This is a genomic window from Nonomuraea composti (genome assembly GCF_012034275.1).
Taxonomy (GTDB): Bacteria; Actinomycetota; Actinomycetes; order Streptosporangiales; family Streptosporangiaceae; genus Nonomuraea; species Nonomuraea composti.
The window spans coordinates 56,635-112,264 of record NZ_JAATEP010000035.1 but is presented as its reverse complement, the minus strand read 5'-3'; the positions used below and the strand labels follow the sequence as shown (position 1 = coordinate 112,264).

At 71.6% G+C, this 55,630-nt stretch carries 58 protein-coding genes (1 of these 58 cut by a window edge); 33 read left to right on the top strand and 25 right to left on the bottom strand.

Annotated elements, in window-relative coordinates; translation table 11 throughout:
- Window positions 1–782, top strand: the 3' portion of a protein-coding gene (locus HCN51_RS38125) for a polyprenyl synthetase family protein (RefSeq protein ID WP_168016731.1). The gene continues 208 nt to the left of window position 1, outside the view; only the last 782 of its 990 coding nucleotides appear in the window; the start codon falls outside the window, past its left edge; its stop codon occupies window positions 780–782.
- Window positions 783–794: 12 nt separating this feature from the next.
- Here HCN51_RS38125 and rarD read toward each other — a convergent pair whose 3' ends face one another.
- Entirely contained in the window at window positions 795–1,721 is a 927-nt protein-coding gene (gene rarD, locus HCN51_RS38120; RefSeq protein ID WP_168016728.1) for an EamA family transporter RarD, read from the bottom strand.
- Window positions 1,722–1,843: 122 nt separating this feature from the next.
- Here rarD and msrA point away from each other — a divergent pair, with 122 nt between their 5' ends.
- Both msrA and HCN51_RS38110 read left to right on the top strand, forming a co-directional pair.
- Window positions 1,844–2,506, top strand: coding sequence for a peptide-methionine (S)-S-oxide reductase MsrA (gene msrA, locus HCN51_RS38115; protein WP_168016726.1), 663 nt, complete (start codon window positions 1,844–1,846; stop codon window positions 2,504–2,506).
- Between the two features lie 111 nt (window positions 2,507–2,617).
- Complete coding sequence (locus HCN51_RS38110; protein ID WP_168016724.1) at window positions 2,618–2,806, top strand: hypothetical protein; 189 nt, start codon at window positions 2,618–2,620, stop codon at window positions 2,804–2,806.
- Between the two features lie 160 nt (window positions 2,807–2,966).
- Here the strand turns inward: HCN51_RS38110 and HCN51_RS38105 are convergent, their stop codons facing one another.
- Entirely contained in the window at window positions 2,967–4,157 is a 1,191-nt protein-coding gene (locus HCN51_RS38105) for a CU044_5270 family protein (protein ID WP_168016722.1), read from the bottom strand.
- The gene (locus tag HCN51_RS38100) at window positions 4,150–4,716 is read right to left on the bottom strand and encodes a sigma-70 family RNA polymerase sigma factor (protein WP_168016720.1); all 567 of its coding nucleotides are present in this window, start codon (window positions 4,714–4,716) and stop codon (window positions 4,150–4,152) included. The genes HCN51_RS38105 and HCN51_RS38100 overlap by 8 nt, the downstream gene beginning before the upstream one ends.
- Window positions 4,717–5,144: 428 nt before the next feature.
- Between HCN51_RS38100 and HCN51_RS38095 the strand changes: the two genes are divergently transcribed.
- The 4 genes from HCN51_RS38095 (at window position 5,145) to HCN51_RS38080 (ending at window position 8,778) form a co-directional block, all read left to right on the top strand.
- Window positions 5,145–5,666: a hypothetical protein gene (locus HCN51_RS38095; protein ID WP_168016718.1), complete on the top strand. Its 522-nt coding sequence runs from the start codon at window positions 5,145–5,147 to the stop codon at window positions 5,664–5,666.
- A gap of 89 nt (window positions 5,667–5,755) precedes the next feature.
- On the top strand, window positions 5,756–6,247 hold the full coding sequence (locus HCN51_RS38090; RefSeq protein ID WP_168016716.1) for a SigE family RNA polymerase sigma factor: 492 nt from the start codon (window positions 5,756–5,758) through the stop codon (window positions 6,245–6,247).
- A complete protein-coding gene (locus tag HCN51_RS38085; RefSeq protein WP_168016714.1) occupies window positions 6,244–7,572 on the top strand; it encodes a hypothetical protein in 1,329 nt (442 codons plus the stop codon). Before HCN51_RS38090 ends, HCN51_RS38085 begins: the two co-directional genes overlap by 4 nt.
- A 72-nt stretch (window positions 7,573–7,644) precedes the next feature.
- The gene (locus tag HCN51_RS38080) at window positions 7,645–8,778 is read left to right on the top strand and encodes a hypothetical protein (RefSeq protein ID WP_168016712.1); all 1,134 of its coding nucleotides are present in this window, start codon (window positions 7,645–7,647) and stop codon (window positions 8,776–8,778) included.
- On the opposite strand, the gene HCN51_RS38075 is transcribed toward HCN51_RS38080, so the two are convergent.
- Window positions 8,748–9,605, bottom strand: coding sequence for a helix-turn-helix transcriptional regulator (locus HCN51_RS38075; RefSeq protein WP_168016710.1), 858 nt, complete (start codon window positions 9,603–9,605; stop codon window positions 8,748–8,750). The two genes, HCN51_RS38080 and HCN51_RS38075, sit on opposite strands and share 31 nt — an antisense overlap.
- A 106-nt stretch (window positions 9,606–9,711) precedes the next feature.
- Here HCN51_RS38075 and HCN51_RS38070 point away from each other — a divergent pair, with 106 nt between their 5' ends.
- Window positions 9,712–10,590: an NAD-dependent epimerase/dehydratase family protein gene (locus tag HCN51_RS38070; protein WP_168016708.1), complete on the top strand. Its 879-nt coding sequence runs from the start codon at window positions 9,712–9,714 to the stop codon at window positions 10,588–10,590.
- Here HCN51_RS38070 and HCN51_RS38065 read toward each other — a convergent pair.
- Window positions 10,581–11,267 carry an NADPH-dependent F420 reductase gene (locus HCN51_RS38065; RefSeq protein ID WP_168016706.1) on the bottom strand — a complete coding sequence of 229 codons (687 nt, stop codon included), beginning with the start codon at window positions 11,265–11,267 and terminating at the stop codon, window positions 10,581–10,583. The two genes, HCN51_RS38070 and HCN51_RS38065, sit on opposite strands and share 10 nt — an antisense overlap.
- A complete protein-coding gene (locus HCN51_RS38060; protein WP_168016704.1) occupies window positions 11,264–12,157 on the bottom strand; it encodes an MmyB family transcriptional regulator in 894 nt (297 codons plus the stop codon). Before HCN51_RS38060 ends, HCN51_RS38065 begins: the two co-directional genes overlap by 4 nt.
- 80 nt (window positions 12,158–12,237) lie before the next feature.
- Between HCN51_RS38060 and HCN51_RS38055 the strand changes: the two genes are divergently transcribed.
- Window positions 12,238–13,629 carry an MFS transporter gene (locus tag HCN51_RS38055; RefSeq protein ID WP_168016702.1) on the top strand — a complete coding sequence of 464 codons (1,392 nt, stop codon included), beginning with the start codon at window positions 12,238–12,240 and terminating at the stop codon, window positions 13,627–13,629.
- On the opposite strand, the gene HCN51_RS38050 is transcribed toward HCN51_RS38055, so the two are convergent.
- Complete coding sequence (locus HCN51_RS38050) at window positions 13,598–14,209, bottom strand: dihydrofolate reductase family protein (RefSeq protein WP_168016700.1); 612 nt, start codon at window positions 14,207–14,209, stop codon at window positions 13,598–13,600. The genes HCN51_RS38055 and HCN51_RS38050 overlap by 32 nt on opposite strands.
- 151 nt (window positions 14,210–14,360) lie before the next feature.
- On the opposite strand from HCN51_RS38050, the gene HCN51_RS38045 reads away from it, so the two are divergent.
- Entirely contained in the window at window positions 14,361–17,099 is a 2,739-nt protein-coding gene (locus HCN51_RS38045) for a WD40 repeat domain-containing protein (protein WP_168016698.1), read from the top strand.
- A gap of 51 nt (window positions 17,100–17,150) precedes the next feature.
- Here HCN51_RS38045 and HCN51_RS38040 read toward each other — a convergent pair whose 3' ends face one another.
- The 3 genes from HCN51_RS38040 to HCN51_RS38030 are packed head-to-tail and all read right to left on the bottom strand — an operon-like array spanning window position 17,151 to window position 19,122.
- Entirely contained in the window at window positions 17,151–17,795 is a 645-nt protein-coding gene (locus tag HCN51_RS38040) for a TetR family transcriptional regulator (RefSeq protein WP_168016696.1), read from the bottom strand.
- Between the two features lie 47 nt (window positions 17,796–17,842).
- Window positions 17,843–18,511, bottom strand: coding sequence for a DUF4166 domain-containing protein (locus HCN51_RS38035; RefSeq protein WP_168016694.1), 669 nt, complete (start codon window positions 18,509–18,511; stop codon window positions 17,843–17,845).
- Window positions 18,406–19,122, bottom strand: coding sequence for a hypothetical protein (locus HCN51_RS38030; protein WP_168016692.1), 717 nt, complete (start codon window positions 19,120–19,122; stop codon window positions 18,406–18,408). The genes HCN51_RS38035 and HCN51_RS38030 overlap by 106 nt, the downstream gene beginning before the upstream one ends.
- Before the next feature lie 166 nt (window positions 19,123–19,288).
- Between HCN51_RS38030 and HCN51_RS38025 the strand changes: the two genes are divergently transcribed.
- The 11 genes from HCN51_RS38025 (at window position 19,289) to rfbD (ending at window position 28,627) form a co-directional block, all read left to right on the top strand.
- Entirely contained in the window at window positions 19,289–19,603 is a 315-nt protein-coding gene (locus HCN51_RS38025) for an MmcQ/YjbR family DNA-binding protein (protein ID WP_418115096.1), read from the top strand.
- Window positions 19,604–19,613: 10 nt separating this feature from the next.
- Window positions 19,614–20,105 (top strand): GNAT family N-acetyltransferase, encoded by a 492-nt coding sequence (locus tag HCN51_RS38020; protein WP_168016690.1) that lies wholly within the window; start codon window positions 19,614–19,616, stop codon window positions 20,103–20,105.
- Between the two features lie 184 nt (window positions 20,106–20,289).
- The gene (locus HCN51_RS38015; protein ID WP_168016688.1) at window positions 20,290–21,516 is read left to right on the top strand and encodes an acyltransferase family protein; all 1,227 of its coding nucleotides are present in this window, start codon (window positions 20,290–20,292) and stop codon (window positions 21,514–21,516) included.
- Window positions 21,517–21,609: 93 nt separating this feature from the next.
- Window positions 21,610–21,993 (top strand): hypothetical protein, encoded by a 384-nt coding sequence (locus HCN51_RS38010; RefSeq protein WP_168016686.1) that lies wholly within the window; start codon window positions 21,610–21,612, stop codon window positions 21,991–21,993.
- Between the two features lie 33 nt (window positions 21,994–22,026).
- Window positions 22,027–22,947 (top strand): DMT family transporter, encoded by a 921-nt coding sequence (locus HCN51_RS38005; RefSeq protein ID WP_168016684.1) that lies wholly within the window; start codon window positions 22,027–22,029, stop codon window positions 22,945–22,947.
- Window positions 22,944–23,588 carry a GntR family transcriptional regulator gene (locus tag HCN51_RS38000; RefSeq protein ID WP_168016682.1) on the top strand — a complete coding sequence of 215 codons (645 nt, stop codon included), beginning with the start codon at window positions 22,944–22,946 and terminating at the stop codon, window positions 23,586–23,588. Before HCN51_RS38005 ends, HCN51_RS38000 begins: the two co-directional genes overlap by 4 nt.
- A 91-nt stretch (window positions 23,589–23,679) precedes the next feature.
- The gene (locus HCN51_RS37995) at window positions 23,680–24,030 is read left to right on the top strand and encodes a hypothetical protein (RefSeq protein ID WP_080043608.1); all 351 of its coding nucleotides are present in this window, start codon (window positions 23,680–23,682) and stop codon (window positions 24,028–24,030) included.
- A gap of 269 nt (window positions 24,031–24,299) precedes the next feature.
- A complete protein-coding gene (locus tag HCN51_RS37990; RefSeq protein WP_168016680.1) occupies window positions 24,300–25,754 on the top strand; it encodes a sugar transferase in 1,455 nt (484 codons plus the stop codon).
- 2 nt (window positions 25,755–25,756) lie between these two features.
- Complete coding sequence (locus HCN51_RS37985) at window positions 25,757–26,824, top strand: glucose-1-phosphate thymidylyltransferase (protein ID WP_168016678.1); 1,068 nt, start codon at window positions 25,757–25,759, stop codon at window positions 26,822–26,824.
- A complete protein-coding gene (gene rfbB, locus HCN51_RS37980; RefSeq protein ID WP_168016676.1) occupies window positions 26,821–27,747 on the top strand; it encodes a dTDP-glucose 4,6-dehydratase in 927 nt (308 codons plus the stop codon). The genes HCN51_RS37985 and rfbB overlap by 4 nt, the downstream gene beginning before the upstream one ends.
- A gap of 28 nt (window positions 27,748–27,775) precedes the next feature.
- A complete protein-coding gene (gene rfbD, locus HCN51_RS37975) occupies window positions 27,776–28,627 on the top strand; it encodes a dTDP-4-dehydrorhamnose reductase (protein ID WP_168016675.1) in 852 nt (283 codons plus the stop codon).
- A gap of 23 nt (window positions 28,628–28,650) precedes the next feature.
- Here the strand turns inward: rfbD and HCN51_RS37970 are convergent, their stop codons facing one another.
- Window positions 28,651–29,232: a dTDP-4-dehydrorhamnose 3,5-epimerase family protein gene (locus HCN51_RS37970; protein WP_168016673.1), complete on the bottom strand. Its 582-nt coding sequence runs from the start codon at window positions 29,230–29,232 to the stop codon at window positions 28,651–28,653.
- A gap of 59 nt (window positions 29,233–29,291) precedes the next feature.
- On the opposite strand from HCN51_RS37970, the gene HCN51_RS37965 reads away from it, so the two are divergent.
- The 9 genes from HCN51_RS37965 to HCN51_RS37925 all read left to right on the top strand — a co-directional run bounded on the left by HCN51_RS37965 (window position 29,292) and on the right by HCN51_RS37925 (window position 38,467).
- Window positions 29,292–30,494 carry a class I SAM-dependent methyltransferase gene (locus tag HCN51_RS37965; protein WP_168016753.1) on the top strand — a complete coding sequence of 401 codons (1,203 nt, stop codon included), beginning with the start codon at window positions 29,292–29,294 and terminating at the stop codon, window positions 30,492–30,494.
- Complete coding sequence (locus HCN51_RS37960; protein ID WP_168016671.1) at window positions 30,491–31,264, top strand: sugar phosphate nucleotidyltransferase; 774 nt, start codon at window positions 30,491–30,493, stop codon at window positions 31,262–31,264. The genes HCN51_RS37965 and HCN51_RS37960 overlap by 4 nt, the downstream gene beginning before the upstream one ends.
- Window positions 31,261–31,911 (top strand): PIG-L family deacetylase, encoded by a 651-nt coding sequence (locus HCN51_RS37955; RefSeq protein ID WP_168016669.1) that lies wholly within the window; start codon window positions 31,261–31,263, stop codon window positions 31,909–31,911. The genes HCN51_RS37960 and HCN51_RS37955 overlap by 4 nt, the downstream gene beginning before the upstream one ends.
- 5 nt (window positions 31,912–31,916) lie before the next feature.
- Window positions 31,917–32,936 (top strand): NAD-dependent epimerase/dehydratase family protein, encoded by a 1,020-nt coding sequence (locus tag HCN51_RS37950; protein ID WP_168016667.1) that lies wholly within the window; start codon window positions 31,917–31,919, stop codon window positions 32,934–32,936.
- Window positions 32,933–34,204, top strand: a complete 1,272-nt coding sequence (locus tag HCN51_RS37945; protein ID WP_346433938.1) for a DUF4910 domain-containing protein — start codon at window positions 32,933–32,935, stop codon at window positions 34,202–34,204. Before HCN51_RS37950 ends, HCN51_RS37945 begins: the two co-directional genes overlap by 4 nt.
- On the top strand, window positions 34,201–35,154 hold the full coding sequence (locus tag HCN51_RS37940) for a hypothetical protein (protein ID WP_168016665.1): 954 nt from the start codon (window positions 34,201–34,203) through the stop codon (window positions 35,152–35,154). Before HCN51_RS37945 ends, HCN51_RS37940 begins: the two co-directional genes overlap by 4 nt.
- Window positions 35,151–36,602: an oligosaccharide flippase family protein gene (locus HCN51_RS37935; RefSeq protein WP_346433937.1), complete on the top strand. Its 1,452-nt coding sequence runs from the start codon at window positions 35,151–35,153 to the stop codon at window positions 36,600–36,602. Before HCN51_RS37940 ends, HCN51_RS37935 begins: the two co-directional genes overlap by 4 nt.
- A complete protein-coding gene (locus HCN51_RS37930; RefSeq protein ID WP_168016663.1) occupies window positions 36,589–37,461 on the top strand; it encodes a glycosyltransferase family 2 protein in 873 nt (290 codons plus the stop codon). Before HCN51_RS37935 ends, HCN51_RS37930 begins: the two co-directional genes overlap by 14 nt.
- Before the next feature lie 109 nt (window positions 37,462–37,570).
- A complete protein-coding gene (locus HCN51_RS37925) occupies window positions 37,571–38,467 on the top strand; it encodes a hypothetical protein (RefSeq protein WP_168016661.1) in 897 nt (298 codons plus the stop codon).
- Here the strand turns inward: HCN51_RS37925 and HCN51_RS37920 are convergent.
- Together HCN51_RS37920 and HCN51_RS37915 are read right to left on the bottom strand one after the other, a co-directional pair.
- Window positions 38,446–39,318, bottom strand: a complete 873-nt coding sequence (locus HCN51_RS37920) for a DUF6492 family protein (protein ID WP_168016659.1) — start codon at window positions 39,316–39,318, stop codon at window positions 38,446–38,448. The two genes, HCN51_RS37925 and HCN51_RS37920, sit on opposite strands and share 22 nt — an antisense overlap.
- Window positions 39,315–40,199, bottom strand: a complete 885-nt coding sequence (locus HCN51_RS37915) for a DUF6492 family protein (protein ID WP_168016657.1) — start codon at window positions 40,197–40,199, stop codon at window positions 39,315–39,317. Before HCN51_RS37915 ends, HCN51_RS37920 begins: the two co-directional genes overlap by 4 nt.
- Window positions 40,200–40,345: 146 nt before the next feature.
- On the opposite strand from HCN51_RS37915, the gene HCN51_RS37910 reads away from it, so the two are divergent.
- On the top strand, window positions 40,346–41,074 hold the full coding sequence (locus HCN51_RS37910; protein ID WP_168016655.1) for a hypothetical protein: 729 nt from the start codon (window positions 40,346–40,348) through the stop codon (window positions 41,072–41,074).
- Between the two features lie 3 nt (window positions 41,075–41,077).
- Entirely contained in the window at window positions 41,078–42,463 is a 1,386-nt protein-coding gene (locus HCN51_RS37905; protein WP_206068352.1) for an O-antigen ligase family protein, read from the top strand.
- On the opposite strand, the gene HCN51_RS37900 is transcribed toward HCN51_RS37905, so the two are convergent.
- Entirely contained in the window at window positions 42,412–43,335 is a 924-nt protein-coding gene (locus HCN51_RS37900) for a right-handed parallel beta-helix repeat-containing protein (protein WP_168016652.1), read from the bottom strand. The two genes, HCN51_RS37905 and HCN51_RS37900, sit on opposite strands and share 52 nt — an antisense overlap.
- Window positions 43,336–43,347: 12 nt before the next feature.
- Window positions 43,348–43,896, bottom strand: coding sequence for a dTDP-4-dehydrorhamnose 3,5-epimerase family protein (locus HCN51_RS37895; RefSeq protein ID WP_080043593.1), 549 nt, complete (start codon window positions 43,894–43,896; stop codon window positions 43,348–43,350).
- 29 nt (window positions 43,897–43,925) lie between these two features.
- On the opposite strand from HCN51_RS37895, the gene HCN51_RS37890 reads away from it, so the two are divergent.
- Window positions 43,926–44,771, top strand: coding sequence for a glycosyltransferase family 2 protein (locus tag HCN51_RS37890; protein WP_168016650.1), 846 nt, complete (start codon window positions 43,926–43,928; stop codon window positions 44,769–44,771).
- A 19-nt stretch (window positions 44,772–44,790) separates the two neighbouring features.
- Here the strand turns inward: HCN51_RS37890 and HCN51_RS37885 are convergent, their stop codons facing one another.
- The 10 genes from HCN51_RS37885 to HCN51_RS37845 all read right to left on the bottom strand — a co-directional run bounded on the left by HCN51_RS37885 (window position 44,791) and on the right by HCN51_RS37845 (window position 55,624).
- A complete protein-coding gene (locus HCN51_RS37885; protein WP_168016648.1) occupies window positions 44,791–45,978 on the bottom strand; it encodes a glycosyltransferase family 4 protein in 1,188 nt (395 codons plus the stop codon).
- Window positions 45,968–47,275: a nucleotide sugar dehydrogenase gene (locus HCN51_RS37880; protein WP_168016646.1), complete on the bottom strand. Its 1,308-nt coding sequence runs from the start codon at window positions 47,273–47,275 to the stop codon at window positions 45,968–45,970. The genes HCN51_RS37885 and HCN51_RS37880 overlap by 11 nt, the downstream gene beginning before the upstream one ends.
- A gap of 103 nt (window positions 47,276–47,378) precedes the next feature.
- Window positions 47,379–48,383, bottom strand: coding sequence for a GNAT family N-acetyltransferase (locus HCN51_RS37875; protein WP_240973686.1), 1,005 nt, complete (start codon window positions 48,381–48,383; stop codon window positions 47,379–47,381).
- Window positions 48,380–49,282 (bottom strand): glycosyltransferase family 2 protein, encoded by a 903-nt coding sequence (locus HCN51_RS37870; RefSeq protein WP_168016635.1) that lies wholly within the window; start codon window positions 49,280–49,282, stop codon window positions 48,380–48,382. The genes HCN51_RS37875 and HCN51_RS37870 overlap by 4 nt, the downstream gene beginning before the upstream one ends.
- A complete protein-coding gene (locus HCN51_RS37865; protein ID WP_168016633.1) occupies window positions 49,282–49,941 on the bottom strand; it encodes a polysaccharide deacetylase family protein in 660 nt (219 codons plus the stop codon). Before HCN51_RS37865 ends, HCN51_RS37870 begins: the two co-directional genes overlap by 1 nt.
- Window positions 49,942–49,996: 55 nt before the next feature.
- Window positions 49,997–50,878, bottom strand: coding sequence for an NAD-dependent epimerase/dehydratase family protein (locus HCN51_RS37860; protein ID WP_168016631.1), 882 nt, complete (start codon window positions 50,876–50,878; stop codon window positions 49,997–49,999).
- A 138-nt stretch (window positions 50,879–51,016) separates the two neighbouring features.
- Entirely contained in the window at window positions 51,017–52,063 is a 1,047-nt protein-coding gene (locus tag HCN51_RS37855) for a thiamine pyrophosphate-dependent enzyme (protein ID WP_168016629.1), read from the bottom strand.
- Window positions 52,056–53,900: a 2-oxoacid:acceptor oxidoreductase subunit alpha gene (locus tag HCN51_RS37850; RefSeq protein WP_168016627.1), complete on the bottom strand. Its 1,845-nt coding sequence runs from the start codon at window positions 53,898–53,900 to the stop codon at window positions 52,056–52,058. The genes HCN51_RS37855 and HCN51_RS37850 overlap by 8 nt, the downstream gene beginning before the upstream one ends.
- Before the next feature lie 125 nt (window positions 53,901–54,025).
- Complete coding sequence (locus HCN51_RS63130) at window positions 54,026–54,115, bottom strand: putative leader peptide (RefSeq protein WP_311132193.1); 90 nt, start codon at window positions 54,113–54,115, stop codon at window positions 54,026–54,028.
- Window positions 54,116–54,148: 33 nt separating this feature from the next.
- Window positions 54,149–55,624, bottom strand: a complete 1,476-nt coding sequence (locus HCN51_RS37845) for a polysaccharide deacetylase family protein (protein WP_168016625.1) — start codon at window positions 55,622–55,624, stop codon at window positions 54,149–54,151.
- Between the last annotated feature and the right edge of the window lie 6 nt (window positions 55,625–55,630).

The following is a 55,630-nucleotide window of genomic DNA, read 5'->3' as shown; positions in this document are numbered from 1 at the left end:
ACCCGTCGGCGCCGGGTGTCGTGCCCGGCGCCGTGGTCATCGAGCTGACCCACCTCGGCTCGCTCTACCACGACGACGTCATGGACGAGGCCCCGGTCCGCCGGGGCTCCCCGTCCGCGAACGCCCGGTGGGACAACACCGTGGCCATCCTCACCGGCGACTACCTGTTCGCCCAGGCGTCCGACCTGCTGGCCGACCTCGGGCCCGAGCTGATCCGCATCCAGGCGCAGACGTTCTCCCGCCTGGTCCAGGGCCAGATCCGCGAGACGATCGGCCCCCGCGACGACGAAGACCCGATCGCCCACTACCTCGGCGTCCTGGCCGACAAGACGGGCTCCCTCATCGCCGCCTCCGGCCGCTTCGGCGCGCTGCTGTCGGGCGCGCCGGCGGACGTGGAGGAGCGCCTCAGCCGCGCCTGCGAGGCCATCGGGGTGGCCTGGCAGCTCGGCGACGACCTGCTCGACGTCGCCTCCAGCGGCGCCCAGTCCGGCAAGACGCCCGGCACCGACCTGCGCGAGGGCATCAAGACCCTCCCCGTCCTGTACGCGCTGGCCGCCGGAGACTCCCCGCGCCTGACCGCCCTGCTGTCCGGCCCCGTGGCCGAGCAGGACGTGGAGGAGGCGCTCACGCTGCTGCGCGCCCACCCCGGCATGGCGCGGGCCCGCGCCGAGCTGGTGGCCTGGATCGACCGCGCCCGCGCCGACATCTCGGGCCTGCCCGACATCCCGGCCAAGGACGCGTTCCTGGCGCTCTGCGACTACGTGGTCGAACGCTCCGGCTGAAGCACCGCGCGACTACGTGGCCGAGCGCTCCGGCTGAAGCACCGCCGCCTTACGGGCGGTACGGGTCCTCCGTGCCGCCCGCAGGCTGTCGTACGTGAAGATGACCAGCGCCAGCCACACGATCGAGAAGCCGATCCACCGGCTCGGCGGCATGACCTCCTTCGCGATCACCACCCCGCACACCATCTGCAGGATCGGCGCGATGTACTGCAGCAGCCCGATCGTGCTCAGCGGCACCCTGATCGCCGCCGCCCCGAAGCAGAGCAACGGCAGCGCCGTGATGACCCCGGCGCCCACCAGCAGCGCGATGTGCCCCGGCCCCTGCGTGCCGAACGTCGACCCGCCCGTCACCTGGAGATACGCGAGATAGCCGAGGGCGGGCAGCAGCAGCACCAGCGTCTCGACCGCCAGGCTCTCCGTCGCCGCCACGTTCGCCCGCTTCTTGACCAGCCCGTAGATGCCGAAGCTGAACGCCAGCGTCAGCGCGATCCACGGCAGGCGCCCGTAGTCGAGCGTCAGCACCAGCACCGCCAGCGCCCCGAACCCGACCGCCACCCACTGCAGCACCCGCAGCCGCTCCCGCAGCAGCACCACCCCGAACAGCACGTTGACCAGCGGGTTGATGAAGTAGCCGAGGGCGCTCTCCACGACGTGGCCGGTGTTGACGGCGTAGATGTAGGTGCCCCAGTTGACGGTCACGACGATGGCGGCGACGGTCAGCAGGGCCAGCTTGGCCGGCTGGCGCACGATCGTCTTCACCCACGACCAGTGCCGGCGCACGGCCAGCGCGACGGCGACGACCACCAGCGACCACACCATCCGGTGGGCGAGGATCTCGACGGCCCCGGAGGGCTTCAGCAGGGGCCAGTAGAGGGGGAACAGCCCCCACATGGTGTAGGCGGCGATCCCGTAGAACACGCCACGCCGAAGGTCAGGCATGTCCCCGATTGTCACCCCTTACCACCTTTAAACACAAATTTCGTGCACTAAGCGGAAATGTGTAGACATCCTTAAGTGTTGTGGCGTGTGTAGGCTGGATCACGACCTATGGAGGTAGCGCTATGGGCTGGCTGTTCGGCGGCAACAAGACATCGATGGTCCGACCCGAGGACGCCCTCCCCGGCCGCCCCGACCCCATCCCCGTCCCGGCCCGCCACGCCGTCCTCGACGCCCCCCTCGCGCCTCCCTACCCGGACGGACTGGAGATCGCCGACTTCGGCCTCGGCTGCTTCTGGGGCGCCGAGCGCAAGTTCTGGCAGACCCCCGGCGTCTACACCACCGCCGTCGGCTACCAGGGCGGCTACACGGCCAACCCGACGTACGAGGAGGTCTGCACCGGCCAGACCGGCCACACGGAGGCCGTCCGCGTCGTCTACGACCCCGCGCAGGTCTCGTACGAGGAGCTCCTGAAGCTCTTCTGGGAGTCCCACGACCCCACCCAGGGCATGCGCCAGGGCAACGACGTCGGCACCCAGTACCGCTCAGCCATCTACTACCACTCCCCGGAGCAGCAGAAGGCCGCGGAGACTTCACGCGACGCCTACCAGCGGGTGTTGAAGACGGCCGGCTACGGCGACATCACCACGGAGATAGCGTCGGCCGGCCCGTTCTACTATGCGGAGGAGTATCACCAGCAGTACTTGTTCAAGGTCCCGAACGGGTACTGCGGCATCGGCGGCACCGGAGTGGCCTGCCCGGCCGGTTTGACGTCCGGCGAGGCGTAGACCTGCGGAGATCGCTAGCTCCTGGCCCATCGGGATGGGCTACCGGGCGAGTGCCAGGCTGCGTACGACGAAATGCTGGGGCGGGCGGTCCGGACTCACAGGTCGGACTCTGTGGAGTCCACCGCGGAGTCGCCTATGGCGGCCGGCGCGCGGATGCTGGACGACGCCGACGTGTTGTTCGCCGTCTGGGACGGGCAGCCCGCCCGAGGCTATGGCGGCACTGCTGACGTGGTGGCCGAGGCTCGGCGGCAGGGGGTGTCCGTGCGGGTGATCTGGCCCGAAGGAGCCCGGCGAGGTTAGGAGCCTTTAGGCACTAGATACCTGGTCAGTCGGCTGCTGTGCCTCTATCCGATCCTCCAGACCTGGAGGGTGGTCTCTCTAGGTCTGGAGGGAGCGGCTACCGGCAAGCGGATGCAGGAGGAGGACGGCGCAGAGAGCGGCCGGCCGAGGCGCGGATATTTCAGCTCGGCGCCTCATCGGTCCATTCGGCGACCTCATACGTCTCGTATTCGGATACCTCGCCAGGCGCGTGAAAACGGTCCGGCTGGCTCTCGGTCGTCAGGCGGCGGGGCTTGCCGTCGTCTCCTGGGGGGAGATCGCGGGAGCCGTGCGGCGGCGTCGCCACGAGGTCCCGCATGGCCAGCAAGGTTCCGTTGTCAGGGTCGATGATCCACTGGCGCCGGTAGTTACCGAGCTGCTTGGGTGCGGTGAAGAGGCCGAGGGGAATGGTCGTCTCCACGGGCAGGGAGATCACCACTCCAGGACGGCCCAACGGGTCGGTCGTCCTGCTCTCGGCCTTGACGCCGGGCAGGGTGGCGAGCATCCGGAACGCGGCCGCCCGCACCGCCGGCGGGACGGGCGCCTCGGCCAGCAACGTGCCGGCCACATCACTCAGCGCCCGAACACGCTTTTCACCTTGCAGGGCCCGCATAGGTTGCCGTGTGACTTTCGGAGCGTACGCTTCCCAATTGCCTTTGAGATCCAGCAGCGCGTTCTCCAGCTGCTCGGGTTGGGTCGGCAGCGCAGCCAGCTGTTGCGGTGTCATGCCGAAGAACCGGCGATCGTCCACCCTGCGGCACGACTGCTTCCTTTTCGGAGTCTCCAAGAACAGGGTGCCCGGCCCATCCACGGTCGCGACCTGCACCTTCATGGGAGCTCCCGCCTTCCGCCAGCTCTGCCTGTCGCGGGCGGTCCACGGGCGGGCAGGCAAGTCCTGGACGGCGATGCACGCCTTGCCGTGCTGATCGGTCCAGTCGTCGTACCGCATCCTCGACTCGATCTTGTAGTGGTCCGCCGCGTTCTCGCCGACCGCGTAGATCTTCCCGGCGATCCGGGTGATGTGCCAGTACTTGCCGGTCGACCCTTTATCCACATTGGCGGCGGCCACCAGCAGTGCGTTGCCCGGTGCCTGTGGCTTCCCGTTCTCGCCGAGACGGACCGGCCGGCCTCGATCCGATGTCAGAGAGACGGCGGCCAGGGTCGCCGCGACCAGGGCGGCCGTCGCCATCATGCTCACCATCGGAACCCTGAAGCTGCGGCGGGAGCGTGGCGGAGGATCAGAGCGCCAGTCGGCACGCAGGGCGAGCCGGTCCGGGCCCTCCTCCTGGGCCAGTGCCGTCCGCATCTGCCGCAGTGCGTCGAGTTCATCCATCGTTGTTCTCCCCCGGGAGGGCTTTGCGGAGTTTCGTCCGGGCACGGTGAATCTTGGCCTTGACGGTGCCGAGGGGCAGATTCAGGATCGCCGCGATCTCGGCGTATGACAGCTGGCCCCAGGCCAGCAACAAAATGGCGCTGCGATCCTGGGAGCTCAGCGCGGCGAGGGCCTTCGCCAGGTGAGGGCCCTGCGCCGCGGCGGCCATGCGATCGCTGACCAGCTCGGCGACGCCGTCCTCGGCCGGGTCCACGCCCGTACGGGCGAACGCCCTGAACATACGGGTCTCCTGCCGATGGTGCTTGGCGATCAAGTTGCTGGCGATGCCCCACAGCCACGCGCCGAACTCTGATCGCCCGTCGAACCGCTCCCGCTGCCGGAACGCGGTGGCGAACGCTTCCGCCACGATGTCATCGGCCAGAGTGCGTCCAAGGCGACGCTTGATGTAGGCGTGCAGTCGCGGTGCGTGACGGTGGAACAGCTCGCCGAATGCCTCAGGGTCTTCCGAAGAGGCGGCGACAAGTTCTGCGTCGTCGAGCTTCTCCGTCGGCCGACTCACCACTCTGGCCGTAGCCACGGGGCGGTGTGTCGCTTCGTCATTGGTTCCTCCGGGTTCAAGGTGCTTGATGTACCTCCTCTATCCCGAAGGTCGCTCGCGGGTTGCGTTCCTCTTCGTCGAGCGGCTGGTTGCACAGTTGCCTGAGCGCGCTGTGGCGGGGTGGGGCGGCGCTGGTGAAAGCTCGGGTCACGCCGGGCGAGGGCCCAGCGCAATCCTGCTCATCGGCCTGTTGACCAGGGGAAAGCGGTCTCGGGACGCCGGCCGATCACTTTCGTGCGGACGAGGTACCGTCCAAGGAACTGGTTCCAGGGCCGGTTGGAGGTTTCCATCCGATCGGCAGCCGGTCACCCGGCACGGCCATCGCGGCCTTAGGTTGTGCAGACGAAGCCATCCTGCGTTTCAACCGCGGGAGTCCGTGGTTGACTGGCGTGGTGATCAAGTCGCATCCGGCGGGGGCGACGATGGGAAACCGCTGGCCTGTCCTGGTTCTCGTCGTCCTGGTCGTCGCCTTCTCCGCAGGGTGTGGGTTCTTGGGAGTGGCCGCCGGTGGCGGGTTGTGTCAGGAACGGGCGGATCATGAGAACGCCCTGGTCCGGGAGGCGTTGAGCCCCGTTCTCGCCCAGGCGGGGCTGGGTGGGGCCATGGGGGATTGGAATGACTGTGATTCCTCCACGTACGGGTCCTATGTGTATGTCTCCCTTGATGGTGTGCAGCCGGAGAACGTCGTAGACGCCTTCGTGCAGGCGGGGTGGAGCAGTCGGCCGGCCGCCGAGCGGAGCCGGGGTTGCGCTGCCGGGTGTGACGCGTACGACCTGAGGAAGAAGGTCGGGGAGCGGGTCGTCGACGTGTCGGTTGAGGGGGACGAGGGCGTGGAGATCGTGGCGTCGGCGGCTGACGGCTGCTGGGATGCCCGCGGCTATCGGTGCGTCGGCGGGTTCAGCGCCGGCTGAGGTTCCCAGGGGCGGCGAGTTTTCGGGGGATGCAACATTCCCGGGGGTCCGGAGCGTCTCAGTCGGGATGAACGAGAGGACCCCCACTCGTGGATGACGCACCGGATTTCGCGGACTTCGTGGCCAACCGGGGTGATGCGTTGTTCCGCTACGCCTACATGCTCACCGGCAACCCGCACGACGCCGCCGACCTGGTTCAGGATGCGGTGATCCGGTTGCGGGACTCGTGGCCGCGGGTGCGGCGCAAGCACAGTCCAGAGAGTTACGTGAAGACGACGATCACCCGGTTGCACATTTCCGTGTGGCGGCGGCGCAGGCGGGAGCAGCTGGCTTGGGAGGTGCCTGAGCCGCCGCAGGCGGTGGCGGAGTCGCCGCTGGATCTGTGGGATGAGCTGGGCAAGCTGCCCAAGCGTCAGCGTGCGGTGCTTGTCCTGCGGTACTACGAGGACCGGCCGGATGCGGAGATCGCCGAGATGCTCGGCATCTCGCCTGGGACGGTGCGGAGTCAGGCGTCCCGGGCCTTGGAGAAGCTGCGCGACACCGTCAGCCAGGACCGTCACCCAGGGAGGAGCCGGCGATGAACGACGTTGAAGAGGCGCTGCGCCGTACGTTCGCCCGCGCGGAGGCGCGGATCCCGGCCGTGCCGCCGGAGCTGCTGCGCGAGGTGGCCCAGCCGCCGGCCCGGCGTCGCGGGTGGCGCGGGTGGCGTGGACCTCGTGGGTGGCATGGCTGGCATGGGTGGCGCGGGCGTCGTGGGTTGGTGCAGGTGGTCGCGGTGGCCGCCGGTCTCGTGCTGGTGATCTGGGGGTCGGCGGTGGTGACGCGGTGGGTCTCCGGACCTCCGCCCGCCGGTACGCCTCAGCCTGCGCATACACCTCAGCCTGCCGACACGCCCCAGCCCGCCGGCACCTCGCAGCCCGCCGACACGCCGCCGGCCACCGCCACCACGCGGCCGACGCGGCGCGAGCCCGCCACCCGGCGGGTCGTGGAGGAGATCGCGCCGCCGCTGGAGCAGGTGCTGCCGTCGGTGGTCGCGGAGGTGCCGCGGAAGGCCGGGAACGGGGAGGCGTTCACGCCGAAGACGTTCATCGACGAGCGCACCCTGCTGGGATACGTGTCGAAGAAGGGCTACGATCCCGCGCCCGAATGGTGGGTCTACCACCTGGAGTCGCGGACCTTCCAGCGCCTGGCCACCCTCGACTATCCGGTGGCGCCGGTGGAGTCGCCGGCGGTGGGTGAGGGGGTGATCGTCTGGTTCAAGTACGCGAAGCGGACCATCGACATCATGGCGGTCCCCGTGACGGGCGGCCCTCCGCGCAGGGTGGTCTCGTTCGAGGCCGAGCGGGATGTGGACAAGGTGAACGGCGACACCGTGTACGGCGTGGACGTGGCCGTCGGGGACGGCAAGGTCTTCTGGTCGTCCACCAAGTCGGGCGGCGTGCACCAGGTTCCGCTGTCCGGTGGCGAGCCTTCGGCCGTCCCGGGTACGGAGGGGCTGCGGCTCTTCCGCTGGCCGTGGGCGGGGCGGTCCGCCGACACCCCGATGGGGGGCATGACGGAGCTGCTCGACCTGAGCACCGGCGAGCGGCTCGACGATCCCGCGCAGGCGCTGTGCGACGTGACCTGGTGCCTTGTCAGCGGCGACCGGGCGATGCTCCGCGATGGCGGCCAGGTCGTGGACCTGCCGGGCAACAGCCCGCGCTCGCTCGTGGCCGACCGCTTCGTGACCATCGGCCAGACCGACGAGCGGGGGCGGAAGGCCCAGGTGATCTTCGATCTGGCCACGGCGAAGGCCGGCAGGCTGTGGATGCAGGACGACCACAAGGCCTCCCCGACGCTCTACACGGACTCGGAGATGCTGTATTTCAAGCGCGGCGACAAGTGGTTCGTCATCCATGACCGCTGACCGTGGGAAGGTTGCGAGCACGGGGACGATCTTCGTAGGGTGGGGCACCCCCCTGCGAAGATCGGAGCCTCGATGTCCGAGCCCCAGCCGACGCCCGCCGACCAGTGGTCCACCTGGGAGACGAACCCGGAGATTCCCGGCTACTGGCCGGGGCTGGGCCTGGAGCAGGCGGGCGGATTCGAGATCCACCGCGCCGGCGTGCGGTCCGTCGCGGGCGGGCTGGTGAAGCTGGCGGTCCACGCCGGCGACTTCGCCTTCAGCGACGCCACGCACTACGACCTGGCGGCCCTGCACTGGGACCTGCCCCGCGAGCTGCACGCGATCCTCACGGACGCGGATCGCGCGGTGGCGTCGTTCTGGAGCGACCTGTACGCCGAGACGGGCATGGCGGGCCTGCTGATCGAGCGGGCCGCGGCCAACTACCGGCTCGCGGACCAGCCCCTGCTGGGCGACCTGCCGCTCGACCGGCTGCACGAGCGGGTCGAGGAGCTGCACCCGGACGGCCGGGGCGTGCGCGGGCCGAGCGAGCTCTACCCGAACGGCAGGGTGTCCCTGAGGTTGTCGAGGGCGGGAGGTTACGGCGTCGGCGACATGACCGCGGACCAGGCGAAGCTGGACATCGAGGCTCTGGTGCGGCACGGCGGCGTCCGGGATCCGCACGACTACGAGCGGATGGCCGAGGCGCTGGTCGAGCTGGCGAACAAGCTGCAGTTGCGCGCGCAGGACCTGCGGGACGCCCCGTGGCACGGCGCGGCGGCCGACAACGCGCAGACGGCGTTGCGGCAGATCTACGGCAACGCGACGGCCCTGGCCGCCGTCACGGGGGCGCTGGCGGGCGCGAGCAGGAGGTTCGCGGAGATCGTGGACTGGTGCCGCAGGAACTTCGAGGCCATGGCGGACCCGGATCGCGGCGGGTGGGAGGAGTTCTGGGACCTGGGAGGTACGGCCGACAGCCGGGCGCGCAGCTTCCTCGCGCAGGCGAACGACGAGTTCATGGCCGTCTACGACCTGGTGCCGGAGCAGATCCAGGAGAGCCTGCCGGGCCTGCTCGTCACCGACGAGAGCCACACCGAGCTGAAGTGGCGCCTCCAGGACGTCCAGGAGCGCATCCTGGACTCGGGGGTGGGCAGCATGGACGACCCCTACGTGCGGGACCTGGATCTCAGGGTGGCCGCTTACGAGCGGGCGGAGGAGGCGTACGGGTAGGGAGCCCCGGCGAGCTGCTGGAGCGACCGGTGGGCCGCCGATCCCGGCTCGGCCGTGAAGATGACGACCTGCTGCTCCTGCTCCGGCACGGTGAGGATGTCGAAGTCCAGCTCGATCGGCCCGGCCTGTGGATGGTGCACGGTCTGGCGCAGGTGCCGGTCGATGCGGAACTCGTGGGAGTTCCACATCCGGGCGAACTCGGCGCTGCCGGCCACCAGCTCGTCCACCAGCTCGCGCAGCTCGCGGTCGTCGGGGTAGCGGGTGACGGCCATGCGCAGGTAGCTGACGGCCGTGACGACGAACCGCTCCGGTTCGAGCACGCCGTAGCGCGGCCGGTCGGGGTGGTCGGGGTTGAGGAAGTAGCGGCGGATGACGTTGCGCTCCTGGCCGTCGAGGGCGGAGAAGTCTTCGAACAGGGCCGCCGCCAGCGGGTTCCAGGCGAGGACGCGGCAGGTCGGGTCCACGACGATGGCGGGGGCGTCGGTCAGGCGGCCGAGCAGGGTCAGCAGGCTCGGCTCGACCTCGCGGACGGGGCCGGCGGCCGGGCTCTCCTCGCGTTCCCCGGCGAGCTGGAACAGCCGCGCCCGCTCCTGGTCGGACAGGCGCAGCGCGCGGGAGATGCCGTCGAGGACGCGCCGTGACGGGTGCCGCCCGCGCGCCTGCTCCAGCCGGGTGTAGTGGTCGACCGAGATGTACGCGAGCTGGGCGACCTCCTCGCGGCGCAGACCGGGGGTACGCCGGCGGCGCCCTTGCGGCAGGCCCACGTCGGAGGGGCTGACGCGCTCGCGCCTGCTCCGCAGGAACTCCCCGAGGGCGTGCTTGTCCATGGAAATGACTCTATGTCCGCGGGTGAGGTGTTACCCAAGGACTCATGGTCCCTGGTTGCCCCGGCGGGCGGGCGGAAGCCTGAAGCCACCCCACGAAGGAGGAACCATGCGGATCTTCATCACCGGCGCGAGCGGCTATGTCGGCGGCGTCGTCACCGAGCACCTGGTCAAGGCCGGCCACGAGGTCAGGGCGCTGGCCCGCTCCGAGAGCGCGCGGGAGCGCGTGGCGGGGCTGGGGGCCGTGGCCGTGGCCGGCGGCCTCCAGGATCACGAGGCCCTGCGTATGGCGGCTGGGGATGCCGACGCGGTCGTACATGCCGCCGTCGACTACTTCCACCCCGAGATGGGGGAGATCGAGCGGGGCGCGGTGGCCGCGATGCTGGCCGGCATGCACGACGGGAGCACGTTCGTCTACACCAGCACCGGCCTGGTCTACCCGGACACCAAGGGGGAGACCGTGGACGAGGGGTATCCGGTCGATCCGGCCACGTCGTCGCAGCCGTACAAGGTGCTGGGCGAGCGGCAGGTGCTGGCGGCCGGGCACGTGGCGGGCGCGGTGATCAGGGCGTCCCTGGTGCACGGGAGGGGCGGGTCGGGGCTGCTGCGGGGGCTCATCGGCGCAGGCCGGCAGAGCGGCACGGTGCCCTACGTCGGGGAAGGTGCCGCCGAGTGGTCGTCGGTGCACGTGGATGATCTCGCCGCGCTCTACACGGCGATCCTGGACCGCCCGGACCCCGGGATCGTCGTCAACGCGGCCGGGGTCGAGCGTACGCCCCTCCGCCGGATCGCGGAGGCGGTGGCGGAGCTGACCGGCGCGCGGGCGATCTCGCTCACGGTGGAGCAGGCGGTGGCGGCCATGGGGGAGCAGGCCGTCGCGCTGACCCGGTCGGCGCCGATGGACGCGTCGCGGGCCAGGCGGCTGCTCGGCTGGGCGCCGGCCGGCCCCACCCTGCTGGAGGACCTGACGGCCGGCTCTTATCGTTGACGGAGCTCGGCGGAGTCGAGGGCTTCGCGGATGACGGTGGTGCCGGCCGGTACGCCCGGCGACTCCCAGAAGTTCGGGTTGCCTCCCGCGTACGGGTTCCCGTACACCGGCGTGCCGGGCTGGAAGCGCCACGAGTCCGCGAGCGGGCCCGCGTCCACGGCGTCGTACCCGATCGCGTCGAGGAACGCGGTCACCGCCTCCTTGGCGGCGGCGTCGTCGCCCGCGATGGGCAGGGCGGTGCGGTCGGCGCCCGCCGGGCGGGCCAGCGCCCGCAGGTGCTCGGAGTAGATGTTGTTGAACACCTTGACGACCTTCGACGTCGGGAGGTGCTGTTGCAGCAGCTCGCTCGACGTGGTGGACCCGTCGGCGAGCTGAGGGATGTCCCCGTCGCGCTGCGGGTAGTAGTTGCCGGTGTCGAGGACGGTCTTGCCGGCCAGCGGTTCCACCGGGACGTCGGGGTAGGCCCGCAGCGGGATACTGACGACGACGAGGTCGCCGGCCGCCGCCGCCTGTGCCGGGGTCGCCGCGCGGGCCTTGGGCCCGAGCTCGTCGACCAGCTCCTTGAGCGTCTCGGGGCCCCTGGAGTTGCTGAGCACGACGTCGTAGCCGGCCTGCACGGAGAGCCGGGCGACGGTGCCGCCGATGTTGCCGCTGCCGATGAAGGCGATTGTCGTCATGACGGCCCCAACCCCGGCGAGGAGTGGGGAATTCCCTCCGCGGACGACGGCAGGCGGGTGGTGGTCTCGGCGAGGTGCCGCAGCCGGGCCTCCGACTCCGAGCCGGCCTCGGCCGCGAACATGTCCATGCCCTGCAGCTCGGGGTCGCCGGGCAGGGCGACGAGCTCGGCCGACAGCCGCAGCTCGCCGACGAGGGGATGGTCGAGCACGTAGTCGCGGTGCGTGGCGGCGGCGACGTGGTGCTCCTCCCACAGGTCGCGGAACTCGGCGCTCTCCTGGCGCAGCGCGTTGACGTGCGCGGTGACCTGCGGGTTCGCCGGGTAGCGGGCGGCTAGGATGCGGAGCTGGGCCACGTGCTCCCTGGCCAGGCGGGGCCAGCGCGGGCCGTGCAGCCGTCGGATGCCCTCGTCGGTGAAGATGAGGTGGGCGATGGTCCGGCGCTCGTCGGGGATCGCGGCGAAGTCGGCGAAGACGGCGGCGGCGAGCCGGTTCCAGGCCACGACGTCGGCGTGCCGGCCCAGCACGAAGGCCGGCGTGAGGACGAGCGAGTCGAGCAGCCGCTGCAGCCCCGGCCGGACCGGCGTGCGGGGCAAGTCGCGGCAGCGGTGCGCCGGGTGGGCCAGCGCGTGCAGGTACGACCGCTCGTCGCCGGTGAGCCGCAGCACGTCGGCGATGGCGTCCAGCACCTCGGCGGAGACGTGCCGGCTGTGGCCCTGCTCCAGGCGGGTGTAGTGGGTGACGCTCACGCCGGCGAGCAGCGCCAGCTCCTCCCGGCGCAGCCCGCGCACCCGGCGGGTCCCGTTGCTGCGGTACGGGACGCCGACGTCCTCGGGCCGCAGCCGGGCCCGGCGGGACTTGAGGAACCTGCTCAGCTCGACGCTTCGATCCACATCAGCCCAGCCTAGGCAAAGTTTGGCTACCCAGAGCACGGGGCTGGCTGGGGTCGCGGGCCGTCAGCAGGCTGTCCGGCATGAGATCGGTCATCCCTCTTGTGCTGCTGGGTCTCGGCAGCATGATCACTGCCTTGGACTTCACCATCGTCTACGTCGCGCTGCCGGAGATCGGCCGCGCGCTCGGCTTCTCCTCACACGACCTGCAGTGGGTGGTCAGCGCGTACGCCGTGCCGTTCGGCGGTTTCCTGCTGCTCGGCGGCCGGCTGTCGGACCTGCTGGGCCGCCGCCGCATGTTCGTGCTCGGCATGCTTTTGTACGGCGCCGCCTCGCTGCTCGGCGGGCTCGCCGGCACGCCCGGGCTCCTGGTCGGCGCGCGGGCGGTGCAGGGGCTCGGCGGCGCGGTGCTGATGCCGGCGACGCTGTCGCTGGTGGTCACCATGTTCGAGGAGGGGCGGGCCCGCAACCGGGCGATGACGGTGTGGGCGGTGTGCGGCGCCAGCGGGATGAGCGTCGGGGCGCTGCTCGGCGGCGTGCTGACCGGCGCGTTCGGCTGGCCGGCCGTCTTCTTCGCGAACGTGCCGCTGGCCGCGCTGGCCGTCGCGGCGGCGTTCGGCGTGCTGGCGCCCGACGGGGCCAGGCGGGCGGGCGGCTTCGACCTGCCGGGGGCGCTGACTGGCACGGCGGGCGTGACCGGGCTGGTGTTCGCCATCTCGCGCGGCGCCGAGTGGGGGTGGGGCTCCGCCGGCGTGCTGGTGCCGCTGCTGGCGGCGGTGGCGCTGCTCGTCGCGTTCGTCCGGATCGAGGCGCGCAGCCGCAGCCCGCTGCTGCCGCTGCGGCTGCTGGCCAACCGGCACACCAGCGCCGCCGCCGCGGCCATCCTGGTCTACGGCATGACGCTGCAGTGCGTCCCGTACTTCCTCACCCTGCACTTCCAGGACGTGCTCGGCTACGACGCCATGCAGTCCGGCCTGGCCTTCCTCGGGCCGACGCTCGGGATCACGGCCGGGAACCTGCTCGGCGAGCGGCTCATCCCGCGCCTCGGGCTGCGCGGCACGCTGCTGCTCAGCGTGCTCGTGGGAGTGGCCGGCACGGGCCTGCTGGCGCTCAGCCTGTCGGCGGACGGTACGTACCTCGGCCTGCTCGCCGGGGCCGTCGGCTTCGGGGTCGGCGCCGGCCTGTCGTTCACCACCATGTTCATCCTCGCCGCGACCGGGGTGGCCGGGCACGAGCAGGGGGCCGTGTCCGGGCTGTCGTCCACGGTGCTGCAGGCGGGCAGCGGCGTGGGGCTGGCCGTGCTGGTGGCCGTGGCCGATCCCGGCGCCGGCGGGGCGGCGGCCACGGTGGCGGGGCTGCGCGGGGCGTTCCTGACCGCCGCGGGGATCGCACTGCTGGGGTTGCTGGCAGGGGCCGCGATCCCGCGCCGCACGCCTGCCGCACTTACCGGACGATCCGGTACGTCAGGTGGGTGACCAGGCGGCTGCCCGTGGGGGCGGCGACGGGTTCGAGGGTGATGTCGCCGACGTCGTGCAGCAGCCGCTCGCCCCTGCCGATGATCACCGGCGCGACGTGCAGGCGCAGCTCGTCGATGAGGCCCGCCGCCAGGTACTGGTTCACGGTCGCGGCGCCGCCCGCGATGGCCACGTTCCGGTCGCCGGCCGCCTCGCGGGCCCGCTCCAGCGCCGCCTCGATCCCGCCGGTGACGAAGTGGAACGTGGTGCCGCCCCGCATCGGCAGCGGCTCGCGCTCGTGGTGGGTGAGCACGAAGACCGGCGCGTGGTACGGCGGCTCCTCGCCCCACCAGCCGGTCCAGCCCAGGTCCCAGGCGCCCCGGCCGGGGCTGAACATGTTGCGCCCCATGATGAACGCCCCCGCCGCCGTGATGCCCTCGATGACCTCGGCGTGCTCCTCGGCCTCGTCGAACATCCACTGGTGCAGCCGGTCGCCCACGCCCTCGCCGAACGGCTGCTCCAGGCTCTGGTGCGGGCCCGCCACGTAGCCGTCGAGGGACATCGCCATGTCACAAACGACCCTGCTGGTCCCACTGCTCATCTCACTGCCTCCTGAGGCTCCGGTGTTGCTTCACCCTCAGGTCGGAGCCGCCCGCCCGGCTTCTACACGCCGGGCGGAACTTTTTTCCGCGTCACCGGTGATCCACAAGATTTCCGGACAATCCGCAGATAGTTCAGTAAGGTCGCGCGCTATGGCGATCACGTACCCTACGGCCGATCCCGGCGCGTTCCTGGCGGCGTTGCAGGCCACGGACTGGTCGGCGTTCGAGCCGGCCCGCGACCTCCCGCCCCTGCGTGCCGCGCTCGCCGAGCTGGAGCGCACCCACGGGATCACCGAGGCGCACCGGCTCGCGACCGAGCGGATCAAGGGGCTCGGCGCCGTGCTGCGGCACCCCGACGGGCACCCCGCCGAGATCAACGGGTACGGGCTGAGCCCGTGCGGGCGCTACCTCGCCATCGGGAGCTGGTGCGGCGACGACTACGAGCAGGGCGGGATGCTGCAGGTCTGGGAGCTGGCCGGCGCCCGGTGCGTCAACGTGCTCGACGGGATCACCGGCGGCGTCGGCTGGCCCGGGTACAGGCGCACGATCCAGTGGTCGGCCGACGGGCGGCGGGTCGCGCTGGCGTACAACACCAACGGTGTGGGGGCGTGGGACCCGTTCGGGGAGGAGCCGGAGCCGCTGGGCGAGGCTTACGTGACGGACGGCAACTCGCGCCCGCCCGGCTTCGCGGTCGCGCCCGACGGCACCCGCGCCTTCATCGTGACGGGCACCGAGCAGGAGGTGCAGGGGTGCGTCGCGCCGCTGACCGAGGGCGAGGTCTACTGGACCTACGACGACGAGGACGAGGGCGGCCTTGGGGTGGCGCCGCTGTCCGAGCCGCTGCCCGACGCGGTCAGGACCCTGCTGGGCGACGACGAGCTGTTCCTGCGCGACGTCTTCTGGTCCCGCGACGGGCGGCGGCTGCACGGGTGCGCGGACGGCTGGGTCTGCGCGCTCGACGCGGACTCCGGCCGGGTCCTGTGGTTCGCCGAGGCGGGCACCGGCGCCGACGCCCCCTCCTGGAGCAGGGACGAGCGGTACTTCGCACACCAGCTCCACGGGCAGCTGCTGATCGGCGACGCCTTGACCGGGTGGACGGTGGCGAAGCTGCCGGGGCATCCGGGCGCGTCGGAGCTGTGCTGGGGCTCGTACGGGCCCGTCGCCCGGCTGGCGGTCGTCGTGCCGGACGGCAACGAGGCGAACGCCCGCCCCCACGTCACCATCCACGACCAGGGCCGGCACCGCTACGACGTGGACGTGGCGCTGCGGTGGGTCGACCCCGACTACGACGGCGCCGCGTGGGCGTGGTCGCCGGACGGGCTGCACGCGGCGGCGCTGACCGCCCACGGGCAGGTCGAGGTCTGGAGCCTCGGGGACGTGCCGTCCCGGGTGGGCGCCGTCGAGGCGCCGGCGGGCGCGGCCGGCGTCGTGTGGGGCGCCGACGGCGTGATCGCCCTGGTCGGGCCCACCTGCCTGCGCTTCTTCCAGGCCGCCGACGGCCGGATCACGGGCGACTTCGCGTTCCTGCGCACCCCGCCGGAGCCGCGCCCGCTGGAGCTCGACGGCGAGGACGTCGGTGAGGAGGTACGCGTCGGCGAGGAGGCGAGCGCCGACCCCACGTTCGCGCTCGACGACGAGACGTGGGCCGTGGCCTTCGAGCAGGGCCAGGTCATCGCCCCGCCCGAGCGGGCGCACGCCCTCGACGGCGCCCTCGCCTGGACGGTGCAGCGCCGCTTCGGCTGGCCGGTCCGCTGGGGCCCGCTCGACGTCGCCCCGGACGCCGCCACCGCCGCCGAGCGGTTCGGCCCGCCGCTGCGCGCGTACCTGGAGCCGTTCCGCGGCCACACCCCGCCCGCCGACGAGGACTGGCCGCCCCCGAACACCGTCACGCTGGAGGACCTCTTCCAACTCGCCCTCGCCTCGGTCCGGCCGCTCGCGAGCGGCTGGGACTATCACCTGAGCCGCAACCTGCGGCACGCGGCCCGGCTCAAGGCCCGCCTGGGCGACCCCGCCGGCGCGCGGGCCCTGCTCGACGAGATCCCCACCCCGGCCGACCGGGTACGGGGAGGGGCCGACGTGGCGACGATCCTGGCCGCCGCCGGGCGCCGCGACGAGGCCCGCACGTTCTTCGACGGTGACGAGTCCCGGGCCGAGGCGGCGCTCGACGAGTACAACGTGGCGTTCGTGGCCGCGTCCGTGGCCGGCGCGTACGCGGCCATGGGGGACCCGCGCGCCGACGCCTGGTTCGAGCGCGCCCGCGCCGCCATCGAGCCCGAGACGAACCCCGGCGAGCACCGCCTGGCGGTGGCGTGGGCGCTCATCGAGTGCGGGCGGGAGAGCGAGGGCCGCGCCCTGCTGCTGGACGGCGGCACGCCCACCGTCTTCTCCAGCGTGCCGCTGCTGGCCTACCTGATCCTCACCCACCGCGACCACCTGGCCCGCGAGATCATCACGCTGCGCGACCCGGCGGCGGAGGAGTGGCAGGCGCAGGGCTGGTTCGACGGATGGGAGGCGGTGGAGGTGCTCGCCCGCCTGGGCCGCCCGGACCTGCTGCGCGAGTGGGCGCACGTCTACGGCGACGGGTACGCGTACGAGGACCAGCTCGCCCAGGCCGAGGCGAACGCCAGGCGCGACCCGGCCCGCCCGCGTCCCAGCGAGGGGGAGCTGGCCGCGCTGATCGACGCCTACGCGACGCTGCGGAAGACACCCAGGTCGCAGCGCGAGCACCCGACGCAGCTGCTGGCCGTGCAGGCGGCCGAGTGCGGCCATCTCGGGGCCGCGCTGGACCTCATCAGGCGCTTGCCGGCCGACGACCTCAACGGGCAGGCCGGCCACGCCTTCCGCGCCATCTGGATCACCGTCACCGGCCTCGACGTCGAGCCGTGGTGAGCCGGTCCTTCAGCGATCCGGGCGACTCCTTCAGCGATCCGGGCGAGCCCTTCACTGGTCGCGGCGGCGCGGCCCGAGGCTGCGGGTGAGCCTGGCCCGCACGGTCCTGCGCAGCACGGGCCCCAGCTCGTCCAGGACGGCGACGAGCGCGGCCAGCTCCTCCAGCGCGTCGAGGGCCTGGGCCGCGCCGTCGGCGTCCACGCCCTCGTACAGCTCCAGCCCCACGAACGCGGCCGAGACCGCCTTGGCCAGCCCGCTCACGTCCACGAACTCCGCCAGCGGCGAGGCCGCCAGCACCCGCCCCAGCGCCTGCTCCACCTCGGCCGTCCACAGGTCGAGGCCCTTCACGACGGCGGCGGCCAGCTTCTCGTCGCTCTGGCCGCCCGCCAGGAGCTGGGCCAGCGCCGCGACGCTGCCCGCCGTACGCTCCTCCGCGTGCAGCTCGCGGCCGAGGTCGAGCAGCTCGCGCAGCGAGGTGACGGCGGCGAAGCGGTCGCGGTAGAGGGGGATGCGCTGCTGCGAGCCGTGCTCGCAGGCGGCGGCGAGGAGCTGGTCGACGCTGCCGAAGTGGTAGAAGACGAGGGCCTGGTTGACGCCCGCGGCCGCGGCGATCGTCCGCGCGGAGGCGCCGGCCATGCCCTGCTTCTTGAGCGTCTCCAGCGCCGCGTCGAGCAGCTTCGTCCGTGTGTCGGCCACCGGGCTCCCTTGCGAGGTTCAGAGGTACGGGGTTCAGAGGTACGGGGTCAGAGGCGGGCCACCTCCCGCCTGGGCCTCACGCTAGCGGGAACGCCGTGGCTGGCGACGTCCACGTACGAGACGGTGAAGCTGCCCCAGTAGCCGAAGATCCGGCCGAGCAGCGGGTTCGAGACGGTGACGGCGATCCTGAAGCGGCCGGCCCGGTCGTCGTACTGCTCGGTGACCAGGGCGGTGCCGGTGGCGGCGGCCGGGACGCGGACGGCGAGCGGGCCCTCCAGGAGGCGGAGCGGGCCTGAGCGGATGGCCAGGCCGCCCCGGTCGTCGACCGAGAGGGTGAGCGGGGTGGCGAGGTGCTGGTGGGTGCCCAGGTAGTCCACGACGCGGGCGCCGGCCGGGTCGTAGATCATGGTCGCGTCGAAGCGGCTGCGGGGGAAGGTGCGCACGAACGTGACGGTCTCGCGGCCGTAGGAGTCGGCGTACGGGTAGTTCTCGATGCGGAACGGCACGTCGCGGCCGGTGTCGGTGACCAGGATGTTCCTGAGGCTGCCCAGCGACAGGAACGGGCGGACGGCGGGGCCGGCGTTCCAGACCCGGTCCATGACGCCCTGGCCTACGCACGCCTCGCCGCTGTCGAGCCCGACGCCGAAGCGGCGCTGGAGCTGCGGGTGGAGGCGGTCGAAGTCGGGGCCGAGCGCGCGCTGGAAGATCGAGGGCATGGTCGCTCCTTGAGAGCTCTGTCGGGGTGGCGCAGGCACCGGCGGGCCGCCGGGGTGCCTGGCAGGGGCGGCAGGGCGACGGCGAGCGCCGCCACGGCCGCGGCGGGCAGCGGCCCGAGCGTCCAGGCGGCGAGCGCGACGGCGGCCGTCCGGCCGGCCGCTTCCGCCAGGGCCTGGAGGAGGGTGCGGGCGGGGGACCTGCCGGTCTCCAGCCACAGGCGCAGCCGGTCGAACGACCAGGCCGTGGCCCACCACATGAGCCGGGGCGGCAGCACGTGGGGGCGGTAGCCGTAGGAGGTGAGGAAGCGGATGCCGGCCGCCGTCGGGACGTAGCGCCAGTAGCCGGAGCCCGCGCGGATGGGGGAGAGCGGGTGGGTGGAGCCGAAGCGGAGCGCCGAGGTGCGGGTGCCGTCGGCGGCGTGCCGGTTCCCGGTGCTGACGCCGGTGCCGCTGATGCCGAGCGTCGCGTAGCGGAACGCCCCGGGGTCCTCCGGAAGAGGGTGGATGTGGCCGAAGCGCAGGTCCCAGCGGGTGTGCAGGGCCGGGTCCTGGGTGGCCTGCCACAGCGCCTCCATGTCGGCCCTGATCAGGATCTCGATGTACAGCCGCATGACCCCTCACGATGTCCGATTTGAGCGGTCGCTCAAGTCGAATATAAGGCGATTTGAGCGATCGCTCAAGAGGCGGGAAGTGTCGGTCGCGTCTGGTACACAGGCGGGCATGGGTGTCACCGTCGATGAGTTCCTGAAGCTGCTGGACGAGCTGCCCGACGTGCGGATGAGCCACGGCGGCGAGTGGATCGGCCTCAAGGTGCACGACAAGGGGTTCGGCTACCTCTGGGAGGCCACCGAGACCGTCGGGCTGAAGGCGACGATCGAGGAGCAGATCGCACTGGTCAGCGAGCGGCCCGAGGTGTTCGAGGTGCAGTTCACCGCCGGGCGGTTCGGCTGGGTGGTGGTGCACCTCGACCGCATCGACGCGGAGGAGCTGTTCGAGCTGATGGCCGAGGCGTGGTGCCTGACGGCGCCCAAGCAGCTCGTGGCCGACTTCGAGGCGACCCACCCGATCGGGAAGAAGGTGCAATCCGGGTAATCTCCGCAATGTGACCCCTCCTAACGTCCGGCTGCGCGAGTGGCAGGAGGCCGACGCGCCCGTTGTGCTGCGTGCCTTCCAGGCCCCCGACCTGCGGCCGCAGGCGCCCTGGCCCGTCGTCACGCTCAAGGACGCCTCCGGCTGGATCGCCTCCTGGGCCGGGGCCGGTCACGCCTTCGCCGTGCTCCACGACGAGCGGGTCGTCGGCAACGTCGCCGTGACCAAGGTCGACGGCCACGGCAACGGCTCGGTGTCCTACTGGGTGGTGCCCGAGGCCAGGGGGCGGGGCGTCGCGGTGGCGGCCACCCGGCTGGTGGCGCGATGGGCGTTCGACGAGCGCGGCCTCTACCGGCTGGAGCTCGGGCACCGCGCCGACAACCCGGCCTCGTGCCGGGTCGCCACCAAGGCCGGATTCCTGCCGGAGGGCATCGAGCGGGGCAAGCTCTGCTACGCGGGCGTCCGCTACGACGTGGAGCGCCACGCCCGCCTCGCCACCGACTGAGCATTCGGGCCCGCACCGCCTCCCGCCCGCCAGGCTGGGGCCGCTTCCCGCCTGCCGGCTGGGGCCGCTTCTCGCCCTCCGGCCTGCACCGTTCCAAACTCGGCGCCGTTACTGGAGATATGTCTGTTACGCCCGCCGGGTGCGCCCCGATATATCCACGTCGGCGCCGAAGGCGGGGGTGGGGATGGACGCGACGGCGAGCACGACCGCGAACGCTCCGGCGGGCACCAGGGCCCGCTCCCGCTTGGACGGCCTCGACGGCATCCGGGGCCTGGCCGCGCTCTTCGTGGTCCTGCACCACTGCCGGCTGCTGTCCTTCCCCGGCTTCCCCGCCGACACGGGGCCCTGGTGGGCGAGCTGGCTGCTGTACGGGCACTTCGCCGTCGTCCTGTTCATCGCGTTGTCGGGCTTCTCGCTGGCCGTCTCCCCGGCCCGGTCCGGGTGGCGGCTCGGCGGGGTGCGCCGCTTCGCGCAGCGCCGCGCCTGGCGCATCCTGCCGCCGTACTGGGCCGCGCTGGCCTTCAGCCTCCTGGTCGCGTGGCTGGCGGTCCCGCAGCCGGGCGAGGCGGTGCCCACCGGCAAGAGCGTCGTCGTCTTCGGGCTGCTGCTGCAGGACGTCTTCGGCTCGCCCAGCCCCAACGGCGCCCTGTGGTCCATCGCTATTGAGGCGCAGCTCTACCTCGTCTTCCCGCTCCTGCTGCTGATGGTCCGCCGGCTGGGCGCGTGGGTGATGGTGGCCCTGGTCGCCGTCGTGGTCGTGGCCGTGGGGGTGCTGGCTCCGCTCGTCCCGGCGGTGGGCCTGCTCATGCGTCTGACCCCGCAGTTCGCCGTGCTGTTCGCGGCGGGCGTGCTCGCGGCGGGCGTGGTGCGGGCCCGGGTGCGCGCGCCGCTGCACTGGCTGGCGGCGCTGGCGGGCGCGCCGGTGCTCGTGCTGATCGCCGTGCGGGGCTCGACGTGGACGGTGTTCAACCTCTTCTGGGTGGACCTGGCGCTGGCCCCGGCCGCCGCGCTGCTGCTCGCGGCCGTCGCCCAGGGCCGGCCGCGCCCGCTGGTGCGGCTGCTGGACACCCGGCCGGTGCGCACGCTCGGCTCCTTCTCCTACAGCCTCTACCTGGTGCACGCGCCCATCGTGGTCGCGCTCGCCCACTTCGTCGTCTCTCCGCACGTGGCGCCGGGCGTGGGGCGGCTCCTGGTGCTGCTGGCGGTCGCGGTGCCCGCGTCGGTCCTGTTCGCGCGGGGGTTCGCGGCGGTGTTCGAGCTGCCGTTCCAGCGGCACCGCAGCGGCCCGGCGTTGCGTGCGGCGCTGCGGGAGTGGTGGGCGCGGCGCGGACAGTCGCGGTACGGGCGGCTCGGCCGCCGCGCCCCAAGCTCGCCGGAGCCCGTCGAGGAGCCGCCGGCGGCCACGAGCTGATCGGGCCAGGGGAGGAACCGCCCGCGGTCACGGGCTGATCAGGGGAGCCGGTCGCCTGGCGTCCTTCGCGCGGGCTGAACTACGCTTTGACGGGTGAACAGCGAGAGTCTGGCCGCGGCCGGGCTGTTGGAAGCTCTGAGCCGGGCGTCGGAGATTCTCGCCGACTTACGTCATCCGTTCGTGCGCAGCGAGCGGTTCTCCTACTTCTTCCCGCCGGCGGGCGCCCGCGTCGGCACCACGATCGTGCTGCCCGACGGCCGCGAGATCACGTTCGAGGTCTCCATCGCCGCGTCCGGCAGGGCCTTCCACGTGGAGGGCGGGATCCAGTCGGAGGAGGAGACGCTGCTGGAGCTGCCGCGCAAGAGCGTGCCGGACATCGAGGAGGGGCTGGCCGCGTTCGACGACTACGCGGGGGAGGTGGCGGCGCCGGCGGAGCGGCTGATCGGGCAAATGCTCGAAGAATTGTCTGACAACTAGACGAACACTGTCTGGTTGTCTGACAATGTAGCCATGAGGAATGGACCGCTCGCCGTCGTGGGCGCCGGCGTGCTCTGGGGCACCGCGGGCACGGCCGGGCTGCTGGTCTCCGCCGACTCCGTGGCGCTGGCCGCGGCCCGGCTGGTGATCGGCGGCGCCGCGCTGGCCCTGCTGGCCGGCGCCGAGCTGAAGAGCGCCGTCAAGCCGGGGGTGCTGCTGGGCGCGGTGGCGGTGGCCGCGTACCAGCTCTGCTTCTTCGCCGCCGTCAGCCGCACGGGGGTGGCCATCGGCACGGTGGTCGCGATCGGCAGCGGGCCGGTGTTCACGGGGCTGCTGTCCTGGCTGCTGCACGGGCGCCGGCCGACGAAGCGGTGGAGCACCGCCACCGCCGCGGCCATCTGCGGGTGCGCGGCGCTGATCGTGGGCGGCGGGGCCGAGGCGGGCGCGCAGGTGGTGCCTGGCATCGCGCTCGCGCTGCTGGGCGGCCTGCTGTACGCCTTCTACGCCGTCATGGCGGCGCAGGCGATCGGCCGGGGCGGCGGGTCGAACGCGGTGATGGGCATGATGTTCGGCGGCGCCGCGCTGATCATGACGCCGGTTCTGGCGCTCAGCGGCATCGGCTGGCTGGCCGAGCCGCGCGCGTTGCTCGCCGTGCTCTACCTCGGGCTCGGCACCACGGCCCTGTCCTACTTCCTGTACGGCCGGGGCCTGCGCACCACGCCCGTGGCCACGGCCGCCACACTCTCGCTGGCCGAGCCAGCCGTCGCCGCGCTGCTCGGCGTGGTGGTGCTGGGCGAGCGGCTGGCCCCGGTCTCGATCGCCGGGCTCGTGCTGCTGGGGCTGAGCCTGGTGGCGGTGGCCGTACCGGAAAGAAAGCCGGAAAGAAGGCCCGAAAGGGAGCACGGGGCAGAAAGGGGGCACGGGCCGGAAAGGGAGCTAGAGTCGCAGCCGTGACGTTGCCGCTCAGACCCGTCTCCACCGTCGGCGCGCTCGCCGACGCCCTGCGCAGCAGGGTGTTGTCCGGCGAGATCCCGCCCGGCACCGCGTTGCCCGAGCAGGAGATCGCCGCGTCCTACGGCGTCGCCAGGCCGACCGTGCGGGAGGCGCTGGCGAGCCTCGTCCACGAGGGGCTGCTCAGGCGTGAGCGCAACCGCAGCGCCTATGTCCCGGAAGTAACGCTTTCGGACCTCGAAGACCTCATGTACGTCCGCCGCCCGCTGGAGGACCTGATGGCGCGGGCCGTGACGGGCCGCACGGTGCCGGAGGCGGAGGCGGCGCTGCACCGCATGGCCGCGCTGCCGGCCGGCGCGCCCTGGTCGGAGACCGTGGCCGAGCACATGGCGCTGCACCAGGCGCTCATCGAGGCGGTCGGCAGCCCCCGGCTGGAGCGGCTCTACGGCGTGCTGGCCGCCGAGACGCGGCTGGGCCTGGTGCGGCTGCGCGAGGTCTACAAGGACAGGGACGTGCTGGTGGCCGAGCACCGCGAGCTGCTGGACGCGCTCGCGAACGGCCCGGAGGAGGCCGTACGCGCGGCGGTCGCCGCACATCTGAGCCATTCGTGGGGCGGCGACGGCGCGCCGCATGGGGGCCTTTGAGCCACTCGTGGAGCAGTGGCGGCGAGGTCCATCGGCACCTTTGAGTGCGAACCCTTGCGGGACCGGCCCGTAACTCGCAAGAATCGCGGCCATGCACGGCAATCCGATGCCGGACTCCTACGTGTATGTCACGGAAGAGGGCGTCACGCGTCACTATGCGGACGGTAGCGTCGAGGCCCTCGCGTGGGAGGACGTGGTGGAGGTCCGTGTCGTCACGGAAACCGGGGAAGACGTTCTCTACATCCTGCTCGACCGTGACGGCGAGGGCTGCGTCGTGCCGCGCTCGGCCACGGACGCCACGTTTCTCGCCCGCCTGCGTTATCTGCCGGATTTCGACCTCGATCGGCTGACTCTGGCCGCCGATTCCGCCCACGACGGCGTCGTCGTGGTCTGGCGCAGCCCTGACCCTCCGTCGGCGCTTCCTGACCTGGAGTACGACTAGCGCTTCACGCTGCGGCAACCTGGCGAAATGCGGTAGTTAATTGCGTATTTCGCTCGTCAACTACTGCCACTCGTGGACCGTTCCGTCAAGCCCCCAGGCAGTTTATCAATCGTCCGATTGTGGACATTTGCCGGTATTCCTCATGCCGGAATCGATCTTTACTCTTTAGTGGGGGCCGCCGCCCTTGTTGTGCGTGGGACTTGTCAACCCATGTGGCTCAAGGAACGTCCTGTTATCGCGGTGCACAGAGTTGTCAGGGTGGTGTGCTCATGAGGGTGGGGACTGGGGAGTCCGCTGTCGTGCTCCTCGAGGCCGTACCGCGCCGCGCGTCGAGCATCTGGACGCGCGCGTACTTACGGCTGTTGCTGTACGGGGACACGGTGTGCGCGCTGCTCGCGTGCGTGTGCGTGCTGGGCATCCGGCTGATCACCGGCGCGTACATCCCGCCGGCCGAGTTCCTGCTGGGATTCGGCCTCGTCATCGCCTGGCCCATCGCCTTATGGATGGGCGGCGCGTACCGCCAGCGCGCCAACGGCGAGGGGTCGGAGGAGTTCAAGGCCGTCTTCAACGGCGGCATCGGGCTGATGGCGGCCGTCGCCATCCTGGCCTACGCCACGCAGACGGCCATCGCGCGCAGCTTCGTCATGGCGATGCTGCCGCTGGCCCTGCTGGCCACGCTCTACTACCGCTATCGCATGCGCAAGCGGCTGCACCAGCGCAGGGCCGTGGGCGACTACATGCGCCAGGTGATCGCGGTCGGGCACCGGGAGTCGATCCTCGACCTGGTGATGCAGTTCAGGCGCCAGCCGTACCACGGGATGCGGGTGGTGGGAGCCTGCGTGCCCGACAGTGCCATGGACATGGACCTCGACGGCGTCCCGGTGCTGGGCTCGTTCGGGGACGTGGCGCGTGTCGTCGAGCGGGAGCGGGCCGACGCGGTGGCCGTGCTGGCCTGCCCGGAGCTGGACGGCGCGGCGCTGCGCCGGCTGGCCTGGAGCCTGGAGACCGCGCGCACCGACCTGTTCGTGGCGCCCGCCCTGCTCGACGTGGCCGGGCCCAGGATCAGCATCAGGCCGGTCGCGGGCATGCCGCTCCTGCACGTGGAGCACCCCGAGTTCGACGGCATGCGGCAGTTCGTGAAGACCGTGTTCGACCGCCTGGCGGCGGGGCTCGCGCTGCTGGTGCTGGCGCTGCCGCTGCTGGCGATCGCGCTGCTCATCCGGCTGACCAGCCCCGGTCCGGCCTTCTTCTACCAGACAAGAGTCGGCAAGGACGGCAGAGACTTCCGTCTGGTGAAATTCAGGACCATGGTGGTCGATGCGGAGCGGCTCAAGCGCACCCTGCTCGACTCGAACGAGTTCGACGGAGTGCTCTTCAAGATTAGGAACGATCCAAGGATCACCAGGGTAGGCGCTTTCCTGCGGAAATACTCCCTCGACGAGCTGCCTCAGCTGCTCAATGTCCTGCGCGGCGAGATGTCCCTCGTCGGCCCCCGCCCGCCGCTGCCGGAGGAGGTCGCCGAGTACGGCACCGACGTGCGCCGCCGCCTGGTCGTCAAGCCGGGCATGACCGGGCTCTGGCAGGTCAGCGGGCGCTCCGACCTCTCGTGGGAGGAGTCCGTACGCCTCGACCTGCGGTACGTGGAGAACTGGTCGCTCATCCTCGACCTGCAGATCCTGTGGAAGACCTGGTCCGTCGTCACCCGTGGAGAAGGGGCTTACTAGCGGTGAAAGCACTCGTGCTCGCCGGGGGGTCGGGCACCCGGCTGCGCCCCATCACGCACACCTCGGCCAAGCAACTGGTGCCGGTCGCCAACAAGCCGGTCCTGTTCTACGGCCTGGAGGCGATCGCGCAGGCCGGCATCCAGGAGCTGGGCCTCGTCGTCGGGGACACGCACGCGGAGATCGAGGCCGCCGTCGGCGACGGCTCGGAGTTCGGCCTCCAGGTGACGTACCTGCGGCAGCAGGCCCCGCTCGGGCTGGCCCACGGCGTGCTGATCGCCCGCGACTACCTGGGCGACGACGACTTCGTCATGTACCTGGGTGACAACTTCGTCGTGGGCGGCATCAACGACCTGGTCGACCGGTTCGCCAGGGACCGGCCGGCCGCCCAGATCCTGCTGACCAGGGTCGGCGACCCCACCCAGTTCGGGGTGGCCGAGCTGGACGCCGAGGGGCGCGTGATCGGCCTGGAGGAGAAACCCGAGCGGCCCAAGAGCGACCTCGCGCTCGTCGGCGTCTACCTGTTCAGCCCCGCCGTGCACGCGGCGGTGGCCGAGCTCAAACCGTCGTGGCGGGGCGAGCTGGAGATCACCGACGCGATCCAGTGGCTCATCGAGTCGGGGCAGCGCGTCGAGTCCTCGGTGATCACCGGCTACTGGAAGGACACCGGCAACGTCACCGACATGCTGGAGGTCAACCGGCTCGTGCTGGAGTCGGTCGAGCCCAGGATCGAGGGGCGGGTGGACGAGGCCAGCGAGCTCATCGGCCGCGTCGCGATCGAGCCGGGCGCGGTGGTCGAGCGCTCGCGCGTGGTCGGCCCGGCGATCATCGGCGGCGGCGCCCGCGTCCAGGACAGCTACGTGGGCCCGTACACCTCCATCGGCGCCTCCTGCGCCGTCGTCGGCAGCGAGATCGAGTACTCGATCGTGCTGCCCCGCGCCTCCATCGCCGGGGTGGGCCGCATCGAGTCGTCGCTGATCGGCCACGACGTCGAGGTCACCCCCGCTCCCAACACGCCCAAAGCCCACCGTCTCGTGCTGGGCGATCACAGCAAGGTACAGATCAGTTCATGACAAGAATCCTGGTGACGGGTGGTGCGGGATTCATCGGCTCCCACTTCGTCCGGAACCTCCACGAGGGGTACGTCACCGTCCTCGACAAGCTGACGTACGCCGGGAACCGCGCCAACCTCGACGGGGTACGGCACGAGTTCGTGCACGGCGACATCTGCGACGCCGGCCTGCTCGCCCGGGTCGTCCCCGGCCACGACCTCGTGGTCAACTTCGCCGCCGAGTCCCACGTGGACCGCTCGATCGAGGGCGCCGCCGAGTTCATGCGCACCAACGCGCTCGGCACCCAGACGCTGCTGCAGGCGTGCCTGGAGGCCGGGGTGCCGAAGGTGGTGCAGGTCTCGACCGACGAGGTGTACGGCTCCATCGACATCGGCTCCTGGGACGAGTCGGCGCCGGTGCGGCCCAGGTCGCCGTACGCGGCGTCGAAGGCGAGCGGCGACCTGATCGCCCGCGCGTACGCGATCACGTACGGGCTGAACGTGTCGATCACCCGCTGCGGCAACAACTACGGGCCCCGGCAGTACCCCGAGAAGCTGATCCCGCTGTTCGTCACGAACCTGCTGCGCGGCAGGAAGGTGCCGCTGTACGGCGACGGCGGCAACGTGCGGGACTGGATCCACGTCGAGGACCACTGCGCGGGCATCCGCCTGGTGGCCGAGAAGGGCGAGCCGGGCGAGGTCTACCACATCGCGGGCACGGCGGAGCTGACCAACAAGGAGCTCACGGCGCGCCTGCTCGAAGCCTGCGGCAGGGACTGGGACATGGTCACGTACGTGGCCGACCGCAAGGGCCACGACCGCAGGTACTCGCTGGACGACTCGAAGCTGCGGGCGCTCGGCTACCGCCCCGAGATCCCGTTCGAGCAGGGGCTCAAGGACACCGTCCGGTGGTATGCCACCCACCGCGACTGGTGGAGTCGTTGACCGTTTCCCACTTGGGCCGGGAGGCCGCATGAGGTGGCTGATCACGGGGGCGGGCGGCATGCTGGCCGCCGACGTCCTCTGCAGGACCGCGCTGACGGGCGAGCCGGTGCTCGCGCTCGGCCGGGCCGAGCTGGACGTGTGCGACAGGCGCGCGGTGCACGACTTCGTCTCCGCCTACCGGCCGAGGGCCGTGTTGAACTGCGCCGCCTGGACGGCCGTGGACGACGCGGAGACGCACGAGGCGCAGGCGCTGGCGGTCAACGGGGACGCGCCGCGCTGGCTGGCCGAGGCGTGCGACCGGGTCGGCGCGCGGCTCGTGCACGTCTCCACCGACTACGTCTTCGACGGGGCGGCGGGCCCGCCCTACACCGAGGACGCGCCGACCGGGCCGGTGAACGCCTACGGCAGGACCAAGCTGGCGGGCGAGGCGGCGGTGCTGGAGCACGGCCAGTACGTGGTGCGCACGGCCTGGCTGTACGGGGCGCACGGCCCGAACTTCGCCACCACCATGATCCGATTAGCCGGGGAGCGGCCCACGGTGGACGTGGTGGACGACCAGCGCGGCCAGCCCACCTGGACCGCCGACCTGGCCGACTACCTGGTCCGGCTGGCGCAGTCGGACCTGCCGCCGGGCGTCTACCACGGCACGAGCGCGGGCGAGACGACGTGGTGCGGGTTCGCCAGGGAGATCTTCGCGTTGCTGGGCGAGGACCCGGAGCGGGTGCGCCCGGTGCCGACCTCGGCCTTCCCGCGCCCGGCCCGGCGGCCGGCCAACAGCGTGCTGGCGCACACCCGGTGGGAGCCGATCCGCCCCTGGCGCACGGCGCTCCACGCCGCCTGGCCCGTCCTGGCGAGGAGCCGCCAATGCAGCGTCGCATGAGCACCCGTGCCGGCGGGGAGTCGTCAGCGCAGCGTCGCGTAGAACTCCTGGCAGACCTGGTAGTCGGGCAGCAGCCCGGCCCGCAGCGCCTCGTCCAGCATGGGCGCCTTGGCGTCCTTCTCCGACAGCAGCGGCTGGACGCCGGCCGGCCAGGCGATCTCCAGGGCCGGGTCGAGCGGGTGCACCCCGTGCTCGCGGGCCGGCGCGTACGGCTCGGAGCACAGGTAGAGCACCGTGGCGCGCTCGCTGAGCGCCATGAACCCGTGCCCGAGCCCTTCGGCGACCAGGACGGCGCTCCTGGTCACGTCGTCGAGGATCACGCTCTCCCACCGGCCGAACGTGGGCGAGCCGGTGCGCAGGTCCACCACGACGTCCATGACGCTGCCGGACAGGCACATCACGTACTTGGCCTGCCCGGGCGGCACGTCCGCGAAGTGCAGGCCGCGCAGCACGCCGCGGGCCGAGACGGAGCAGTTGACCTGGGCCAGGTCGAAGCGCCGCCCGGGCAGGTCGGCGGCGCGGAAGGCCTCGTGGAAGGAGCCGCGGGCGTCCGCGTGGACGGGCGGCGTGTGCCGCCAGACGCCGTCGATGCCGAGGGGATCCATGGGCTGACAGTAACGAGATCACCGGTCCTCGCGAAATATCAATCTCTTGGAGCGTGCGAATGATGACTTGCCGGTTATGCGGCTCGGACGATCTCACGGGCGTGGTGGACCTGGGGGCGACGCCGCCCTGCGAGCGGATCCTCACGGCGGAGCAGCTCGACGAGCCCGAGGTGACCTATCCGCTGCACCTGCGCGTGTGCACGTCGTGCTGGCTCGCGCAGATCCCGCCGCTGATCACTCCCGAGGAGACGTTCACGGACTACGCCTACTTCTCCTCCTACTCGGCCTCCTGGGTGGAGCACGCCCGCGCGTTCGTGGCGGGCCTGGACCTGCGGCCGGACTCGTTCGTGGTGGAGGTGGCCAGCAACGACGGCTACCTGCTGCGGCACGTGGTGCGGCGCGGGGTGCGCTGCCTGGGCATCGAGCCGTCGGTGAACGTCGGGCAGGCGGCCAGGGAGCGCGGCGTGCCCACGGTGACGGCGTTCCTGACGCCGGACAGCGCCGAGGCGGTCGTGCGGGAGCACGGCAAGGCCGACTACGTGGTGGCCAACAACGTCTACGCGCACATCCCGGACGTCGTCGGCTTCACCAAGGGGCTGCGCACGCTGGTCGCCGACCACGGCCTGGTCTCGATCGAGGTGCAGCACCTGCTCACGCTGATGCAGCTCAACCAGTACGACACGATCTACCACGAGCACTTCCAGTACTACACCGTCGCCTCCGCCCAGCGGGCCCTGGCCAGCGGCGGGCTGACGCTGGTGGACGTGGAGCTGCTCACCACGCACGGCGGCTCGATCCGCCTGTGGGCCGCGCCGGAGGGCGCCCCGTCGCAGCGGGTGTCGGACGTGCTGGCCATGGAGAAGGCGGCCGGGCTGCACGAGCTGTCCGGCTACATCGACTTCACCGAGCGGGTGGCCAAGGTCCGGCGCGACCTGCTGACGTTCCTGATCACCGCCGCCGAGGAGGGCAGCACGGTGGTCGGGTACGGGGCTCCGGGCAAGGGCAACACGCTGCTCAACCACTGTGGCATCCGGCCCGACCTGCTGCCGTACACAGTGGACCGCAACCCGTACAAGCACGGCAAGTTCACCCCCGGCGCGCGCATCCCGATCTTCGAGCCCGAGCGGATCGCGGCCGACCGGCCCGACTACGTGCTCGTCCTGCCGTGGAACCTGCGCGACGAGCTGGTCGACCAGCTCTCCTACATCCGCGACTGGGGCGGCCGGCTGGTCTTCCCCATCCCCGCCCTGGAGGTCGTGTGAAGGTCGTGCTGTTCTGCGGGGGTTACGGCACCCGCATGCGTACGGGCGCCGGCGACGCCCCGAAGCCGATGCAACTGGTCGGCCCGAGGCCGCTGATCTGGCATGTCATGCGCTACTACGCGCACTTCGGCCACAAGGAGTTCATCCTGTGCCTCGGCTACGGGGCCGAGCAGATCAAGGACTTCTTCCTGCGGTACGAGGAGACCGCCTCCAACGACTTCGTGCTCCGGGGCGGGCACGTCGAGCTGCTGGCCACCGACATCTGGGACTGGACGATCTCGTTCATCCACACGGGGGTGGAGTCGCCGATCGGGGAGCGGCTGCGCCGGGTGCGCGACCACCTCCAGGGCGATGAGATGTTCCTGGCCAATTACGCGGACGTGCTGACGGACGCGCCGCTGCCGGAGATCATCGGCCGGCTGGAGAAGGCGGATGCGGGTGGCGCGCTGATGGCCGTGCCGCCGCCCGGCACCTTCCACTGCGTGGAGGTCGCCGAGGACGGCATGGTCGGGCAGATTACCGCCGTCACCGAGATGCCGCTGTGGGTCAACGGCGGATATTTCGTCTTACGTCAGGAGATCTTCGACCACATCCCCGAGGGCGGCGACCTGCTCGTGGACGGCTGCAAGGAGCTGGCCAAGCGCGGCCGGCTCATGGCCTACCCCTACCGCGGCTACTGGCGTCCCACCGACACCATCAACCAGCGCCTGGAGCTCGACCGCGCCTACGCCCGCGGCGACCGCCCCTGGGCCCTGTGGGAGCGCACGTGAACCGCCTCTTCCCCAGCGGCCTGAGCCGCGTCGCCCTGCTCGCCGCCCACTGCGACGACCTGGCGATCGGCGCCGGCGGCACCCTCCTCGTGATGTGCACCGCGCATCCGGGCCTCCAGGTGGACGCGCTCGTGCTGTCCGGCGGCGGGACCGTGCGCGAGGAGGAGGAACGCAACGCGCTGGCCGCCTTCTGCCCCGGTGCGGACCTGCGGGTGACCGTCGCCAAGGTGCCCGACGGGCGGCTGCCCGCCCACTGGGACGAGGCCAAGAACGCGGTCGAGGAGCTGCGCATGCGCTGCGAGCCCGACCTGATCCTCGCCCCGCAGGCCGGCGACGCCCACCAGGACCACCGGGGCCTGGCGCGGATGGTGCCGACCGCGTTCCGCGACCACCTCACGCTCGGCTACGAGATCCTCAAATGGGACGGCGACCTCGGCCGGCCCAACGCGTACCAGCCGCTCGACCTCGCGCTGGCCGAGCGCAAGGTCTCCCTGCTCTGGGAGCACTACCCCTCGCAGCGGCACCGCCCGTGGTTCGACAGGGAGGCGTTCCTCGGGCTGGCCAGGATCCGCGGCATCGAGTGTCACGCACGCTACGCGGAGGCCTTCTACCTGCACAAACTCGCTCTAGAACTAGCTGGAGGCTGATCGACATGCGTGTCTTGCTCACGGGGCACCAGGGCTATCTCGGCACGGTCATGGCGCCCGTGCTCGCCCAGGCCGGCCACGAGGTGGCGGGCCTGGACTCCGGGCTCTTCGCCGAGTGCGTGCTCGGGCCCGTGCCGGACGACCCGCCGGGGCACCGCGTGGACCTGCGGGATGTACCGGCGAGCCTGCTCGAAGGCTTCGACGCGGTGATCCACCTGGCCGCGCTGTCCAACGACCCGCTCGGCGCGCTCGCGCCCGAGCTGACCTACGACATCAACCACCACGCCTCCGTGCGGCTGGCCAGGCTGGCGAAGGAGGCGGGCGTGCGGCGCTTCCTGTACGCCTCCACCTGCTCGGTCTACGGCGCCTCCGGCGGCGACGACCTGCTCGACGAGGACGCCCCGCTGCGGCCCGTCACCCCGTACGCCGAGTCGAAGGTGCGCGTCGAGGACGAGCTCGTCGACCTGGCCGGCGACGGCTTCACCCCGGTGTTCCTGCGCAACGCGACCGCGTTCGGCTTCTCGCCCCGGCTGCGGGCCGACATCGTGCTGAACAACCTCGTCGGCCACGCCCACCTGACCGGCCAGGTCCGGGTGCTGTCGGACGGCACCCCGTGGCGGCCCCTCGTGCACGTGGCCGACATCGCCGACGCCTTCCTCGCCGCGCTGACCGCGCCGCGCGAGGCCGTGCACGCCAGGGCGTTCAACGTCGGCGGCGAGATGAACAACCTGACCGTGGCCGAGATCGCCGAGCACGTCGTGGAGGCGGTGCCCGGCTCCGAGCTGCTGATCACCGGCGAGACCGGCGCCGACCCGCGCTCCTACCGGGTCTCCTTCGCGCGGATCCGCGAGGCGCTGCCCGGCTACCACGCCCGCTGGACGGTGAAGGCGGGCGCCGTCGAGCTGGCCGACGCCTACCGCTGCCACGGGCTGAGCGCCGAGGACTTCCGCCGCCGCTTCACCCGGCTGGCGTGGCTGGACGACCGCCGCAAGGCCGGGACCGTCTCGGCGGAGCTGCGCACGTGACCGGGGAGGAGATGCACGCCCTGGTGGAGCGGCTCTACCCGCTGTGCCGCTCCATCACGGGCGACGGCGTGCGGGCCACGCTGGAGATCGTCGGGGAGCACCTGGAGCTGGACGTGCACGAGGTGCCGACCGGGACGCAGGTGCTGGACTGGACGATCCCCAAGGAGTGGAACATCCGCGACGCCTACATCAAGGACCGGGCCGGCAACCGGGTGGTGGACTTCCAGAGGTCGAACCTGCACGTCGTGGGCTACAGCGTGCCGGTGTCGGCCACCATGACGCTGGCCGAGCTGCGGCCCCACCTGCACACGCTGCCCGCACAACCGGGCCTGGTGCCGTACCGGACCTCGTACTACGCCGAGACGTGGGGGTTCTGCCTGAGCCAGGACACGCTCGACGGGATGGACGAAGGGCCGTACGAGGTGGTGATCGACTCGACGCTGGCCGACGGGCACCTGACGTACGCCGAGCACGTCGTGCCGGGCCGCACCGGCGACGAGGTGCTGATCTCGTGCCACGTCTGCCACCCGTCGCTGGCCAACGACAACCTGGCCGGGATCGCGGTGGCCACGGCGCTGGCGGGCCGGCTGAAGGAGCCGCGCCACACCTACCGGTTCCTGTTCGCGCCGGGCACGATCGGCGCGATCACCTGGCTGGCGCGCAACCGCGAGCGCACCGGGCGCGTCCGGCACGGGCTCACGCTGGCCTGCGCGGGCGACCCGGGCGCGCTGACGTACAAGCGCAGCAGGCGCGGCGACGCGCCCATCGACCGGGCGATGGCGCTCGTGCTGCGCGAGCGGCCGCACACGGTCGTGGACTTCTCCCCGTACGGCTACGACGAGCGCCAGTTCTGCTCGCCCGGCTTCAACCTGCCGGTCGGCAGCCTGACCAGGACGCCGTACGCGGGCTACCCCGAGTACCACACCTCTGGGGACGACGTGGGCTTCGTCTCCCCGCAGGCCATGGCCGACACGCTGGAGGCGCTGTGGGCGGCGGTCGAGGTGCTGGAGCACGACGGCCGCTACGAGAACCTGAGCCCGTACGGCGAGCCGCAGCTCGGCCGGCGCGGCCTGTACGGATCTCTCGGTGGCCGGAGTGACACGAAACAGGCGCAAATGGCGATGTTATGGGTGTTGAACCTGTCGGACGGTGAGCACAGCCTGATGGACGTGGCCGGCCGATCGGGCCTGCCCTTCCGCGCGGTCGCTGAGGCGGCCGCCGCTCTGGAGGGCGCGGGCCTGCTCAAACGGGTGGGAGAGGGCGCATGAATCTGCGGGTGGGGGACCTCGTCGAGGTGCGGAGCGCGGCGGAGATCCTGGCCACGCTGGACGAGCGGGGCGAGCTGGACAATCTCCCGTTCATGCCGGAGATGCTGGCCTTCTGCGGGCAGCGGCTGACGGTCCACAAGGTCGCGCACAAGCTGTGCGACACGATCAGCCGCAGCGGCATGCGGCGCATGGACAACGCGGTGCACCTGACGGGCGCGCGCTGCGACGGCGGCGGCCACGGCGGCTGCCAGACGGCCTGCTCGCTGTACTGGAAGGAGGCGTGGCTCAAACGGGTCGAGCCCGGCGCGCCCGCCACCCCGCAGATCCCGGAGGAGCGGCTGCTCAAGCTGCTGGACGCCAACACGCGCAAGGGCCCCGACGGCTACGCCTGCCAGGCGACCGAGCTGCTGCGGGCCGCGCCGACCTGCCTGCCGTTCCGCGACCTCGGCCAGTACGTCACCGACGTGCGCAGCGGCAACGTGGGCGTCGCCCAGACCGTCCGCACGTTCCTGGTCGGGCTGTTCAACCGCTTCCAGGACGCCAGCAAGAAGGTGCTGCCGCGCCGCCTGTGGATCAAGCGCGGGCTGCGGTGGGGCTTCATCGAGGGCCGGGCCGGCAAGAAGACGCCGACGGCCACGCTCGACCTGCGGCCGGGCGAGCTGGTCCGGATCAAGTCCAAGGAGGAGATCCTCGACACGCTCAACGACGACCTGCTCAACCGCGGGATGGGCTTCGAGGAGGAGATGGCCCGCTACTGCGGCAGGACCGCCCGCGTCCGGGCCAGGGTCGAGCGCTGCCTGGATGAGAAGACCGGCCGGATGCTGACCATGAAGAGCCCCTGCATCATCCTCGAGGACCTGGTCTGCGAGGGCGTCTACAACGCCAACTGCCCGCGCGAGTTCGTGCCGTTCTGGCGGGAGATCTGGCTGGAGAGGGTCGAGAGTTCGTGAGCGAGGTCGGCGACATCGGCCGCAAGGCCGGTCGCGGCCTGCGCTGGAGCCTGCTGGGCAACCTGGTGATGAAGGCGGGCTCGTTCGGGATGAGTCTCATCCTGGCCAGGCTGCTGGTGCCCGAGGACTTCGGCGTGTTCGCGATCGCGCTGGCGGCCACCCAGTTCGTCATCTACATCAACGACGCCGGGGTGATCGCGGCGACCGTGCAGTGGCGCGGCCGGCTGGAGGAGATCGCGCCCACGGCCACCGTCGTCGCGATCCTGTCGAGCTGCGCCCTCTACGGGATCTTCTGGGTGATCGCGCCGTTCTACGCGAGCCTGGCCGGAAGCGAGGACGCCACCTGGGTGATCCGCATCCTCATGGCCACGAACGTCGTCTACGGGCTGACCGCGGTGCGCAGCGCCGCGCTCATGCGCCGCTTCGAGCAGGACAAGCTGGCCTGGGCGAACCTGGCCGGGTTCGTCGCCAACGCCTCCGTCTCCATCACCCTGGCCGCCAACGGCGCCGGCGCCTACAGCTTCGCGTGGGGGCAGCTCAGCGGCGGCGTGCTCACCGGCGTGCTGGTGGTCGCCCTGGCCAGGATCAAGATCGAGCTCGGCTTCGACCGCGTGCAGGCCGTGCGGCTGCTGCGGTTCGGGCTGCCGCTGTGCGTCAGCCTCGGCATCGAGGGCCTGCTGCTGAACGTGGACTCGGTCATCGTCGGCGACGCGCTCGGCCCCGTCTGGCTGGGCTTCTACCTGCTCGCCTTCAACATCTCCAGCTGGGTGCCCGGCCTGATCGGCACCGCCGTCCGCTACGTCGCGCTGCCCAGCTTCTCCCGGCTGGCCGAGGAGGGCGGGCCGGCCCTGCGCGACGGCGTGCGGCAGGCCGTCCCGCTGCTGGCCGGCATGGTGCTGCCGATCGCGGTGCTGATGGGCACGCTCGCCCCCGCGGTCGTCGAGTTCCTGTACGGCGCGAACTGGCTGCCCGCCGCCCAGGTGCTGCGCTTCCTCGCGATCGTGATGGCGGTGCGCATGCTGACGCTGCTCATCACCGACATCCTGGCCGCGCTCGGCCGCACGAAGGCCACCATGTGGGTCAACCTGTCGTGGGCCGTGGCGCTGGTGCCCGCGCTCATGGCGGGCGCCCGCCTCGACGGCATCCAGGGCGCGGCCGTGGCGCACGCCGTCATCGCCGTCGTGGTGGCGCTGCCGCTGCTCGCCGTGGCCCTGCACCGCTCCGGGGTGCCCGTGGCGCTGGTCGGCGCCGGACTGGCCAGGCCGCTGCTGGGCGCGGCCGTGGCGGGGCTCGTCATGGTCGCGCTGTCGCTCATGGTCGACGGCGCCTTCACCGAGCTGTGCGTGGCGGGAGGTGCGGGACTGCTGCTGTTCGTGCTGGTCGTGGTGCCGCACGCGGAGCTGAAGCGACTCGTACGCCAAAGGAGGGCGACGCATGCGCGACTCTGAGCTGGTGTCCATCGCGCTGCCGGTACGCAACGGCGCCGGCCGCCTGGAGGCGGTGGTCCGCTCGGTGCTGGCGCAGGACCATCCGCACATCGAGCTGGTCATCTCCGACAACGCCTCCACCGACGGCACGGAGGAGCTGTGCCGCGACCTGGCGGCCGGCGACCCCAGGATCGTCTACCACCGGCACCCGGAGAACGTCGGCCTGCTGCGCAACTTCATGCACGCGGCCCGCGTCTCGAAGGGCGCGTACGTGCGCTGGATCGGCGACGACGACCGGCTGGAGCCCACGTGCGTGTCGGCGGCCCTGGCCGCCTTCGCCGCGGACGAGCGGCTCATCCTCGTCACCAACCAGGTCTCCTACTCCGGGCCCGACGGTGAGGTGACCGTGCCCTACACCGGCACCAAGCTCGGCTCCGACGACCCGGTGGAGCGCTTCGCCGAGATGCTGCGGCTGCTCAACGAGAGCCCGTACCTGATGGACCCGCTCTACGGCCTGCTGCGGCGCGAGGCGGCGACCGGCATCCCGCGGCGGAACATGCTGCGCGAGGACGAGGTGTTCGCCGCCAAGCTGGCACTGGCCGGGCCGTGGGCGCACCTGCCCGAGGTGCTCTCGCACCGCAACTGGCGGCTGGAGCGGATCGGCCGCGTCGCCCGCCGGCTCGACGTGCCGCCCTGGCAGTCCCACCTGGCCAACACACTTCAGTGCAGGGAGCTGCTGCGATGGGTGCACGACGCGGACCTGACCGACGAGCAGCGGCGGCGGGCGCGGGCCGAGGTGCTGCGCATGTACGCCCGCCGGCAGCGCCGCACGCTCTCGCATCGCGCGCACAAGCTGCTGACCATGGCCCGACTGATGTAACACGTCGGATGAACCCAGCGATTTCCCGTTTGCATCGGTACAAAAGTCGACGGGGGCGGAAATAGTGCGCTTCTGGAAGACCATCCTTGGTCTGGCCACGAAGAGATCCGTGGGAGTGCCGGTCGCCGTCGTGGCCGTCGGGCTTGCCCTGGCGGCGTACTTCCTGCTGCCGACCCGATACGTCTCCACCGCCTCCATGGTGCTCACCGTGCCCGCCACCGGCGGCACGCTGGAGACCCAGCCGGAGAGCAAGCCCGGCCTGACCAACCCGCTGCTGCAGTTCAACGACGCCCTGCGGACCACCGCGGGCATCCTGATCCTGGCCACCAACACGCCCGACGTCTACAAGGAGATCGGCGCCCCCGACGGCGGCCCGACCCACGTGGTCATCAACGACGGCCGCACCAACGCCGACCTGCTGGGCATCAGCACCAACGGGCCCTTCGTCTACGTCGAGGTGGAGAGCGACGACCCGGCCACCGTGCGGGAGGTCATGCGCAAGGCGCAGCAGCGGGTGCGGCTGGAGCTGGGCAAGCGGCAGACGGCGCTGCACGCGCCGATCAGCACGCACATCGGCATCATGGACGTGATGCCGCCGTCGGGGCCCAGGGCCCAGCTCGGCGACCGCCTGCAGTTCGCGGCCTTCGGCGGCATGTTCGGCGTGGTCGCGGGCATCGGCGTGGCGTACGGCATCCAGCGGGTGCGGTGGGGGCGCACGGCGCCCGAGTCTGAGCCCGAGCCCCAGCCCGAATCCGCGCCGGAGCCGGAGATCTGGTCCGAGGTCGTGGCGGAGGAGCCGGCCACGGAGGAGAAGCAGGCGCTCAACGGCACCCGGCCGCACCCGCCGGCCGCGGGCTTCCCCCTGACGGTGGAGGAGCTGTCCCAGGAACGGACGGGACCGATCCAGGTCATCAAGATCGGTGACGGGCCGGACACGGCTCCTGGGCAGCCGGACGAGAGCGACGGGAGCGAGGACGACGACGGTCAGCTCGACTCGACGACCTGAGCGCACCTCCTGATGGCGGCCTGCCGCACCTCCATCGGGGTGTGCGACTTGGCCGAGATCATCATGCCCACCGCGTCGGGCGGCAGCCGGTCGGCGAAGGCGGTGGCCGTGGCCTCGTCCCACGGCTCGTGGTTGTAGCTGAGGTGGCAGATCGTGGTGTTGACCGGCAGGTCCGCCTTCAGCACCTCGTCCACGAAGACGCCGTACAGGATGAACTCGGAGACGTGCAGCCGCGAGTTGAACGCGTCGAGCCAGTCGCGGCCCGTCACCTGCGTGATCCGGCGCTGCATCGCCCGGACGACCTCCGGGTCCCAGAAAGTCAGCGCTGTCACGTAGTCCGGCAGCGGCGGAGGCGGCGACGGCGGCAGGCCCAGCAGGTCGCGGGCCACCTGGTGCCAGATGACGTGCCGCTTCATCTCGGCCGTCACGCCGTTCTCCAGCCGGTACAGGCACAGCCGCCCGTCCCTGCTGAACGACTCGACGCCGGTGGGGCGGACGAGCACCGCGTCGGAGTCCACGATGAGCATGGCCTCGGCGTCGATCAGGCCCGCCGAAGCGATCTTGACGGTCTGCTGCATCACCCAGCCGCGCAGCGGCGGCCACGGGCGGCGGTAGTTGACGTACAGGTCGGTGCCCGGCATGCGCAGGTACCGGCGGGGCAGCAGCTCCGAGCGCACCCACACGTGGCAGCGCGGCCCCTCGAACCGGGCGAACGCCCCACGGTCGCCGGGCGGCACGAAGACGTGGTGGATGGTGTCGTCGGAGGTGAACTCGAGCACGGAACGGTGTAAGTCGGCGAACAGGTCGACGTCCTGGGCGTAGGAGGGCGTGATGACCGCCAGCTTGCTCACGGATGACTCCCGTCGGGTCCGGTGATCTGGGAGCATCGCCGGATCGCCGCCAGCCTGGCCGCCATGGGCGTCCCCGACTTGGCCGAGATCATCATTCCCACCGCGTCGGGGGGCAGCAGGTCGGCGAAGGCGACGGCTCCGGCAGGGTCGAGAGGGGTGCGATCCCACCTGCTGTGGCAGATCGCGGTGCTGAGCGCGGGCGCGGCCCCCAGCACCTCGTCCACGAACACGCCGTAGACGATGAACTCGGAGACCTGGAGGTGGGAGGTGAAGGCGGGCAGCCAGTCCCGGCCGGTCGCCCCGGAGATCCGCCGCTGCATCTCGCGGACGACGGCCGGGTCCCAGCAGGCCAGCGAGCTGACGTAGTCCGGTAGGGGCAGCGGCGCCGGCCCCGGCAGGCCCAGCAGCTCGCGGGCCACCCGGTGCCAGGTGACGTGGTCGGCCATGCCCTCGTGCACCCCGTCGTCGAGCCGGAACATGCGGACCTGGCCGTCCTGGATGAACAGGTCGGGCGTGACCTCGCGCACCAGGACGACGTCGGAGTCGGCGACCAGCACCACCTTCGCGTCGAGCCGGGCCGTCACCGCCACCTTCGCGGCCTGCTGCGCCACCCAGCCGCGCAGGGGCGGCCACGGCCGCATGGGATCGATCCACACCCCGGCCAGCGGAGCCTTGAAGATACGGCGGGGCAGGATCTCCGCATAGGTCCAGATCCGGCAGCGGGGGCCCGCGTACCGGGCGAACAGCCGGCGGTCGGAGTCGGCCACCACCACGTGGTGCACCGTGTCGTCCGAGGTGTGCTCCAGCACGGAACGGTGCAGGTCGGCGAAGAGCTCGGCGTCAGGGGCGTACGTGGGGGTGACGACGGCCAATGCGCTCATGAAAAGTGATCTCCGTCCCCGGCCCGGGTGAAAGACGCCCCTCGTACCTCATATCGGCTCATCAAAGGTGGTGTTACAGGGATTTGTGTAACGCTCCACCCCTTACCGGACGACATGTAGGAGGCGGGACTCGCGAGGGAGGGCGCGTGGATTTCTGGGGGACGGTCCTCGTCCTGGTGCGGCGCTGGTACGTCGCACTGCCCGCCTTCCTGGCGGCCCTGGGCGCGGCCTTCTACTCGTACTCGACGATCCCGATCACCTACACCACCTCCGCCGTGCTCGTGCTCACCGCGCCCACCAGCGGCGGCATCCAGCTCCCCGACCCCGACCAGCCGATCCCGCGGGTCAACCCGCTGCTCAACTTCGACCACGGGCTCGACGTGGCCGCCTCCATCCTCATCAGCGTCATGAGCACGCCCGACATGGTCGCCGACATGGGCGTCACCAGCGACGGGCCGACCACGTACGCGGTCACGAACGGCACCCAGAACCTGGAGTCGCTGGCCACGGGGCCGCTGGTCTTCGTGCAGGGGGAGAGCCAGACGCCGCAGGAGGCCACGCGCATCGCCCGCAAGGCCATCGAGCGGGTCAAGAAGGAGCTCGACGTGCGCCAGCGGCAGGTGCAGGCGCCCGCGGGCACGTACATCACGATCAGCGAGGCCGTCCCGCCGACCACGCCGGTGCCGCAGCAGGGCAAGAAGCTGCGCTCGGCCGCGTCGGCGCTCGGCCTCGGGCTGATCGGCGCGCTGACCGCGGCCTTCGCCGCCGAGAGCCTGGCGAAGCCGCTGCGGACGGGGCTCGGGCGGCTGCGCCGGCGGGACGAGCCCCCGGCGGAGGAGTCGGAGCTGGTCTCCGCCGCGCGGAAGGGGGCCTAGACGGTGGCCCGCCTCGCGGGAGGCGGCGCGCCGGCCCAGGCCGGGCTGCGGCGTGCCGACGGCGCCACGGTCGCCGCGATCTTCACGGCGGTGCTGCTGATCGTGCCCGCCCGGCTCGTCATCAAGGGGCTGCCGCTCTCGCTGACCCCCGCCAACGTGGTGAGCCTGGTCGCGGCGATGCTGTGGCTGTGCGCGCAGCTCACGCTCACGCTCGGCGCGGCCAAGGGCCGCAACCCGGTGCGTACGGCGCTGTTCGCCTACTTCACCTCGATCCTGGCCACGTTCGGCTACTCCACCTGGGGTTACCTGGACTCCGACGAGCTCAGCCTGAGCGACCACGCGTTCGTCCTCGTGATCGCGCTCGTCGGCATCGCGCTCGTCGTCTGCGACGGCGTCACCGACCGGCGGCGGCTGGACTTCCTGATGCAGACGCTGGTCGTCGGCGGCGCGGTGATCGCCGTGATCGGCGCCTTCCAGTTCCTGCTCTCGATCGACCTGACCCGCTACCTGGAGCTGCCGATCCTGCGCTACAGCAGCGAGGGCGACTCGTTCGTGCTGGAGCGGGCCGACCTGCGGCGCGTGGCCGCGACGACCGGGCATCCCATCGAGTTCGGCGTGCTGTGCGCCATGCTGCTGCCGCTGGCCGCCCACTACGCCGTCCAGGCGCGCCGGCGCGGCGAGCCCGCGCTGCGGTGGTGGGCGTGCACGGGGCTGATCGGGCTCGGCCTGATGTTCTCGGTGTCCCGCTCCGCCATGCTGAGCCTGGCGACGGTGGGCACGGTGCTGTTCGCCGGATGGACGTGGCGGCGGCGGCTCTACACGCTGGCCGTGGCCGCCGGCTTCCTCGTCGTGATCAGGATCACCGTGCCGGGCCTGCTCGGCGCCATCACCGGGCTGTTCTCCAACCTCGGCCACGACGAGAGCATCCAGTACCGCACCCACGACTACGCGGTGGCGGCGCAGGAGATCGGCCGGCACTTCTGGCTCGGCCGCGGCGTCGGCACCTGGTACGCCCCCAAGCACCAGGTCTTCGACAACCAGTACATCCTGTCCATGGTCGAGACCGGCCTGCTCGGCACCCTCACCTTCGCCGGGGTCTTCGCCACCGCCTTCTACGCGGCCCTGCGGGCCAGGCACCTGAGCATCGACCCGGACGACCGCGACCTCGGCCTGACCATCGCCGCCGTCCTGGTCGCGCCGCTCGTCGGGTCCTTCACCTTCGACCTGCTGTCCTTCCACACCGCGACCGGCGTGTCGTTCGTGCTGGTGGGGGCGGCGGGCGCGCTGCTCAGGGCGGCCAGGGCCGACCGGCTCGCCCCCGCCCCCTCAAGGGCGGGTCAGCTCGCTCCCGCGCAGGCCAGCGGGCCGACGATCGAGGTGACCCGATAGCTCTCGTCGATGGTGACCAGCTCGTTGCCGGCCCACTCCGTCTTCGCGCACTCGGAGTCGACCGGGCCGTACACCCACGACTTGTCCACGAGCTTGTTGCCGCGCACGATCTGCTTGCCGCCCGCGTTGCGCACCTGGATGCTGTACGTCCCGCCCATGACGAGGTTGTCGGTGACCGTCACGTCACGCGACTTGCCGTCCACGAGGAAGATCGGCGCGGTGATGTCCTTCACGCCCCGCTGGTCGATCGTGTTGTGGTGGAACAGCAGGCCCTTGCCGCCGTTGTAGGCCTGGATGCCGTCCGAGTGGTCGCCCGGCCGCGAGCACAGCTTGACGTAGGAGTCGCGGATCTCCACGTCGTCGCCGGAGAAGCGGAAGCCGTCGCCGTGCCCCTGCACCAGCACCCTGGTCGCCTTGTACTTGTCGTAGCCGATGGCGGGCATCGTCGCGCACTTGTCCGGGGTGCCCACCGTGGAGTCGGTGATCGTGAACCGGAACGAGCGCGCTCCGTCGGCGTTGATCACCTCACCGTCGATCACGCTGTTCCTGATCGTGATGTCGTCGGCGTGGACCAGCAGGTGGCCGGGGATGTGCACGCCGTCGAGCACGGTGCCGGAGCTGCGCACGCGGAAGGCGACGTTCTCCGTGTTGAGCTGCACCTCCTTGAGCTGGAGGCCGCGCGGCGCACCCGTGCAGGCGGGCGTCGGGTGGTCGGGGCAGGAGGAGCCGTCGGGGCGGACGATCGCGGGCGGCGGGGACGTCGGGGCCGCGGCCGTTGGGGGCGCGGACGTCCGGGGCGGCGGCGCCGGGTCGGCCTGGCAGGCCACCGCCGTCATCATCAGGGCGAGGATCAGGAGCACACGTCCGCGCATGTCCGCCACCTTTCAGGCGCCGAGCCGGGGGAGCAGCTCGGCCCAGGAGCCCGCGTCGAGATCGCGCCGGCTGACCTCCGCCGCCGGAAGGGGCCAGGCTATCCCCAGATCCGGATCGTCGTAGCGGACCGCCAGATCCTCGCTCGGATCGTGCTCCCTGTCGATGCGGTAGCACGTGTCGGCCTGCTCGGTGAGCGCCTGGAAGCCGTGCAGCAGCCCCGGCGGCACGTACAGCGTGACGAAGTCCTCGTCGTCCAGGCGCACCGCCATGCTGCGGCCGAACGTGGGCGAGCCCGGCCGGGCGTCCACCAGCACGTCGTGGACCGCGCCGCGCGCGCAGCGCACCAGCTTGGCCTCGCCCCTGCCGGAGCGCCCGTGCAGGCCGCGGATCACGCCGCGCCGCGACCTCGACTGGCTGTCCTGGATGAACGCGCACGGGTCCAGGCCCGCGCCGGCGGCCACGGCCGCGTCGAACGTCCTGGTGAACAGGCCGCGGCCGTCACGGTGCGGCGCCGGGGTGAACAGCAGCACCCCGTCGAGCTCGCCCTGCTCCACTTTCATGTCCCGTCCTTCCCGGAAGGCGTCGTCCGATGAAGCCTGTGATCAGTGTCGTGATCCCGGCGCACAACGAGGAAGCGGTCGTCGCGGCCGGGCTGGACCTGCTGCTCGCGGGGGCCGAGCCCGGCGAGTTCGACGTCGTGGTGGTGGCGAACGGCTGCTCCGACGGCACGGCGGCGGCCGCGGCGCGGCCGGGCGTGCGCGTGCTGGAGACGCCGGTCGCGGGCAAGGCCGGTGCCCTGCGCCTGGGTGACGCCGCCTGCCGCACCTTCCCGCGCGCCTACGTGGACGCCGACGTGCGCCTCGACGCGGCCTCGCTGCGGGCCCTGGCCGCGGCGGCGGGCCGGCCCGGCGTGCTGGCCTGCGCGCCCGTGCCCGAGTGGGACCTGGACGGCACCGGGCCGGTGGTCCGCCGGGTGCACCGGGTGCACGACCGGCTCATCGCGCCCACGCGGGCGCTGGCCGGAGTGGGCGTGTACGTGCTCGCGGAGAAGGGGCACGAGCGGGCCTTCCCGCTGCCCGACGTGATCTCCGACGACGGCTGGGTGGACGGCTGCTTCACCGGCTCCGAGCGGGTGGTCGTGACCGCGGCCCGGTCGGTGGTGCGGCCCCCGCGCACGGTCCGTGCCCACCTGCGCCGGCGGATCCGGGTCCGTCAGGGCAACCGCGAGCTGGCCGCGCTCGGCCGTCCTGGACGTCCGCTGCGGCTCGGCGCGCTCGGCCGGCTGCTGGCCTCCCGGGCGGTCGGCCCGCTCGACGCCGCCTGCTACCTGGCCGTGCTCGTGCTGGACCGGCTGCTGACCAGGCTCCGCCGCGGCTCGGCCGGCTGGGGCACCGACGCGGGCAGCCGTCATCGCGACCCCGCGGCGGGATCGTGAGCCCTAGGACGTGCCGCCGTCATCGCGACCTTGTGACGGCGGCCTCGTAGGCCGCCAGCAGCGCCGTCTTCGAGTGCTCCCACGACAGCGGGCCCGCCACGCGCTCGCGCCCGATCTCGCCCATGCGCCGCCGCTCGTCCGGATCGTCCAGGAGCCGCGCGATGAGCTTGGCGAACTCCGACTCGTCGTTGGCGGGCGCGTAGAGCGCCGCCTCGCCCGCCGACACGCGGGCCTCGCGTAACTCGAAGGAGACGATGGGCCGGGACATGGCCATGTACTCCATGACCTTGTTCATGGTCGAGACGTCGTTGAGCGGGTTGAGCGGGTCGGGCGACAGGCACACGTCGGCCGTCGAGAGGTAACGCATCAGGTCCTCGTCGGGGATGCGGCCGGTGAACTCGACGCAGTCGTCCAGGCCCAGCTCGCGGGCCAGCGCCACCATCGCGTCGAAGGTGTCGCCGCCGCCGACGAAGACCGCGTGCCAGTCCGACCTGCCGTGCTCGCCGCGCAGCCTGGCCAGGCTGCGCAGCGCGTAGTCCACGCCGTCCTGCGGGCCCATCACGCCGAGGTAGCACAGCAGGTACGGCTTGCCGCGCCGCACCGACGCGTCGGCCGGCACCTGGTGGAAGCGCTCGACGACGGGCGCGCTGCGCACCACGAACACGTCGTCCGGCCGCTTGCCGCCCCTGGTCAGCGCGATCGCCCGGTAGCTCTCGTTGGTGGCGATCACCACGTGCGCCGCCCGGTACGTCAGCCGCTCCGCCAGCAGCACCGCCCGGTACAGCAGGTCCTTCCCCCGCCCGAACCGCGACAGGTACAGCTCGGGCACCAGGTCGTGCTGGTCGAAGACGAAGCGCGTGCCGCGCCATCGCATGGCCAGCGCGACCAGGAAGAACAGGTCGGGCGGGTTGCAGCCGTGCACGACGTCGAACCGGCCGAGCCTTCGGGCGATCCGGAGCGTGTGCCACAGGGCGGAGCCGTACTCCCGGACGAACCCGACGGGGCCGCCGGTGGCGGCGCGCAGCGGGTAGCGGTGGATGTGGACGCCGTCGATGACGGCCTCCGCCTCCGTGTCCTGCTTGGCGCCCTTGGGGCAGATGACGTGCACCTCCCAGCCGGCCTGGCGCAGGGCGGTGCTCTCCTGCCAGACGCGCCGGTCGAGCGGTACGGAGAGGTTCTCGACGAGGACGAGCGCTCTACCACCCAATGCCTGTGTAGTCCCTTCTGCCCCGATGGGTTTCCGCGTCTGGAAGGCGTACGAGGTCGACGATCACGCGGTCGCCCGCGCGGGCCAGCGCCTCCAGCACCGGCGCGTCCTTGCAGCCGACGACGCACACCTCGGCGTGGTCGAGCACGTCGTCCGCCGAGTCGCCGAGCAGGTCGCCGAGGTGCGGCAGGCGGTCGGCGATGTAGGCCCTGTTGGCGCCGACCAGGCGGGACAGGGACACGTTGGCGTCGTAGATGCGCAGGTCGTAGCCCTTGCCGAGCAGGCGTTCGGCCAGCTCGACGAGCGGGCTCTCGCGCAGGTCGTCGGTGCCGGGCTTGAACGACAGGCCGAAGATGCCGATGCGGCGCCGGCCGGGCGCGGTGACGAGCTCGAAGGCGCGCTGCAGGTGGGCCTCGTTGGCCGGCAGCACGTGCGACAGCAGCGGGATGCTCACGTCGGCCTTCCTGGCGGCGTAGACGAGGCCGCGCAGGTCCTTGGGCAGGCAGGAGCCGCCGAAGGCGAAGCCGGGGCGCAGGTAGGCGGGGCTGACGTTGAGCTTGCGGTCGGCGAGGAAGACGTCCATGACGCGGTGGGAGTCGAGCCCCATGGCCTGGCAGATGGCGCCGATCTCGTTGGCGAAGCCAATCTTGAGCGCATGGAAGGCGTTGTCCGCATATTTTGTCATCTCGGCGACGGGGATCGGCACCCGGAAGACCTCGCCGGGCAGGCCCTCGTACAGGGCGGCCACCTTGTCCCCGGAGGCCGGGTCCGACTCGCCGATCACCGTCTTGGGCGGCGCGAAGAAGTCGCGCACGCTGGTGCCCTCGCGCAGGAACTCGGGGTTGACCGCCACCCCGAAGTCCACCCCCGCCCGCAGGCCCGACGACAGCTCCAGGATCGGCACGAGCAGCTCGGCGCAGGTGCCGGGCAACATCGTGCTGCGGAAGACCACCACGTGACCGGGCCGCAGCGCCCGGCCGATCTGCTCGGCCACCCGCTCCAGGTACGCCGTGGACAGGCTGCCGTTCTGCGCCGACGGGGTGCCCACGCAGACCAGCGACACCTCGCTGCCCGCGACCGCCGCGGCGGCGTCGGTGGTGGCGCGCAACCGGCCGTCGGCGACCGTCTTGGCGATCAGCTCGCCGATGCGCTCCTCGACGATCGTGGCCTGCCCCTGGTTGATCAGATCGACCTTGTCCGGGTTCACGTCCACCCCGGTCACCTGATGGCCCAGGGAGGCCAGGCAGGCGGCCGAGACGCACCCCACGTAACCGAGCCCGAAGACACTGATCCGCATAGCCGCCCTCCGCGTTGGACCGTCTACCGTGGACCGTCTTTTGGAGGGCAGCGCGCGATTTCCCCCGCCTCCAAGGGATATGTCGGGCAGGCCGATTGGAACGTTACCGACTTCTTCGGAAACGTCCGTTCCTGGCCATCTCCCTGGCCCTGGCCAGCGCCGTCACCGCCGCCCGGCGCACCGGGTTGCGGGTCACGATGCCCTGGCACACCACGCTCTCGCCGGTCTTGGCCCGCCGCTTGTACTCGTCCTCGCCCCGGCCCAGATCGATGCGGGCGATCCCGAGCGCGGGGGCGGCGCCGACCAGCTCCCGCAGCAGGATCCAGCCGGGCGACAGCCGCGCGAGCTGCGGGTCGTAGACCGGGAACCACCAGTGCAGCACCCCGCCCGACCTGATGCCGAAGTGCGCCGCCAGGAGCCGCGGCCCCGCGTGCACCGTGGACAGCACGCCGCCGAAGGCCGGATCGCGCGTCTTCAGCAGGCTCTCCAACAGCCGGATCCGGTCGGGCTCGGCGAAGTAGTCCCTGGCGCCGGTCGCGGCGTACTGGGCGCGCTTCAGCTCGATCACCCGCGCCAGCGCGTCCGCGTCGGCCGAGTCGGCCTCGAACCGCACCGCGCCGAGCTCCCGCCCCGCCTTGGCGGCCCGCCGCCTGGCCTGCCCCATGTTGTCCTTGCCGCTCTTCGAGGCGCGCCCCAGGTACCCCTCCAGGCCGCCGGTGACGTCCAGGTACGGCGAGGGCCGGCGCGTCACCACGTACCGCTCGAACCCGGGCGCCCCCTCCACCAGGTGGTCGAACGCGTACCCGCCCGCGCCCCCGCCCATCAGGTCCAGCGGCCGGAACGGGGTGCCCGCGGCCAGGATCGGCCCCTGGAAGTCGGCGCCGGGCCAGCCGACGGGGCGCAGCAGCCGCCCGTCCCTGTGGTGCGGCACGAACACGCCGTCGCCCACCGCCACGTGCACGGCCCGGCCACTGGCGTGCACCGCCGCCGAGAAGCCGGGATGGAAGTACGGGCTGTCCAGCGCCGGATTGCCGGCCCGGACCTCCTCCCACTCGTCCAGCTCCGCCCTCGTCAGCGCGTCGAACCCCTTGACCTCCATCGCGCTCATTGCGGCAGCGCCGTGAGCCGCCGGGAGGGCCGCAGCAGCGCCGCCACGCTGGCCCTGGACGTGCGCCGGCCCGCCAGCGCCCGCACCGCCTCGCCCGCCAGCACGGTCAGGTAGTACGCCGCCCCCGACACCGGCCCGTGCCGCCGCCGGTACAGGCGCACCTTGTTGACGACGAGCATGGAGGCCAGCATCGGGTTCACCCCCGAGTCGCCGCCGATGTGCTCGATCACCGAGGCGGGCTCGTACCAGGTGGCGTAGCCCAGGTCGGCGGCCCGCAGGCAGTAGTCGGTCTCCTCGCTGTAGAGCAGGAACGACTCGTCCCACGGCCCCACGTCCCGGATGACCCGCGGCGACAGCAGCATGGCCGCGCCGGTCGCCCAGGCGAACGCGCCCGGCTCGGCGTAGTCGCGCGGGTCGGTCACCAGCTCGCCCAGCGTGCCGATGCGCCCGGCCAGCCCGCCGCCGACCACCGCCTCGACCAGCGCCCGGCCCACGGTCGGCATCCTTCGCAGCGACGGCTGCAGCGTGCCGTCGGGATTGACCATGTACGGCACCGCGATGCCCCGCCCCGGCTCCCGCAGCGAGTCCAGCAGCGGCGCGATGGCGCCGGGGCGCAGCCGGCAGTCGGGGTTGAGCACGTAGACGCCGTCGAGCCGGTCGAGGTCGAGCCGGGCGATCCCGGCGTTGATCGCCGCCGCGTACCCGGCGTTCCTGCCCACCCGCACCACGGTCGCCCCGGCCTTCTCGGCGATGGCGACGGAGTCGTCCTTGGAGGCGTTGTCGGCCACCACGACCTCGGCCAGCTCCACACCTTTCGCGCCCGGCGGCAGCGAGTCGAGGCAGCCCTGGAGCACGCCGGCGCTGTTGTAGGTGACGATGACGACCGCGGCCCTGCGCATCAGCGCACCCGCTTGTACAGCCGCATGCCCAGCTTGCCGGCCCGCCGGCCGAGCGAGGGGCCGCTCAGCACCCGGCCGATCCAGGAGGCGTCGAGGTCGTGCCTGAGGCTGTTGCGGGCCTGCAGCCAGGAGCCGGGTCTGGCCCGGCCGCCGTCGCTGGTGTAGGCCCTGGTCACGCCGGCCCGGCGTAAGCGGCGCAGCACCCGCCGGTCGTACGAGCCGAACGGGATCGCCACCCGCGACACCGGCGCGCCGGTCAGCTCGCCGAGCACCTCGTGTGCCCGCTCCAGCTCCTCGGCCGCCTGCCGCTCGGTGATCGTGCGCCAGTCGCGGTGCGCCCAGCCGTGCGAGCCCACCCGCATGCCCTTGCCGACCAGCTCGCGCACGCCGTCGGCGTCCAGCCTGCCGGGCTCGCCGAGCAGCCCGGCCAGCACGAAGAACTCCGCCTTCAGCCCGCGCTCCAGCAGCCGGGGCAGGGCGATCTCCACGTCGGAGGCGTTGCCGTCGTCGAAGGTGATGCGGACGTCGGGCCGGCCGGCCACGGCGTCCACCACCTGCTCGAACTGCTCGACCGACACCCACGTCGCATCCTCGCCCCGATCCAGCTCCCGGGTCGTGCCGCCGATGCCGTGCACGGTCAGGTTCGTCACCGCACGCATCCCGCCCCCTGATCAGAGTGCCGCCAGGAGTGTTATCGCGGCCCGGGATGGACCGTTACACGCGCTTTGAATGCCATTCGACAGTTTTTGTGAGGCCGGTCGCGAGCGAGGTGACCGGCCGCCAGCCGAGCACCCGCGCGGCCGGCTCGATGTCCGAGCGCTGCGTGCGATCCAGCGGCCGGGCCGCCACCGCGCCGTAGACCGGGCGGGCGGGGCCGCCGACGATGTCGGCGATCAGGTCCGCGGTGTGCCGGATGGAGACGGGCTCGGGGGTGCCGATGTCGAGCACGTGCCCGGCCGCCTCACCACTTGCCCCCGCCCGGACGAACGCGTCCACGACGTCCTCGACGTAGACCCAGGTGACCAGCCGGGTGCCGGAGGTCAGCTCGGGCGACTCGCCGCGCAGCAACGACGCCGTCACGTACGGGACCAGCCGGCGCGGGTTCGGCTCGCCGGGGCCGTACACCATGGCCACCCGCAGCACCGACACCGGGACCTGCCACAGGGCGTGGAACATGCGGGCGTACCCGGTCGCCGCCGCCTTGGCCGCCGCGTACGGCGAGCCGGGCGCCTGGCCGTCACGCGGCTCCTCCACCGAGCCCGCCAGCACCACGCTGCGCACGCCGGTGCCGGTCACGGCCGTCATGAGGTTCACCGCGGCGCCCAGGTTGGCGGCCAGCGTCGGCGCCACCGTCTCCGGCTCGCGGACTCCGGTGACCTCGCTGGCCAGGTGGAAGACCACCTCGGGCCGCACCCGCTCGACCAGCGCGCTAGTGGCGGCGGCGTCGCTCAGATCGGCCTGGTGCCAGCCCTCGCCCGCCGGGCTCCTGCGGCTGACGGCGTGCACCTGCGCGCCCAGCTCGGTCAGGCGCCGGGCCAGTCGTGCCCCGATGAACCCGGTCGCGCCCGTCACCAGGGCCCGCGTCCCCTGCCACATACGCCCCCGCCTGAGTCGTGTCGATGGGCTGCCGGTAGGGGATCGTCCGAGTCGTACCGGACGTTTCGCTCCACCGATTCGCGCCACCAAAAGGGATGGCGACGACCAGAGGTCATCGCCATCCCTTCGTTTGCGAAATCAGCCGATGCGCCAGGTGTCGCCGCCCATCAGCAGCTCGCTCAGGTCGCCCGGGCCCTTCTGCGCAACGGCCTCGTCGAGCTGCTCGGCCATCAGCGACTCGTACGACGGCCGGTCGACGCTGCGGAAGATGCCGATCGGCACGTGCTCGAACGCCGGCTCGTCGAGCCTGCTGAGCGCGAACGCCACCGACGGGTCGGGGTTGTGCGCGTCGTGCACGAGGATCTGCTCCTCGCTCACGCTGTCGCGGGCCACGACCTCGACGCCGCCGTTCGCGCCGCGCACGACCGCCTTGGACGCGCTCACGATCGGCTGGCCGTGCTCCAGCCGCAGCGTGATGTCGTCGCGCACCTCGGGGTCCTTGAGCGGCTCGAAGGCGTTGTCGTTGAAGATGTTGCAGTTCTGGTAGATCTCGACCAGCGACGTGCCGCGGTGGGCGGTGGCCTCGCGCAGCACCGACTGCAGGTGCTTGCGGTCGGAGTCGATGGTGCGGGCCACGAACGACGCCTCGGCGCCGATGGCCAGCGAGATCGGGTTGAACGGCTTGTCCAGCGAGCCCATCGGCGTCGACTTGGTGATCTTGCCGACCTCGGAGGTGGGCGAGTACTGGCCCTTCGTCAGACCGTAGATCCTGTTGTTGAACAGCAGGATGTTCAGGTTGACGTTGCGGCGCAGCGCGTGGATCAGGTGGTTGCCGCCGATCGACAGCGCGTCACCGTCACCCGTGATCACCCACACGCTCAGGTCGGGCCGGCTGGCCGCCAGGCCGGTGGCGATCGCCGGCGCCCGGCCGTGGATGGAGTGGAAGCCGTAGGTGTTGAGGTAGTACGGGAAGCGCGAGGAGCAGCCGATGCCGGAGACGAACACGATGTTCTCGCGCTTGAGCCCCAGCTCGGGCAGGAAGCTCTGCACCGCGGCCAGGATCGCGTAGTCACCGCAGCCGGGGCACCAGCGCACCTCCTGGTCGGACTTGAAGTCCTTCAGGGTCTGCTTGACGTCCGTCTTGGGAACGAGCGACAGGCCCTTCCCGTTGACCAGCTCAGTCACTGTCGATCACGTCCTGGATGACTCCGGCCAGCTCCTCGGCCTTGAACGGGAGCCCGCGCACACGGTTGTAGCTGATGATGTCGACGAGGTACCTGGCCCGCAGCAGCAGGGCGAGCTGGCCGAGGTTGATCTCGGGCAGCAGCACCTTGTCGTAGCGCTTGAGCACCTCGCCGGTGTTGGCGGGCAGCGGGTTGAGGTGACGCAGGTGGGCCTGGGCGACCTTGCCGCCCGAGCGCCTGATGCGCCGCGCGGCGGCGGCGATCGGCCCGTACGTCGAGCCCCAGCCGAGCACCAGCACCTTCGCGTCGCCGTCGGGATCGTCGACCTCAAGGTCGGGGACGTCGATGCCGGCGATCTTGGCGGCCCGCGTGCGGACCATCAGGTCGTGGTTGTTCGGGTCGTAGGAGATGTTGCCCGTGCCGTCGGCCTTCTCGATGCCGCCGATCCGGTGCTCCAGACCCGGCGTGCCGGGAATGGCCCACGGGCGGGCCAGCGTCTCGGTGTCGCGCTTGAACGGCAGGAACTCGCCGTCGGCGCCGTTCGGCTCGGTGGTGAACTCCTGCGAGATGTCCGGCAGCTCGGAGACCTCGGGCAGGCGCCACGGCTCGGAGCCGTTGGCCAGGTAGCCGTCCGACAGCAGCATGACCGGCGTGCGGTACTTGACCGCGATCCTGGCCGCCTCGACGGCCGCGTCGAAGCAGTCGCTCGGCGACATCGGCGCCACGATCGGCACCGGCGACTCGCCGTTGCGCCCGAACATGGCCATCAGCAGGTCGGTCTGCTCGGTCTTCGTCGGCATGCCCGTGCTGGGCCCGGCCCGCTGCACGTCCACCACGATCAGCGGCAGCTCCGTGGTGACCGCGAGGCCGATCGTCTCCGCCTTCAGCGCCACACCCGGGCCACTGGTCGTCGTCACGCCGAGCGCGCCGCCGAACGCGGCCCCGAGCGCCGCGCCGACGCCCGCGATCTCGTCCTCCGCCTGGAACGTGCGAATGCCGAACCGCTTGTGCTTGCTCAGCTCGTGCAGGATGTCGCTGGCCGGGGTGATCGGGTACGAGCCCAGGAACAGCGGCAGCTTCGACTGCACGGCGGCGGCGATCAATCCGTAGGCCAGCGCCTGGTTGCCGGAGATGTTGCGATAGACACCGGGAGCCAGCTGCGCGGGCTTGACCTCGTACGAGACGGAGAACGACTCGGTCGTCTCACCGTAGTTCCAGCCCGCCTGGAAGGCCGCGATGTTCGCCTTGGCCACGTCGGGCTTCTTGGCGAACTTCTGCTCCAGGAACTTGATCGTGTTCTCGATCGGCCGGTGGTAGAGCCACGACAGCAGGCCGAGGGCGAACATGTTCTTCGAGCGCTCCGCGTCCTTCTTGGACAGGTCGAAGCCCTCCAGCGCCTTGACCGTCAGCGACGTCAGCGGCACCGCGTGCACGCGCCACTCGCTGAGCGAGTCGTCCTCCAGCGGGTTTGCGGCGTAGCCGACCTTCTGCAGGTTGCGCTTGGTGAACTCGTCGGTGTTGGCGATGATGTCCGCGCCCCTGGGCAGGTCGCCCAGGTTGGCCTTGAGCGCGGCCGGATTCATGGCCACGAGCACGTTCGGCGCGTCGCCGGGCGTGAGAATGTCGTGGTCGGCGAAGTGCAACTGGAAACTCGACACGCCGGGCAGGGTGCCTGCGGGCGCGCGGATCTCCGCTGGGAAGTTGGGGAGTGTCGACAGGTCGTTGCCGAACTCCGCAGTGCCGGCCGTGAAGCGGTCACCGGTCAGCTGCATGCCGTCGCCGGAGTCCCCAGCGAATCTGATGATCACGCGGTCGAGTTGCTGGACCTGCTTCGTCACAGCTCAGTCCTCCTCGACGCGCCAATGCGCGGTTGCTTCGGGCGCGTTCTCTGTTTCCATGCTAGATCCTCGGAAGGTCACGCGTTTGCATGCCGCGCAAAGCGGGTAAACGCGGTCGGAGTCAGTCAGGGTGAGGTGGGAGAACGACGACACAGCCCGGACGCGAGCCTGCAGAGGTCTACATGCAGGCGGGCGAACAGGACGGTTCGGGTCACGAGCGCCAACTATACGTCCCCCCAACACATGCGCTATGTCAGGGGCTGCTTGCGCGGCAGCTCGTTCCCTGACCTGTAAAGGCGTCCGGCCTGCATCCCCACCGAGCCGTACAACTCTGGAACGGTCACGAAGGTGTAACCCTTCCCGCGCAGCCTTTTGAGGATGTCCGGAACCGCATCCACGGTTTCCCGATGAATGTCGTGCATAAGAATGATCGCACCCGGATGCGCTCCGCGCACGGCCCGGTCCGCGATGTCCTCCACCTTGCCGCCGTTCTGATCCTTCGTGTCCACGTCCCACGTGACCAGGGCGAACCCCATCTCGCGCGCGACGTCGTGCAACCGCTGGCTCGTCGCCCCGTACGGCGGCCGCACCAGCGTCGGCGTCTGCCCGATGACGGCCGACACCGCGTCCCCCGTCTTGGCCAGCGTGTCGGTGATCCTGCTGCTGGCCTGTTTCGACAGGTCCCTATGGGCCCACGTGTGGTTGCCGACGAGGTGGCCCTCCACGCTCATCCGCCGCAGCAGCGCCGGCTGCGCCATCGCGTTGCTGCCGACGGTGAAGAACGTGGCCCGCGCCCGCCCCGCCTTCAGCAGGTCGAGCAGCCGGCCCGTGTACGGCCCCGGCCCGTCGTCGAAGGTCAGCGCCACACACCTGACCTTCCTGCAGTCCACGCTGCCCGCCCGGTTGCTGACCGCGTCCGGGCTGGTCGTGGGGGCGAAACGCGGGGTGTCCGCGCTCCTGCCCGCCCGCGTCTCCCGCACGCTGCGCTGCGCCTGCCGGCCCAGCGCCGACAGCAGCGGCGCGACCCGGTCGGCCGGCACCGCGACGGCGACCCGGCCCAGCGAGCAGGGGCCCATCTGGCAGTCGTCGAACTCCACGACGAGGTCGCCGCGATGGTTGAACGCCATCGAGTCGAACGCGTCGCTTTCAGCCTGGCTCCCCTTCTTCTTGACCAGTTCCCTGCCCTTGAGCTGCTCCCGTACCAGCTCGGCGAGCCGGACGAGGGCGGGGCGGCCGTTCAGGAGCCCGGTCGAGCCCGTCGCCCGGCCCGTGCGCGGGTCGAACCAGAACGTCCGGGTCGAGTTCGCCCAACTGTCGCCCTGGAACTCGCCGGTGCGCAGGCGCACCGCGACCGCCTCCGGGGAGGCGACGGCGAGTTGCCAGTCGACGTTCAGCTCGGGGCGCGGGCTCACGGGCTCGACATTGCGGTTCCTGGCTCGAAACTCGCGCAACTGGCGCTCGGCCTGGGCGCGCAGCTCGCGGTTGAGCGCGGTCGCGCCGGCGAACTCGGGGTAGTCGATGTGCACGTACCTGCTGCCCGAGGAGTCGCCTTCGGTCACGGTCCTGGTGGACAGGCCGATGACGGTCGCGGGGTCGACGAAGTCGATGGCCGTCGGCTCAGCCGGGACCACGACGTCCCTCTCGGGGGAGGCGGCGGCCAGACCGCACCCTGAGGCCGAGAGGGCCAGCAGGGCGATTCCGGAGAAGAATCGCGATTTATGCATGCATGT

Coding starts and splice junctions, on each gene's coding strand:
- rarD (WP_168016728.1), bottom strand. CDS start 1,721: ATGCCTGACCTTCGGCGTGGCGTGTTCTACGGGATCGCCGCCTACACC.
- msrA (WP_168016726.1), top strand. CDS start 1,844: ATGGGCTGGCTGTTCGGCGGCAACAAGACATCGATGGTCCGACCCGAG.
- HCN51_RS38105 (WP_168016722.1), bottom strand. CDS start 4,157: ATGGATGAACTCGACGCACTGCGGCAGATGCGGACGGCACTGGCCCAG.
- HCN51_RS38085 (WP_168016714.1), top strand. CDS start 6,244: ATGAACGACGTTGAAGAGGCGCTGCGCCGTACGTTCGCCCGCGCGGAG.
- HCN51_RS38080 (WP_168016712.1), top strand. CDS start 7,645: ATGTCCGAGCCCCAGCCGACGCCCGCCGACCAGTGGTCCACCTGGGAG.
- HCN51_RS38075 (WP_168016710.1), bottom strand. CDS start 9,605: ATGGACAAGCACGCCCTCGGGGAGTTCCTGCGGAGCAGGCGCGAGCGC.
- HCN51_RS38070 (WP_168016708.1), top strand. CDS start 9,712: ATGCGGATCTTCATCACCGGCGCGAGCGGCTATGTCGGCGGCGTCGTC.
- HCN51_RS38065 (WP_168016706.1), bottom strand. CDS start 11,267: ATGACGACAATCGCCTTCATCGGCAGCGGCAACATCGGCGGCACCGTC.
- HCN51_RS38055 (WP_168016702.1), top strand. CDS start 12,238: ATGAGATCGGTCATCCCTCTTGTGCTGCTGGGTCTCGGCAGCATGATC.
- HCN51_RS38050 (WP_168016700.1), bottom strand. CDS start 14,209: ATGAGCAGTGGGACCAGCAGGGTCGTTTGTGACATGGCGATGTCCCTC.
- HCN51_RS38045 (WP_168016698.1), top strand. CDS start 14,361: ATGGCGATCACGTACCCTACGGCCGATCCCGGCGCGTTCCTGGCGGCG.
- HCN51_RS38035 (WP_168016694.1), bottom strand. CDS start 18,511: ATGCCCTCGATCTTCCAGCGCGCGCTCGGCCCCGACTTCGACCGCCTC.
- HCN51_RS38030 (WP_168016692.1), bottom strand. CDS start 19,122: ATGCGGCTGTACATCGAGATCCTGATCAGGGCCGACATGGAGGCGCTG.
- HCN51_RS38025 (WP_418115096.1), top strand. CDS start 19,289: ATGAGCCACGGCGGCGAGTGGATCGGCCTCAAGGTGCACGACAAGGGG.
- HCN51_RS38015 (WP_168016688.1), top strand. CDS start 20,290: ATGGACGCGACGGCGAGCACGACCGCGAACGCTCCGGCGGGCACCAGG.
- HCN51_RS38005 (WP_168016684.1), top strand. CDS start 22,027: ATGAGGAATGGACCGCTCGCCGTCGTGGGCGCCGGCGTGCTCTGGGGC.
- HCN51_RS37995 (WP_080043608.1), top strand. CDS start 23,680: ATGCACGGCAATCCGATGCCGGACTCCTACGTGTATGTCACGGAAGAG.
- HCN51_RS37990 (WP_168016680.1), top strand. CDS start 24,300: ATGAGGGTGGGGACTGGGGAGTCCGCTGTCGTGCTCCTCGAGGCCGTA.
- rfbB (WP_168016676.1), top strand. CDS start 26,821: ATGACAAGAATCCTGGTGACGGGTGGTGCGGGATTCATCGGCTCCCAC.
- rfbD (WP_168016675.1), top strand. CDS start 27,776: ATGAGGTGGCTGATCACGGGGGCGGGCGGCATGCTGGCCGCCGACGTC.
- HCN51_RS37970 (WP_168016673.1), bottom strand. CDS start 29,232: ATGGATCCCCTCGGCATCGACGGCGTCTGGCGGCACACGCCGCCCGTC.
- HCN51_RS37965 (WP_168016753.1), top strand. CDS start 29,292: ATGATGACTTGCCGGTTATGCGGCTCGGACGATCTCACGGGCGTGGTG.
- HCN51_RS37950 (WP_168016667.1), top strand. CDS start 31,917: ATGCGTGTCTTGCTCACGGGGCACCAGGGCTATCTCGGCACGGTCATG.
- HCN51_RS37940 (WP_168016665.1), top strand. CDS start 34,201: ATGAATCTGCGGGTGGGGGACCTCGTCGAGGTGCGGAGCGCGGCGGAG.
- HCN51_RS37930 (WP_168016663.1), top strand. CDS start 36,589: ATGCGCGACTCTGAGCTGGTGTCCATCGCGCTGCCGGTACGCAACGGC.
- HCN51_RS37915 (WP_168016657.1), bottom strand. CDS start 40,199: ATGAGCGCATTGGCCGTCGTCACCCCCACGTACGCCCCTGACGCCGAG.
- HCN51_RS37900 (WP_168016652.1), bottom strand. CDS start 43,335: ATGCGCGGACGTGTGCTCCTGATCCTCGCCCTGATGATGACGGCGGTG.
- HCN51_RS37895 (WP_080043593.1), bottom strand. CDS start 43,896: ATGAAAGTGGAGCAGGGCGAGCTCGACGGGGTGCTGCTGTTCACCCCG.
- HCN51_RS37890 (WP_168016650.1), top strand. CDS start 43,926: ATGAAGCCTGTGATCAGTGTCGTGATCCCGGCGCACAACGAGGAAGCG.
- HCN51_RS37880 (WP_168016646.1), bottom strand. CDS start 47,275: ATGCGGATCAGTGTCTTCGGGCTCGGTTACGTGGGGTGCGTCTCGGCC.
- HCN51_RS37875 (WP_240973686.1), bottom strand. CDS start 48,383: ATGAGCGCGATGGAGGTCAAGGGGTTCGACGCGCTGACGAGGGCGGAG.
- HCN51_RS37870 (WP_168016635.1), bottom strand. CDS start 49,282: ATGCGCAGGGCCGCGGTCGTCATCGTCACCTACAACAGCGCCGGCGTG.
- HCN51_RS37865 (WP_168016633.1), bottom strand. CDS start 49,941: ATGCGTGCGGTGACGAACCTGACCGTGCACGGCATCGGCGGCACGACC.
- HCN51_RS37860 (WP_168016631.1), bottom strand. CDS start 50,878: ATGTGGCAGGGGACGCGGGCCCTGGTGACGGGCGCGACCGGGTTCATC.
- HCN51_RS37845 (WP_168016625.1), bottom strand. CDS start 55,624: ATGCATAAATCGCGATTCTTCTCCGGAATCGCCCTGCTGGCCCTCTCG.